This window comes from Oceanisphaera ostreae, from assembly GCF_042676125.1.
Taxonomy (GTDB): domain Bacteria; phylum Pseudomonadota; class Gammaproteobacteria; order Enterobacterales; family Aeromonadaceae; genus Oceanimonas; species Oceanimonas ostreae.
On sequence record NZ_JBHTJS010000035.1, the window covers coordinates 230,686 to 277,740 of the forward strand.

Annotated in this window: 36 protein-coding genes (1 of these 36 only partly in view); 15 read left to right on the forward strand and 21 right to left on the reverse strand. The window is 49.9% G+C overall.

All coding sequences use genetic code 11. The features are described from left to right. Positions 1-735, forward strand: the 3' portion of a protein-coding gene (locus ACFQ1C_RS09545) for a hypothetical protein (protein WP_379558369.1). The gene continues 99 nt to the left of window position 1, outside the view; only the last 735 of its 834 coding nucleotides appear in the window; the start codon falls outside the window, past its left edge; the stop codon is at positions 733-735. Continuing rightward, positions 728-1,465 carry a hypothetical protein gene (locus tag ACFQ1C_RS09550; protein ID WP_379558370.1) on the forward strand — a complete coding sequence of 246 codons (738 nt, stop codon included), beginning with the start codon at positions 728-730 and terminating at the stop codon, positions 1,463-1,465. Before ACFQ1C_RS09545 ends, ACFQ1C_RS09550 begins: the two co-directional genes overlap by 8 nt. Positions 1,466-2,222: 757 nt before the next feature. On the opposite strand, the gene guaA is transcribed toward ACFQ1C_RS09550, so the two are convergent. Then, positions 2,223-3,800, reverse strand: coding sequence for a glutamine-hydrolyzing GMP synthase (guaA, locus tag ACFQ1C_RS09555; protein WP_379558371.1), 1,578 nt, complete (start codon positions 3,798-3,800; stop codon positions 2,223-2,225). Positions 3,801-3,903: 103 nt separating this feature from the next. Beyond that, a complete protein-coding gene (guaB, locus tag ACFQ1C_RS09560) occupies positions 3,904-5,367 on the reverse strand; it encodes an IMP dehydrogenase (RefSeq protein WP_379558372.1) in 1,464 nt (487 codons plus the stop codon). A gap of 158 nt (positions 5,368-5,525) precedes the next feature. Between guaB and xseA the strand changes: the two genes are divergently transcribed. Continuing rightward, positions 5,526-6,872, forward strand: a complete 1,347-nt coding sequence (xseA, locus tag ACFQ1C_RS09565) for an exodeoxyribonuclease VII large subunit (protein WP_379558373.1) — start codon at positions 5,526-5,528, stop codon at positions 6,870-6,872. 529 nt (positions 6,873-7,401) lie between these two features. Then, positions 7,402-7,539: a hypothetical protein gene (locus ACFQ1C_RS09570; RefSeq protein WP_379558374.1), complete on the forward strand. Its 138-nt coding sequence runs from the start codon at positions 7,402-7,404 to the stop codon at positions 7,537-7,539. Between the two features lie 862 nt (positions 7,540-8,401). Here ACFQ1C_RS09570 and sucD read toward each other — a convergent pair. The 8 genes from sucD to sdhC all read right to left on the reverse strand — a co-directional run bounded on the left by sucD (position 8,402) and on the right by sdhC (position 17,903). Beyond that, a complete protein-coding gene (gene sucD, locus ACFQ1C_RS09575; RefSeq protein ID WP_379558375.1) occupies positions 8,402-9,274 on the reverse strand; it encodes a succinate--CoA ligase subunit alpha in 873 nt (290 codons plus the stop codon). A gap of 4 nt (positions 9,275-9,278) precedes the next feature. After that, positions 9,279-10,445 (reverse strand): ADP-forming succinate--CoA ligase subunit beta, encoded by a 1,167-nt coding sequence (sucC, locus tag ACFQ1C_RS09580; RefSeq protein WP_379558376.1) that lies wholly within the window; start codon positions 10,443-10,445, stop codon positions 9,279-9,281. A 75-nt stretch (positions 10,446-10,520) separates the two neighbouring features. Further along, positions 10,521-11,735 (reverse strand): 2-oxoglutarate dehydrogenase complex dihydrolipoyllysine-residue succinyltransferase, encoded by a 1,215-nt coding sequence (gene odhB, locus ACFQ1C_RS09585; RefSeq protein WP_379558377.1) that lies wholly within the window; start codon positions 11,733-11,735, stop codon positions 10,521-10,523. Between the two features lie 18 nt (positions 11,736-11,753). After that, positions 11,754-14,567 (reverse strand): 2-oxoglutarate dehydrogenase E1 component, encoded by a 2,814-nt coding sequence (sucA, locus tag ACFQ1C_RS09590; RefSeq protein ID WP_379558378.1) that lies wholly within the window; start codon positions 14,565-14,567, stop codon positions 11,754-11,756. A gap of 93 nt (positions 14,568-14,660) precedes the next feature. After that, positions 14,661-15,383 carry a succinate dehydrogenase iron-sulfur subunit gene (locus ACFQ1C_RS09595; protein WP_379558379.1) on the reverse strand — a complete coding sequence of 241 codons (723 nt, stop codon included), beginning with the start codon at positions 15,381-15,383 and terminating at the stop codon, positions 14,661-14,663. A gap of 15 nt (positions 15,384-15,398) precedes the next feature. Further along, a complete protein-coding gene (sdhA, locus tag ACFQ1C_RS09600) occupies positions 15,399-17,165 on the reverse strand; it encodes a succinate dehydrogenase flavoprotein subunit (RefSeq protein ID WP_379558380.1) in 1,767 nt (588 codons plus the stop codon). Between the two features lies 1 nt (position 17,166). Continuing rightward, positions 17,167-17,511: a succinate dehydrogenase, hydrophobic membrane anchor protein gene (gene sdhD, locus ACFQ1C_RS09605; RefSeq protein WP_379558381.1), complete on the reverse strand. Its 345-nt coding sequence runs from the start codon at positions 17,509-17,511 to the stop codon at positions 17,167-17,169. Next, positions 17,505-17,903 (reverse strand): succinate dehydrogenase cytochrome b556 subunit, encoded by a 399-nt coding sequence (gene sdhC / locus ACFQ1C_RS09610; RefSeq protein WP_379558382.1) that lies wholly within the window; start codon positions 17,901-17,903, stop codon positions 17,505-17,507. Before sdhC ends, sdhD begins: the two co-directional genes overlap by 7 nt. A gap of 399 nt (positions 17,904-18,302) precedes the next feature. Here sdhC and ACFQ1C_RS09615 point away from each other — a divergent pair, with 399 nt between their 5' ends. Continuing rightward, positions 18,303-19,589 carry a citrate synthase gene (locus ACFQ1C_RS09615; protein ID WP_379558383.1) on the forward strand — a complete coding sequence of 429 codons (1,287 nt, stop codon included), beginning with the start codon at positions 18,303-18,305 and terminating at the stop codon, positions 19,587-19,589. A gap of 586 nt (positions 19,590-20,175) precedes the next feature. Here the strand turns inward: ACFQ1C_RS09615 and fbp are convergent. From fbp to ACFQ1C_RS09645, 6 genes are all read right to left on the reverse strand, one after another. Then, positions 20,176-21,186 (reverse strand): class 1 fructose-bisphosphatase, encoded by a 1,011-nt coding sequence (fbp, locus tag ACFQ1C_RS09620; RefSeq protein ID WP_379558384.1) that lies wholly within the window; start codon positions 21,184-21,186, stop codon positions 20,176-20,178. An 83-nt stretch (positions 21,187-21,269) separates the two neighbouring features. Further along, complete coding sequence (gene kdsB, locus ACFQ1C_RS09625; protein WP_379558385.1) at positions 21,270-22,028, reverse strand: 3-deoxy-manno-octulosonate cytidylyltransferase; 759 nt, start codon at positions 22,026-22,028, stop codon at positions 21,270-21,272. Continuing rightward, positions 22,025-22,213: a Trm112 family protein gene (locus tag ACFQ1C_RS09630; protein WP_188629502.1), complete on the reverse strand. Its 189-nt coding sequence runs from the start codon at positions 22,211-22,213 to the stop codon at positions 22,025-22,027. The genes kdsB and ACFQ1C_RS09630 overlap by 4 nt, the downstream gene beginning before the upstream one ends. Then, positions 22,203-23,183, reverse strand: a complete 981-nt coding sequence (gene lpxK / locus ACFQ1C_RS09635) for a tetraacyldisaccharide 4'-kinase (protein ID WP_379558412.1) — start codon at positions 23,181-23,183, stop codon at positions 22,203-22,205. The genes ACFQ1C_RS09630 and lpxK overlap by 11 nt, the downstream gene beginning before the upstream one ends. After that, positions 23,183-24,934 (reverse strand): lipid A ABC transporter ATP-binding protein/permease MsbA, encoded by a 1,752-nt coding sequence (gene msbA, locus ACFQ1C_RS09640; RefSeq protein ID WP_379558386.1) that lies wholly within the window; start codon positions 24,932-24,934, stop codon positions 23,183-23,185. The genes lpxK and msbA overlap by 1 nt, the downstream gene beginning before the upstream one ends. 27 nt (positions 24,935-24,961) lie before the next feature. Continuing rightward, the gene (locus tag ACFQ1C_RS09645; protein WP_379558387.1) at positions 24,962-27,184 is read right to left on the reverse strand and encodes a DNA internalization-related competence protein ComEC/Rec2; all 2,223 of its coding nucleotides are present in this window, start codon (positions 27,182-27,184) and stop codon (positions 24,962-24,964) included. 27 nt (positions 27,185-27,211) lie between these two features. On the opposite strand from ACFQ1C_RS09645, the gene ACFQ1C_RS09650 reads away from it, so the two are divergent. Continuing rightward, positions 27,212-27,724, forward strand: coding sequence for a DUF2062 domain-containing protein (locus ACFQ1C_RS09650; RefSeq protein ID WP_379558388.1), 513 nt, complete (start codon positions 27,212-27,214; stop codon positions 27,722-27,724). Positions 27,725-27,750: 26 nt separating this feature from the next. Further along, a complete protein-coding gene (locus ACFQ1C_RS09655; protein WP_379558389.1) occupies positions 27,751-28,215 on the forward strand; it encodes a DUF2062 domain-containing protein in 465 nt (154 codons plus the stop codon). Between the two features lie 115 nt (positions 28,216-28,330). Here ACFQ1C_RS09655 and lolE read toward each other — a convergent pair whose 3' ends face one another. Genes lolE through ACFQ1C_RS09670 form a run of 3 tightly spaced genes read right to left on the reverse strand, consistent with a single transcriptional unit; the run spans position 28,331 to position 31,537 of the window. Next, a complete protein-coding gene (gene lolE, locus ACFQ1C_RS09660; protein ID WP_379558390.1) occupies positions 28,331-29,572 on the reverse strand; it encodes a lipoprotein-releasing ABC transporter permease subunit LolE in 1,242 nt (413 codons plus the stop codon). Continuing rightward, entirely contained in the window at positions 29,572-30,333 is a 762-nt protein-coding gene (gene lolD / locus ACFQ1C_RS09665; RefSeq protein ID WP_379558391.1) for a lipoprotein-releasing ABC transporter ATP-binding protein LolD, read from the reverse strand. The genes lolE and lolD overlap by 1 nt, the downstream gene beginning before the upstream one ends. After that, the gene (locus tag ACFQ1C_RS09670) at positions 30,326-31,537 is read right to left on the reverse strand and encodes a lipoprotein-releasing ABC transporter permease subunit (protein WP_379558392.1); all 1,212 of its coding nucleotides are present in this window, start codon (positions 31,535-31,537) and stop codon (positions 30,326-30,328) included. Before ACFQ1C_RS09670 ends, lolD begins: the two co-directional genes overlap by 8 nt. A gap of 68 nt (positions 31,538-31,605) precedes the next feature. Here ACFQ1C_RS09670 and ACFQ1C_RS09675 point away from each other — a divergent pair, with 68 nt between their 5' ends. From ACFQ1C_RS09675 to ACFQ1C_RS09695, 5 genes are all read left to right on the forward strand, one after another. After that, a complete protein-coding gene (locus tag ACFQ1C_RS09675; RefSeq protein WP_379558393.1) occupies positions 31,606-32,214 on the forward strand; it encodes a PilZ domain-containing protein in 609 nt (202 codons plus the stop codon). After that, complete coding sequence (mfd, locus tag ACFQ1C_RS09680; RefSeq protein ID WP_379558394.1) at positions 32,211-35,666, forward strand: transcription-repair coupling factor; 3,456 nt, start codon at positions 32,211-32,213, stop codon at positions 35,664-35,666. The genes ACFQ1C_RS09675 and mfd overlap by 4 nt, the downstream gene beginning before the upstream one ends. Before the next feature lie 255 nt (positions 35,667-35,921). Continuing rightward, positions 35,922-37,442: an FAD-dependent oxidoreductase gene (locus ACFQ1C_RS09685; RefSeq protein WP_379558395.1), complete on the forward strand. Its 1,521-nt coding sequence runs from the start codon at positions 35,922-35,924 to the stop codon at positions 37,440-37,442. A gap of 367 nt (positions 37,443-37,809) precedes the next feature. Continuing rightward, positions 37,810-38,091: a DUF503 domain-containing protein gene (locus ACFQ1C_RS09690; RefSeq protein ID WP_379558396.1), complete on the forward strand. Its 282-nt coding sequence runs from the start codon at positions 37,810-37,812 to the stop codon at positions 38,089-38,091. Between the two features lie 44 nt (positions 38,092-38,135). Then, the gene (locus tag ACFQ1C_RS09695) at positions 38,136-38,783 is read left to right on the forward strand and encodes a DsbA family oxidoreductase (protein WP_379558397.1); all 648 of its coding nucleotides are present in this window, start codon (positions 38,136-38,138) and stop codon (positions 38,781-38,783) included. Positions 38,784-39,445: 662 nt separating this feature from the next. Here ACFQ1C_RS09695 and yegD read toward each other — a convergent pair. Beyond that, positions 39,446-40,819: a molecular chaperone gene (yegD, locus tag ACFQ1C_RS09700; RefSeq protein WP_379558398.1), complete on the reverse strand. Its 1,374-nt coding sequence runs from the start codon at positions 40,817-40,819 to the stop codon at positions 39,446-39,448. Between the two features lie 1,316 nt (positions 40,820-42,135). On the opposite strand from yegD, the gene ACFQ1C_RS09705 reads away from it, so the two are divergent. The 3 genes from ACFQ1C_RS09705 (at position 42,136) to ACFQ1C_RS09715 (ending at position 44,257) form a co-directional block, all read left to right on the forward strand. Then, positions 42,136-42,681: a PIN domain-containing protein gene (locus ACFQ1C_RS09705; RefSeq protein WP_379558399.1), complete on the forward strand. Its 546-nt coding sequence runs from the start codon at positions 42,136-42,138 to the stop codon at positions 42,679-42,681. A gap of 111 nt (positions 42,682-42,792) precedes the next feature. Beyond that, a complete protein-coding gene (locus ACFQ1C_RS09710; RefSeq protein WP_379558400.1) occupies positions 42,793-43,731 on the forward strand; it encodes a COG2958 family protein in 939 nt (312 codons plus the stop codon). Between the two features lie 124 nt (positions 43,732-43,855). Beyond that, positions 43,856-44,257 carry a hypothetical protein gene (locus tag ACFQ1C_RS09715; RefSeq protein ID WP_379558401.1) on the forward strand — a complete coding sequence of 134 codons (402 nt, stop codon included), beginning with the start codon at positions 43,856-43,858 and terminating at the stop codon, positions 44,255-44,257. Between the two features lie 1,078 nt (positions 44,258-45,335). Here ACFQ1C_RS09715 and ACFQ1C_RS09720 read toward each other — a convergent pair. Then, the gene (locus tag ACFQ1C_RS09720) at positions 45,336-46,118 is read right to left on the reverse strand and encodes a transporter substrate-binding domain-containing protein (RefSeq protein WP_379558402.1); all 783 of its coding nucleotides are present in this window, start codon (positions 46,116-46,118) and stop codon (positions 45,336-45,338) included. Positions 46,119-47,055: the final 937 nt, after the last annotated feature.

A 47,055-nucleotide genomic window follows, 5' to 3' on the forward strand; every position in this document is an offset into this window, starting at 1 on the left:
CAAATTGCAACTACAATTCTTGAGGAAAGAGTTCCTCAAAAGCTATCATCTGAGAGCAAGGTTAGGACTAACCTTAGAAAAACATTTAAAGGCTCATTTGGACAAGAATTTTCGCTAGATTTTTATGATGAAAAAATTAAAAAACGTTTTAGAGCTATTGGAAAAAAGGCGATTGCCGAATTGATATCGTATTTTATCAATGAAGCTCTTTTCCAAGAGAGCTTGAGACTCTCAAAAAAAGCAGAAAGCACCCTGAAAAATCTTGGGAAAGATTTAGAGCAAGAATTAATAAAGCAACTTCAAAAAAGCTCACTAGATCATCTGCATTCTGTTTCTAACAATTTTAATAAAGACGTAAAATTAAGATTTAGGGAAAGCAGAGTCAAGCAAACAACGCTGGCAAAAGTTGATAGAGCGACACATGCAACGCTTAAACCAAAAACTGATAGAGAAAAGTTAAAGATTATCGCTAGTATCACTCGCTTGAATATAAATACTGGTAATGGCAGACTTCTTATTCAGGATGAAGATGAAACTATTGCGTTTGGATTCCCAGCTCAAAAACACTATCGGCACCTTCAATTTTCGGCGAAGCAGAAGTTTTCTGACAACCTTCATACGAACAATGGCAAACCTACTGACAAGTGGCAGACTCTCACACTCACAGCACATACCCAGAGGACTAACAGCGGCCATATAATCAAGTATTTGATTGAAGGATTCGACGATGCTTAATCGGTACTCAATTGCCGCTATAGTTCTCATGGCGGTAGTTATTGGCTCTTATATCATTCAATTCTATACAATTCTAGGATATGGGCTATCTGACAAGGCTTCTGATTGGGTTGATTTTAGTGCTTATGTGAGTGGATTGATAAACCCACTGCTTAGCTTTGTTTCATTAGTATTGCTAATACAATCTTTGAACTTGCAGAACAAAGCTAACAAAGAACTTAGAGCAGAGATAAAGCAAAACCAAAAAAACGAACAACTTAGATCATTTGAGACCTATTTTTTTGGATTAATTGAAGCTCAAAAGTCCTCATTTTCCAACTTTAAGCTAGATTTCCCTGCTAACCTTGGAGGAGAGTCTTTAGAGAAGGTTTGTGCTATCCAAGAGCTTGAAGATCAGATTGAAAATATGCGAGCTAATAATTGGACGGATGCAGAAATTGAGCAAACGCTCGAAAAAATTGATATAGGCGAGCGAATTTACAACACTGTCCGTATTTTTTACAATATTATTAAAATGACCTCTGAAAGGCTCTCTGATGAAAATGGTTTTGATGAAAAAACTAGAAAAAATCAATTCCAGACCTTGATTAGCTTTACTGAGTTTTCTCAACTTCGCTTAGTTATGATTAGTATGCAGTTTATGGACTGTCCGCCAGCTAAATACCTCAAGTCTAATCAGGAGTTTATGGCTGTACTCACAAACCTAGGAGGTGGTGCAAAACTATATTGACATCCTCCGAAGTATGATTAATTTTAGTCTAGGATTTATGAAAATTCAGGACAATACACTATCATTGGCCATGCTTTTTAAGTGCCGATATTGGAAAGCTATCTAATCATGTTACCCATTATTAAAACAGCCGTTTATACGTAAACGTCACAGCATCCACACCTGCTTGCCCATTTTTAATAAGTAATCACGCATAACTTATGTGGCTAGCTTACCTTTATCGTCACCCTCGCGAAGGCGGGGGTCCAGTGCTTTTGCAGGCAGCTCTCTGGTTGACCGCTCTGCGCCACAAACCTGGATTCCCGCCTTCGCGGGAATGACGACAGAACCACGCCCTCTCCTGCTCTTTATTGATACTACCTTTACCATCAGGCAACTTCGGATCATAGGGCCGGATGAAGGGATCTGCACCACCGACCGTCATATGACAGGGATGTCATGTGCTGAGCGCCATAGGCGAGTGTGTTTCGCCGAGATGAACTATTTTAATCTGACCGAATATCCAGTGAATATTCGCAGTAGATTAAAATGGTGAATGTCATTAACCCTTACAGCGTGTCGGTGGTACAGACCCTTCGTCCGGCCCGGCAATCTTCACCAAGCACCAAAAGACATCACCGTTGCTGTTAATCTCTTGTCCGTACTTCTCTTCTCGTCGCAAAGAGTCGTGGCAAAAAGTCTTGAATCTTAAAAACAAAAAGGAGCGCCTAAGCGCCCCTTTTGTCATTTAGCAGTCTGCCCTATTCAGGCTTACCGCCTACTCCCACTCAATAGTGGCCGGTGGCTTACCTGAAATATCGTAAACCACGCGTGAGATGCCATCTACTTCGTTGATGATGCGATTAGACACATGGCCTAAGAAGTCATAAGGCAAGTGTGCCCAATGCGCAGTCATAAAGTCGATGGTTTCTACCGCACGCAATGACACTACCCAATCGTACTTACGGGCATCGCCCATAACGCCGACTGAACGTACTGGCAAGAACACGGTGAACGCTTGGCTAACCTTGTTATACAAGTCGTGCTTGTGCAGCTCTTCAATGAAGATAGCGTCGGCGCGACGTAACAAGTCACAGTATTCTTTTTTCACTTCACCCAATACCCGAACGCCTAAACCAGGCCCAGGGAAAGGATGGCGATAGAGCATATCGTACGGCAGGCCTAATTCTAGACCGATGCGACGCACTTCATCTTTAAACAGCTCTTTAAGCGGCTCAACCAAGCCCATCTTCATGTCTGCAGGCAAACCGCCTACATTATGGTGAGACTTAATGACGTGCGCTTTACCGGTGCCAGCACCAGCAGACTCAATAATGTCTGGATAAATGGTGCCTTGCGCCAGCCACTGTACGTCTTTGATCTTGCCGGCTTCTTCGTCGAATACTTCGATAAAAACGCGACCAATGATCTTACGCTTGGCTTCTGGCTCGTCTTCACCAGCCAGTGCCGACAAGAAACGATCCTCTGCAGGCACATGAATAATGTTGAGACCAAAATGATCACCAAACATATCCATTACTTGCTCGGCTTCGTTTAAGCGCAGCAGACCGTTATCCACAAACACACAGGTTAACTGTGAGCCAATGGCGCGGTGCAATAGCATAGCGGTAACCGATGAATCTACCCCGCCAGACAAGCCTAATAATACTTTGTCGCTGCCTACCTGTTCACGAATACGCGCTACAGCGTCATCGATAATAGTGGCCGGCGTCCACAGTGCGTCACAACCACACACGGTGCGGATGAAGTTTTCTAGCATACGTGCGCCTTGGCGCGTATGGGTCACTTCAGGGTGGAACTGCACACCATAAAAATGACGGCTTTCATCAGCCATGGCGGCAAAGGGGCAGCTGGTGGTTTGGGCCATTTTCTCAAACCCTTCAGGCAAGGCCACAACCTTATCGCCATGACTCATCCATACATCAAGCAACGGCTTGCCGTCAGCATCAATGGCATCTTCAATGTTAGCAAGCAAAGCACAGTCGGCTACGCGTTGTACTTGAGCATAACCAAACTCGCGCTCGGTAGAACCAGATACAGACCCGCCTAATTGCTCGGCCATGGTCTGCATGCCGTAGCAAATACCAAATACCGGCACGCCCGCTTCAAACACATATTGAGGTGCACGAGGGCTGTTGGCCTCAGTAACGGACTCAGGACCGCCAGACAAAATAATGCCGTTTGGATTAAAGTCACGGATTTGGGCTTCAGTTACGTCCCACGCCCACAGCTCGCAATACACACCCAACTCCCGAACGCGGCGGGCAATCAGTTGAGTATATTGTGAGCCGAAATCCAGGATCAGGATCCGGTTATCATGAATATTTTTGGTCATCAATTTGCTCTCGTTACTTTCTATTCATTACAAAGACCGCCTGTGGGAGCAGACGGCAATAGAAAAACGGGGGTACACGCCCCCCGTCTACTGCATTTTTAGATTAACCCAACCGGTAGTTAGGTGCTTCTTTGGTGATGGTTACATCATGCACGTGCGATTCTTGAATGCCCGCGCCGGATATCTTAACAAATTCTGCTTTGGTGCGCAGGTCATCTATGGTCGCACTGCCAGTTAATCCCATGGCACTGCGTAAACCGCCCATTTGCTGATGAATAATCTCTTTCAGCTTACCTTTATAAGGCACTCGACCTTCAATACCTTCCGGCACTAGCTTATCGGCAGCATTGTCAGTCTGGAAATAACGGTCGCTTGAGCCTTTGCTCATGGCGCCTAAGGATCCCATACCACGGTACGACTTAAAAGAGCGGCCTTGGAATAATTCAATTTCACCGGGTGATTCTTCGGTACCCGCAAACATCGAGCCCATCATCACGCAGTTAGCACCAGCGGCTAACGCCTTGGCAATGTCGCCAGAAAAGCGAATACCGCCATCGGCTATCACCGGCACACCTAATTCTTTTAGCGCTTCAACCGCATCGGCAACCGCAGTAATTTGTGGCACACCACAGCCGGTGACAATACGCGTAGTACAAATAGAGCCAGGACCTATACCCACTTTAACGGCACTGGCGCCGGCTTTTGCCAACGCTAAGGCACCGGCGGCGGTCGCTACGTTGCCACCAACAATGGCCAAGTCAGGAAAGGCCTTGCGGGTTTCACGAATGCGCTCGAGTACGCCTTCGGAGTGACCGTGCGAAGAGTCAATTAACAGTACGTCTAATCCGGCATCGACTAACGCCTGAATACGCTCTTCGTTACCCGGCGCCGCACCCACAGCCGCACCTACGCGCAAACGACCTTGGTCATCTTTACAGGCATCAGGCTTGCTTTCGGCTTTTTGGAAGTCTTTGGCGCTGATCATACCGGTCAATTTGCCATTGCGGCCCACTACCAATACTTTTTCAATGCGGTGTTGTTGCATTAGCGCTTCAACTTTATCGCGAGGAGCACCGGCATTCACCGTCACCAAGCGGGCTTTTTCAGTCATCACTTGATCGACGCGCTTGCTCATGTCTTGCACAAAGCGCATGTCTCGACCGGTAATAATACCCACTAGCTCACCACCGGTGGTGACGACGGGGTAACCGGCAAAGCCGTTGATTAGGGTTTGTTCGCGCACTTCACCAATAGTCATCTCGGGGCGTACGGTTACGGGATCTGAAACCACTCCACTTTCAAATTTCTTTACCTTGCGCACTTGAGCGGCTTGGGCTTCTATCGACATATTCTTATGGATAAAGCCAATGCCACCTTCTTGCGCCAGCGCAATCGCAAGATCGGCTTCGGTGATGGTGTCCATAGCAGCAGAGACAATGGGAATGTTGAGGGTTATGTCTTTTGTAAGGCGAGTACGCAGGTCTGCGGTGTTGGGAAGCACGGTAGAATGGGCTGGAACCAGCAGTACATCATCGAAGGTCAGGGCGTCTTGAATTATCCTAAGCATTGCAATATTCACCATAGTTGGGGGGTAAAAATATTGCAGTAGAATTTTAGGCATGTCGGCCCTCTCGGTAAAGCGATTTTTGTTATTTTGGTGAATTAAAGGCAAAATAGTGATGAAAACGCCTTACCTTTACATAAAGATACTCATTAGAGGCCATTTTGCAGCAAGATAAGTTAACAGATGTGTATACCGTCACTCGGCTGAATAGACATGCCCGGATGTTGCTAGAAGGTGAAATGGGCTCGGTGGCGCTGAGTGGCGAAATCTCCAACTTGGCCACGCCCAGCTCGGGTCATTGGTACTTTTCCCTTAAGGATAATCAGTCGCAACTGCGTTGTGCCATGTTTCGTGGCAATAACCGCAGCGTGGCTTTTCGCCCTAAAAATGGCGATCAGGTGCTTATCTTTGGCAAGGTGACCTTATATGAGCCCAGAGGCGATTATCAGCTGGTCGCCAATACTATGGCGCCCGCCGGTGAAGGCTTGCTGAAGCAACAATACGAAGCCCTTAAGCAGCGTTTAGCCGCCGAGGGTTTGTTTAATACCGAGCTCAAACAACCACTACCGCCCCACCCCACACGCATTGGTATTATCAGCTCGCCTACGGGGGCGGCCTTACACGATATTTTAAGCGTATTAGCGCGCCGAGCCCCACACTTGCAGGTGATTATTTATCCTAGTCAGGTACAAGGTGACATTGCCGCCGCGCAGTTAATCTCGGCATTAGAAACGGCAAACCGCCGCGCAGAGACCGATGTATTAATATTGGCCCGCGGTGGTGGTTCGTTAGAAGATTTATGGAGCTTTAACGACGAACGGCTGGTGCGTGCTATTGCCGCTTCTCACCTGCCGGTAGTGAGTGCCGTGGGGCATGAGGTGGACTTCACCTTAAGTGATTTGGTGGCCGATTTACGCGCCCCCACGCCCTCTGCAGCCGCCGAGTTGATCAGCCGCGATGGTAATGCCCAGCTGCTACAATATCAGCAGTGGCAACAGCGCTTGCAGCAAGCACAACGCCGTTTTATTGCCCAAAGCAATAACCAACTGGCTCGCCTCAGTGCCCGTTTGCAGTTACAGCACCCTCGCCAGCAACTGCAACAACAGGCACAACAGCTCGATCAACTGCAGGCTAGGTTACACCGCGCACTCAAGCAGCGCCTTACTCAGGCCCAGCAGCGCCTAAGCAATGGTCAGTTGCGCTTGCAACACCAACACCCTGCGTCACGGTTGCAAAGTCGTCAGCTGCAGCTTAACGGCTTACAGCAGCGCCTTAGCGCCTCATTGAAAGCCAAGCTAGATAATCGAGCCCACCAGTTGGCCCTCGCCGGTTCACGCCTCAATGCCATGAGCCCGCTGGCCACGTTGTCTCGGGGTTACAGTATTACCCTGCACCAAGAGCAGGTGTTAACCGATACTCGACAGCTACAACCAGGCGACGCCATCACGACTCGACTGGCCAACGGCGAGATAGTAAGTCGGGTAGAGCAAGTGCTACATCAAAAATAGCGCCCGGCTAAATCAAAACGGGGGTTATTTTTATGCCGTCTTCCTGACGCAGGTCAGGATCTCGCGTTAGGCTTTAATACTAAGTGCGAGATATCGGGGCCGTCATGCTGGGCCACGACTCGGTACCGATATGACGGCATAATGCAAAGTACAGCTTTAAGCCATACGCTGTACGCCGTAAGTTAAAAACCAATACCGTCTCTTTTACTGACGGCGTACGGCTAAAAGCGTACCGCTCTTATTAATTAACACTTAACTCTGGGGTCTGTTGACCTTTCGCGGTTAAGTTTTGTTCGAGTTAAACGCGTTTTTATCGCGGCGAGTGGGTTGTAGCCTAGTCATTCTAAGCAAAGCCCGCTCAACGAAGAGAACAACGCGTTTAGCCGAACCCAAAGGGCAGCGCTTGTGGCGCCTTTATCCTGCGTTAGCGCAGATTGAAGGAGAATAACTACGTGGCATAAACACAGCCTTGTATAAAGACGCCACAAATTGCTGCAAAAATCATCTCGAAAGGTCAACAGACCCTAGTGTGTTTGCAAAGCAGCTGTATGCCCTGGCGCTGCCAGACGGCAGTCCGTTTCGGGCCGAGATCTCGCAAGAGGTGCTTAGAGTCACCGAGGACAGCAACTGGGCTAACATTCGCGCGGCTTACCTAGGCAAAGAATAAGTCCTTAGGGCAGCTGTCTGCGATAAACCTTCAGCTGCCTAATAAAAACCAACCTAAACGCCTTTTGCCACGGAATACACGGAAGTACACGGAAAAATTAAGCTCAGATAGGACGAAAAATGCCAAAGGATGTTATTGGTAAGAGCAAAATATAACGACTGGCTAAATCAAAAAACGGTATTGGTCTTTAATTTATACCAATCTAAGTAAGTCTGTGATCTGTTTTGAAGTTGAGCGCTAAGCAGTCCGGCATCACTTATATGGATTCAGGGACTAGCTTCTCTTTATCGTCACCCTCGCGAAGGCGGGGGTCCAGTCTCTTTGCATGCGCTACTTAGGCTGACAGTTCTGCGCCCTGGGCCCTGGATTCCCGTCCCCGCCTACGCGAGGATGACGTTCCTTCGGGAATGACGACAGAACCACACCTGTTAAGCGGCATTACTTAGAGGTACATAGGTCAGCTTTTAAGAGCTAATATTTATCCAAGTAAAAGCACAAAACAAATGGTAAATACCCACGCCCCCCGAACATAGGGTCACCTTATTTAGGCAAGGAGTATTCGACCTCTTTAGGCCGAGCTATGGTTTTGGGTCGATTGAAATCGACCCTTGATCAGGATGGCTCCTTGTTTTTTGTAGGGGCGAATTCATTCGCACAATGGTGGTGGCACGGCCTAAAAGAGACCAACCTACAAAACTAACGTGAGACATTGACACCCAACAGAGTATCTACAGAAGACATAAAAATCTGATCAGATTTTTACTTAGATTGGTGTGCCTTGTCTGCATTAAACCGACAAAAAAGGAGCCTGAAGGCTCCTTTTTTTGTTGCTGATTTCTCTTCCAGCTTATCGCTTACGGCTTTACCAACCGGTGACTTCGCGCAGTGCGCTGCCAATGTCGGCCAGCGATCGCACGGTTTTAACACCCGCGTCTTCAAGTGCCGCAAATTTCTCATCGGCAGTCCCTTTACCACCAGAGATAATTGCCCCCGCGTGCCCCATGCGCTTGCCTGCAGGTGCGGTTACACCGGCAATGTAAGACACTACTGGCTTGGTGACATGGTCTTTAATATAGGCTGCCGCTTCTTCTTCGGCGGTACCGCCAATTTCACCAATCATCACAATGGCTTCGGTGGCAGGGTCTTTTTCGAACAACTCAAGAATGTCGATAAAGTTTGAACCCGGAATAGGGTCACCACCAATGCCCACACAGCTTGACTGTCCGAAGCCTTCGTCTGTAGTTTGCTTCACGGCTTCATAGGTTAAGGTACCTGAGCGTGAAACAATGCCCACGCGACCTTTGCGATGAATGCTGCCGGGCATAATGCCGATTTTGCATTCATCTGGCGTGATCACGCCGGGGCAGTTAGGACCAATCATGCGCACGCCGGTTTGCTCTAGCTTCACTTTTACGTCCAGCATATCCAGCGTCGGAATACCTTCGGTGATACACACAATCAGCTCGATGCCGGCGTCTATGGCTTCTAAAATCGCGTCTTTACCAAACGGAGCAGGCACATAAATAACGGTCGCAGTGGCTCCCGTTACTTCAACGGCTTCACGCACAGTATTAAACACCGGCAAGCCTAAGTGGCGAGTACCGCCTTTACCCGGTGATACACCGCCGACCATTTGCGTACCATATTCAATGGCTTGTTCAGAGTGAAAGCTGCCCTGGCCGCCAGTGAAACCTTGGCAAATAACCTTGGTATCTTTATTAATCAGAATGCTCATTTTATTATTTCTCCTGTGCGGCGTGAACGACGCGTTCGGCGGCATCGCTCAAGCTGGTGGCGGCAATGATATTAAGGCCAGACTCGGCAAGCTTGGTGGTGCCCGCTTGGGCATTGTTGCCCTCTAACCGCACCACAACCGGCACGGTGACGCCCACTTCTTTAACCGCACCAATAATGCCGTCGGCTATCATGTCGCAACGCACTATGCCGCCGAAAATATTCACCAGCACCGCTTTTACATTGTCGTCAGAGAGAATAATTTTAAAGGCTTCTGTTACGCGCTCTTTGGTGGCACCGCCCCCTACATCGAGGAAGTTGGCTGGTGAGCCGCCGTGGAGGTTAACGATGTCCATGGTGCCCATGGCAAGGCCGGCACCATTCACCATACAACCTATGTTGCCATCCAGCGCCACATAGTTCAGCTCCCACTTCGCCGCATGGGCTTCGCGAGCATCGTCTTGCGAGGGATCGTGCATATCTTGCAGCTCAGGCTGGCGATACATGGCGTTGGAGTCGATATTGATTTTGCCGTCTAGACACAATAAATCACCGGCTTTAGTAATAATCAGCGGGTTGACTTCAAGCAAGGCAAAATCTAGGTCCAAGAACATTTGTCCCAGACCTAAGAAAATTTGAGTGAACTGTTTAATCTGTTTGCCTTCTAGACCCAGCTTAAAAGCCAGCTCTCGGCCTTGATAAGCTTGTGGCCCCACTAACGGATCAATCGCCGCTTTGTGGATCAGCTCTGGCGTTTCTTCCGCCACTTTTTCTATTTCAACACCACCTTCGGTAGAGGCCATAAAGACCACTCGGCGGGTACTACGATCAACTACAGCGCCTAGATAAAGCTCTTGGTCTATTTCGCTGCAGGCTTCCACTAATATTTTAGCCACCGGCTGACCTTTAGCATCCGTCTGGTAAGTCACCAGATTTCTACCTAGCCAGTACTCGGCAAACTCTCTTATCTCTTCTTTAGTTTGAGCCAATTTAACGCCGCCAGCCTTACCTCGGCCACCAGCATGAACCTGACACTTAACGACCCACTTATTACCACCGAGCTTACTGGCGGCTTCCACTGCTTCCTGTGGATTGTCACACGCATAGCCTTCTGATACGGGTAAACCGTATTCAGCAAACAGTTTCTTTGCCTGATATTCATGCAAATTCATGTTGTGTTTCCATTTTATTGGGTTTCAGAGTAAAAAGAAGGCCGGACCTTAGCCCGACCTTATTATTATTATGAGTTACACATCTAACAGTAATCGCGTTGGATCTTCGAGTAGCTCTTTAATCGACACTAAGAAGCTAACTGACTCTCGACCATCAATCATGCGGTGGTCGTATGACAGCGCCAAATACATCATCGGCTGAATAACCACTTCACCATTAACCGCCATCGGTCTGTCTTCAATCTTGTGCATGCCTAAAATGGCACTTTGTGGCGGGTTAATAATCGGCGTAGACATCAAGGAGCCAAACACACCGCCGTTGGTAATTGTAAAGTTACCACCGGTCATGTCGTCTACGGTTAATTTACCGTCACGGCCTTTGATAGCCAGCTCTTTGATGGTTTTTTCGATGTCAGCCAGGCTTAGGCGATCACAGTCGCGCAGCACAGGTGTTACCAAACCACGAGGCGTAGATACCGCTATGCTCACATCAAAATAGTTGTGATACACGATATCTTCACCGTCTAACGAGGCGTTTACTTCAGGGAATCGCTTGAGTGATTCCACCACTGCCTTTACATAGAAAGACATAAAGCCTAAACGCACACCGTGGCGCTTTTCAAACACCTCTTGGTACTGCTTACGCAGCGCCATAATCGGGCCCATGTTCACTTCATTAAACGTGGTTAACATGGCGGTAGTGTTTTTCGCTTCCAGCAGACGTTCGGCTACGCGCTTGCGCAAACGGCTCATGGGTACACGCTTTTCGGTACGCTCACCCAGAGGCACCTCAACAACGGCCTTGGCAGCAGCTGGTGCTGCTTTTTTGCCGCCATCTTTGATAAAGGCTTCTACATCTTCTTTAGTAATGCGTCCGCCTTTGCCAGAACCAGATACTTTAGCAACATCAACGTTGTGCTCAGCCACCAAGCGGCGTACCGCTGGGCTTAGGCTGTCATCATCGCCTTTACTATCAGCTTTGCTGTCGGCTTTATCGTCTGCTTTGGCATCATTAGAAGCGGTTTTTTCTTTAGTCGCTTCACCGGCTACTGCACCAACTTTAAGTCGACCAATCAGCTGCTGGCCCAATACGGTGGCACCAGCATCTTCAATAATCGCTTCCAAAATACCCGCTTCAGGAGCTGGCACTTCAAGTACAACTTTATCGGTTTCAATGTCGACGATCACTTCGTCACGCTCAACCCTGTCTCCAGGTTGTTTGTGCCAAGTGGCGATAGTGGCATCGGCAACGGACTCTGGTAAGTCTGGAACCTTGATCTCGATGGTCATCAATATGTCCTTAATGCGTTAAGCTTGTGTCAGCGTCAGTGCGTCTTCGACCAGCGCTTTCTGTTGTTGTAAGTGTACCGAGGTATAACCTACCGCCGGTGAAGCCGAAGCCTCACGACCGGTATAACGCAAACTCGCCCCAGCAGGGATAGCTGCGCGGAAATGGTGCTGGCTGCAATACCAGGCTCCCTGGTTTTGCGGCTCTTCCTGACACCAAGCAAAGTCGGTTACATGCTGATAATCTTCGAATATTGCAGCAACCTCTTCTTGTGGGAAGGGATATAGCTGCTCAATTCGGATAATGGCCACATCCGTTTGTTCATTCTTGCGTCGTGCGTCTAGCAAATCGTAATACACCTTGCCCGAGCACAGCACTACACGTTTCACGCCTTTGGGATCTAGATCATCTATTTCGCCAATCGCGTTCAAGAAAGTGCCGCTTGCCATGGTTTCTAGGTCAGATACCGCCAGTGGATGGCGCAATAATGACTTAGGCGACATCACCACTAATGGTCGACGCATGGGGCGCAACACCTGACGGCGCAGCATGTGGAATACCTGAGCCGGTGTAGTGGGTGCCACCACTTGCATATTGTGCTCGGCGCACAGTTGCAAATAACGCTCTAAACGGGCACTCGAGTGCTCGGGTCCCTGACCTTCGTAGCCGTGAGGTAGCAGCAGCGTTAAACCGCACATACGGCCCCACTTTTGCTCACCAGAACTCACAAACTGGTCAATTACTACCTGGGCGCCGTTGGCAAAGTCACCAAACTGAGCTTCCCAAATAGTCAGACCGTCGGGCTCGGCGGTGGCATAGCCATATTCAAAGGCCATAACCGACATTTCACTTAATACCGAGTCATACACCTGAAATTCGGCTTGCTTTTCCGAAAGATGACGCAGTGGCGTATAGGTACTGGCATCGTTTTGATTGTGCAGTACCGCATGGCGGTGGAAGAAGGTACCACGACCCGAATCTTGACCAGTGAGGCGTACTTCATAGCCGTTATCGCACAAGGTGGCATACGCCAACACTTCGGCAAAACCCCAGTCCGCCAGTTTCTCGCCTTTGGCCATCAACTTACGGTCGTCGTAGATTCGGCCCACTTGGCGTTGCAAAGTATGGCTGTCAGGATAATCAGTGACGCGCTCGGCTAGATCTTTTAGCTTATCAAGATCGTAACTGTCGTCGTAGGCCATATCCCACTCGTGATTCAGGTACGGAGCCCAATCAACGGTGACCTTCTCCATTGAACGCCATTCTTTTACCACACACTCGCCGCCATCCAGCGCATCGCGATATTCGTTGATCATCACGGTGGTGTCTTCGGCTGATATAGTGCCATTGGCAATCAGCTTATCGGCATAAATCTTACGTGGTGTAGGGTGTTGCTTAATTTTCTTGTACATCAGCGGCTGAGTCGCGCTCGGCTCATCGGCTTCGTTATGACCATGGCGGCGATAACAAACCAAGTCAATCACCACATCGCGACCAAATTCGTTACGATAATCCAACGCCAACTGAGTGACTTGCACTACTGCTTCCGGATCGTCGGCATTAACGTGGAAAATGGGCGCCTGCACCATTTTGGCAATGTCAGTACAATATTCGGTAGAGCGCATATCTTTAGGGTTAGAGGTAGTAAAACCCACTTGGTTATTGATAACGATACGCACTGTACCGCCCACCCCGTAACCACGGGTCAGCGACATATTAAAGGTTTCGGCTACCACACCCTGACCGGCAAACGCCGAGTCACCGTGAATGGTAATTGGCAACACCTGACGACCGTCTGGGTTAGACAAGCGGTCCATGCGCGCGCGCACCGAGCCAATCACCACCGGGTTTACTATTTCAAGGTGGGATGGGTTAAATGCCAACGCTAAATGTACGCTGCCGCCCGGCGTTTCAAAGTCGGAGCTAAAGCCCATATGGTATTTTACGTCACCAGAGCTCTGGGTCTCGTATTTACCGGCAAAGGCATCAAACAAGTCTTGTGGACGTTTGCCCAGCACGTTAACCAGCATATTCAAACGGCCACGGTGGGCCATGCCGATCACGACTTCCTGACCACCGTTTTCACCAAAGCGTCGGATCAACTCTTTGGTCATGGGCACCAGTGCATCGCCGCCTTCTAGCGAGAAGCGCTTAGCACCGGGAAATTTAGCTCCTAGGTATTTCTCTAGGCCTTCGGCCGCGTTTAAGCTCTCTAAAAAGCGCAGCTTATCTGCTTGGCTAAATTTAGGCTCGCCTACCACTGTCTCAAGTTGGCTTTGGATCCAGCGCTTTTCGCGGGTGCTGGTAATGTGCATATATTCTGCACCCACAGAGCCGCAGTAGGTCTTTTTCAGAGCCGAAACCAAGTCGCTCAACTTCATGGTTTCTTGGCCAATGGCGTAAGAACCCACGTTAAAAGTGGCGTCTAAATCTGAGCCAGTCAGATTATGGAACGCGGGGTCCAGCTCGGCAACAGCATTGCGGTTCCACAGGTTAAGCGGGTCGAGATTTGCATTCTGATGGCCACGAAAACGATAGGCGTTAATCAGCTGCAGAACTTTAACCTGTTTGGCATCCGTATGGGGATCACTCACCGGCGTCGCATAACGCGAGGTATCTTTGGCAAGCCGGCGGAAGTAATCTCTTACTTGTGAATGAGGCTGATCGGGTGCGCCATCCTTTTGCGCCGGCAGTTCACTAAACACGGTTTGCCATTGCTCAGGAACCGACTCCGGATCAGCAAGATAATCCTCGTAAAGGTCTTCTACATAGGTCGCATTGGCACCGGCCAGGTAAGAGGATTCCAGCCAGGCTTGCATAACGCCATTGTGCATTTTTATCCCTTTATAACGTCTCGACAGGGCTACTGTCGTTGGGTCATCGTGTAAACGCCGCCCTAGTGGACGGCGAATTATTCTGCGGTTCGACTAAACTGACCGCTTCAATAGCATGGACTTAATACTACCAATTGCTTTGGTGGGGTTCAGCCCTTTAGGGCACACATCCACACAGTTCATAATGCCATGACAGCGGAACACGCTAAACGCATCATCCAGATTGGATAAACGTTCATCGTCACCAGTATCACGACTATCCGATAACCAACGATAGGCTGCCAGCAAACCGGCGGGGCCGATAAACTTCTCTGGGTTCCACCAGAAAGACGGGCAAGCCGTTGAGCAACAAGCGCACAAGATGCACTCGTAAAGTCCGTCTAGCTTAGCTCGCTCTTCCGGTGACTGAAGGTGCTCACGTGCCGGTGGCAATTTTTCATCGGCAATTAAGAACGGCTTTATTTTTTCCCACTGCGTGTAGAACTGGGTCATATCAATGACCAAGTCCCGCACTACCGGCAAGCCAGGTAAAGGACGAATAACGACCTTATTGCCCTTACCCTGCTTAAGCAAGTCAGATAATGGCGTGATACATGCCAAACCGTTTTTGCCGTTCATGTTCATGCCATCGGAGCCACAGACTCCTTCGCGGCATGAGCGACGAAACGACAAGCTCGGCTCTTGCTCTTTTAATGCCAACAACGCATCCAGCACCATCATATCGGAGCCTGCGGCCACCTCAAGCTGATAGTCTTTCATATACGGCTTGGAATCGGTTTCTGGGTTATAACGATAAACTGAAATAGTAACTTGCATCTTTATCCCCTCCCCTTAGTAAGTCCGCGCTTTTGGCTCGAATGCTTCACGATGATTCGGTGACAGATTCACAGGCCGCGTGCTCATAGACTCGGTGTTAGGGCTGTACAAGGAATGGCATAACCAGTTTGCATCATCACGATCCGGGTAATCGAATCGAGAGTGAGCGCCCCGACTTTCGGTACGGAAATTTGCCGCAACCGCGGTTGCGTAGGCCGTTTCCATCAGGTTATCCAGTTCTAAGCACTCAATACGCTGGGTGTTAAAATCTTTGCTAGTGTCATCTAAACGGGCATTTTGCAGGCGCGCGCGGATTTTTTTCAGCTCAGCCAAGCCTTCTGCCATGGCATCGCCTTCACGGAATACCGAGAAGTTATGCTGCATGCACTGTTGCAAGTCTTTCTTAATTTGTACCGGATCTTCACCGTCACGGTTATTTTCCCAACGGTTATAACGGGCCATCGCCGCATCAATGTCGGCTTCGGTGGCGTCTTTAACGTCACTGAGTTCTTGCAACGCTTCCACCAAGTGGCGACCCACGGCACGACCAAACACCACTAAGTCGAGTAGTGAGTTACCGCCTAAGCGGTTAGCTCCGTGTACCGATACGCAGGCAATTTCGCCGACGGCAAACAAGCCTTTCACTGGGGTGTCGTTGCCGTCGGCATCTTTACCCAGTGCTTGACCATTCACATTAGTCGGCACGCCGCCCATCATATAATGACACGTAGGAATAACCGGAATCGGCTCAACCACAGGATCGACGTGAGCAAAGGTGCGCGACAGTTCACAAATACCCGGTAGGCGTGACTCAAGTACGTCTTTGCCTAAGTGATCCAGTTTCAGCTTCAGGTGCGGACCCCAAGGACCATCGCAGCCGCGGCCTTCACGAATTTCAATCATCATCGAGCGTGCTACTACATCACGGCTGGCCAAGTCTTTGGCATTGGGCGCATAGCGCTCCATGAAACGTTCGCCATCTTTGTTTAGCAGATAACCACCTTCACCACGGCAACCTTCGGTTACCAAGGTACCCGCGCCGGCAATACCGGTGGGGTGAAACTGCCACATTTCCATGTCTTGTACTGGCACGCCAGCACGCAGCGCCATGCCAACACCGTCACCGGTGTTAATATGTGCGTTGGTAGTAGACTGGAAAATTCGACCGGCGCCGCCAGTGGCTAAAATAGTGGCTTTGGCTTTAAAGTACACCAACTCGCCGGTTTCAATGTCGATAGCGGTGCAACCGACCACGTCGCCGTCTTCATTTTTAACCAAATCTAGTGCATACCACTCCGAGAACACGGTGGTTTTGTGCTTCACGTTTTGCTGATACAAGGTGTGCAGCAGCGCATGACCGGTACGGTCTGATGCAGCAGCGGTGCGTGCCGCCTGTTCGCCACCAAAATTCAGTGACTGACCACCAAAGGGGCGCTGATAGATTTTACCGTTGTCGAGTCGAGAAAAAGGTAAGCCCATTTTCTCAAGTTCGAGCACGGCTTCGGGGCCGCTTTGACACATAAATTCAATCGCGTCTTGGTCACCGATATAATCGGAGCCCTTAACGGTGTCGTACATGTGCCATTCCCAGTTATCTTCATGGGTATTACCCAAAGCGACCGTGATGCCACCTTGGGCTGACACGGTATGAGAACGAGTTGGAAATACTTTAGACAATAGCGCACAGCTTTTGCCCGACTCAGCTATTTGTAGTGCAGCACGCATGCCGGCACCACCGGCGCCGATTACTACGGCGTCAAATTCGCGAATGGTAATAGTCACCTTATACACCCCACAGTACGACGATACCGGTTAATACATAAACCAGCAGTAACACCACCACCCCAAACTGCGCAGCACCACGTAGCATGGCGCACTTCACATAATCGGATAGTACCTGCCAGGCGCCAATCCAGGCGTGAATTAACACGCTCAGCAGCGCCAGTAGCGTAAACACCTTGGTAGAAGTTTTAGCGAAAAAACCCGCCCATACGTCATAAGTAATGTCGTTAAAGGCGATAAACCCTACCAGATAGAGGGTATAGAAGGTCATAATGACCGCCGTTACGCGCAACAACATAAAGTCGTGCGAGCCACTGCGCCCAATGCTTGCAGAATTAGTTACCATACCATTATCCCCGCTAGCAGTGACAACACGCCAGTTATCCCCAGTGCCACCTTGGCACTTAGCGCCCCTGACTCCAGCTCTTCACAGTAGCCTAGGTCCATGATTAGATGACGGATGCCACCGACTATGTGGTAGGCTAGCGCAGTTAAAATCCCCCACATAATAAACCAGACGAAAAAGCCGTCGAGTATATCCACAACTGCCAAGAATCCCTCTCGTGAAGAAAGCGAATAGCTTAACAGCCAGAGTAGGATAGCGAGTGCGAATAGTGTGATAACGCCGGAAACCCGGTGCAGGATAGAAGAAATTGCAGCGACAGGTTGGCGGATAGTCCGTAGATCGAGGTTTACAGGTCTCTGTTTTTTAGTCACGGTCTTGCCCACTTGGCTCATTTGAGCACGTTAGTTATTGTTTTATATAGACATAGCCCAGATATACAATATGAGAATATAAAACAATACTTGGTTGAAGTTAGATTGCTTGAAGCCCGTCACACTTCTACCTCATAGTTTTTTAAATACTCCCACAACTGCTTTATATACCTTCGCAGCCAGTATATGAAGGGAAAAATACAATTACAACGAAGTGCTTGAGCCAATTACCAAATCTGTAAAGCCGATCGCACAACGAGGCCTGCAGTTGCTTTTGGCTGCTAGGTAAATTGACATTACCCCCCAGTTCTGTTTTCAATATGCCCGCACCATAGGATGCATTAGTAGTTAAACATTGATTTAAACTATGTAAAAATGCTTACCTGCGGACCTATTATAAAAAATCGAAGGAGACGTGCTATGGCTGACAAAAAGGCCACCCTGCATTTGCCCGGCCAGGAACCTATTGAGCTTCCAATCGCCTCAGGCACAGCTGGTTATGATGTAATCGATATCAGCACATTAGGCTCACATGGGTACTTTACCTACGATCCTGGTTTTATGGCAACGGCATCCTGCCAGTCCAATATTACCTATATCGATGGCGATAATGGTATTCTGCTGTACCGTGGTTACCCTATCGAACAGTTGGCAAAAAGCGCCAACTATCTGGAAGTATGCTACCTGCTGCTGTACGGAGAAGCCCCCACCGCCAAGCAGTTTGAGAAGTTTCAGCACAACATCATGCGCCACACTATGGTGCACGAGCAGCTGTCGTCCTTCTTCAAAGGCTACCGCCGTGATGCACACCCTATGGCTATTGTGTGCGGTGTTATTGCCGGGTTATCGGCCTTCTATCACGATCCGATGGATATTACCGATCAGTCGCACCGTGAAATTGCCGCACATCGCATGATTGCCAAGCTGCCTACCATAGCGGCCATGGCGTATAAGTATTCTATCGGCCAGCCGTTCGTTTACCCACGTAACGACGTGAGCTATGCCGGGAATTTCTTGCAAATGATGTTTGCGGTACCGTGCGAAGACTACAAGGTTAACCCGATTGTTGAGCGCGCCATGGACCGCATCTTTACCTTGCATGCGGATCACGAGCAGAACGCTTCAACCTCTACAGTGCGCTTAGCAGGCTCGAGTGGTGCTAACCCGTTCGCTTGTATTGCTGCTGGCATTGCATCGCTGTGGGGGCCCGCTCACGGCGGTGCTAACGAAGCCTGCTTGACCATGCTAGAAGAAATTGGCTCAGTGGACCGCATTCCTGAGTTTATTGCACGTGCTAAAGACAAAGATGACCCGTTCCGCCTAATGGGCTTTGGTCATCGGGTATACAAAAACTTTGACCCTCGAGCCACGGTTATGCGTGAGACTTGTCACGAAGTGTTGGACGATCTCAAGATTGAAGATCCGCTGTTGGACGTGGCTATGGAGCTGGAGCGCATTGCGTTGTCTGACCCCTACTTCGTTGATCGTCAGCTGTATCCGAACGTCGATTTCTACTCCGGCATTGTGCTGAAAGCCGTAGGCATCCCTAGCAGTATGTTCACCGTGATCTTCGCGCTGTCTCGTACCGTGGGTTGGATGTCACATTGGAACGAGATGATGTCTGATTCTAAGCAAAAAATCGGTCGTCCGCGCCAATTGTACACCGGTGCTCCCGAGCGTGATTTTCACACTCAGGTAGAGAAATAACCGCCAGCTTAATCGCCAGCGCGCAAAAAGGCCGACATGCAAATGTCGGCCTTTTTTTTGAAATGTAGTGCCCTGCGCCCAGCTAGATCAAAACCTAAAACCTTTTTTGCCACGGAATCCACGGAACCCACAGAAAAATTAAGATGAGATAAAAGCGAAAAGTGCCCTTATACCAACCAGGAAAGCTAACTGATCCAATTTTCATGTCTTCTGTAGATACTCTGTTGCGTACGTTAGTTTTGTAGGTTGGTCTCTTTTAGGCCGTGCCACCATTATTGTGCGAATAAATTCGCCCCTACAAAAAACAAGGAGCCACCCTGATCGTAGGGTCGATTTCAATCGACCAAAAACCATAGCACGGCCTAAAGAGGTCGAATATTCCTTGCCTAAATAAGGCGATCCTACGCTCGCGGTGGGTTGGTATTTAGGTGGCCATATTCACTTTTTTAGCACTCACCTTTAATAGGTTTTTAATGCTAGTGCGAGATACCGAGTCGTGGCCCGGTATGACGGATAAACAAACAAAAACACCGAGCCCATCACAGGCTCGGTGTTTTATTTTTAGCGCTGGGCGCTCGGCGCTGGTTTACTCAGCCGAATGCTCAATCATCATTTCACCGGCTTTGTCGACCATGTTGCAAGAGCCGATAAAATACGGAGTACGCTGGTGTAACTCGGTAGGCTTAATTTCCATGATACGACGGAAGCCATCGGTGGCCTTACCACCGGCCTGCTCGGCCATGAATGCCAGCGGATTACACTCATACAATAAGCGCAACTTGCCATTTGGCGAGTTGGTGCCCGACGGATAAATATAAATACCGCCCTTAAGCATATTGCGATGAAAGTCAGAGACTAAAGAGCCGATATAACGTGAGGTATACGGGCGTCGGGTGGCATCATCTTTTTCTTGGCAGAACTTAAGGTACTGTTTCACGCCTTCAGGGAAGCGGATGTAGTTACCTTCGTTGATCGAATAAATATGACCCTGCTCAGGAATGCGAATATTCTCGTGAGACAAGCAGAATGAGCCCAAGGTGGGGTCATAAGTAAAGCCATGTACGCCATTACCGGTGGTATAAACCAACATGGTAGAAGAGCCATACACTACGTAACCTGCGGCGATTTGATTCACACCTGGCTGCAAGAAATCATCAATAGTAACCGGCTGACCCGGCTCACTAACGCGGCGGTAAATCGAGAAGATAGTGCCTACCGATACGTTAACGTCAATATTAGAAGAGCCATCAAGCGGGTCCATTAACACTATGTATTTAGCGTTACACTGGCGCTCATCATCGAAGCCCACAAAGTAGTCTTCTTCCTCAGAGGCAATGCCACATACTTCGCCACGGGCTTCTAGCGCCGCTTTAAAGACGTCATTGGCAAACACATCCAGTTTCTGCTGTGCTTCACCCTGTATATTGTCGCTGCCTGCACTACCACCAATAATGTCAGTCACCAGACCGGCACGATTAATTTCCCGGTTAACCACCTTGGCGGCACGACGGATAGAAGACAGCAGCGAGGACAACTCGCCACTGGCGCTGGGGTATTCAGCTTGGTTCTTAATGATGTATTCACCCAGGGTAATCATAATCTTCCTCGAACGTTTTTTGAGACGTTAACCGCCATAACTGCGGGGCAAATACACCCCGTTCATTTTTAATATAAAGCTGGTTACAAAGTTTTTGCTGGAGCCAATTGCTGGCGTACCGCTTCTAAATCGGCAGGGGTATCAACCCCCGGCGGCGGTACTTCACAGGCATCGGCTAAGGCTATCGACTCGCCATGCCACAACACCCGTAACTGTTCTAATTTTTCTAACTGCTCAAGCGGACTAACCGGTAAAGCCAAATAATGGCGAATAAAACCCGCTCGGTAGGCATAAATACCAATATGACGCCGACAATGACTTAGGTCTGGGGCCGTCGCGGCCATGCCGTCGCGGTCAAAGGGGATACCTGAGCGGCTAAAATAAAGCGCTCGACCCTGAGCATTGCTCACGACCTTAACCACATTAGGGTCGTGTAGCTGCTCGACATGCTCTAATGGCGTGGCCAGCGTGGCCATGGGGGCATCGCTATTGGCCAGCAAGGCGGCGACCTGATCCACAAGCGCCGGTGGTAACAAGGGTTCATCACCTTGTACGTTTACCACTATTTCGTCGGCGGCTAGTGCCAAGCGCTCGACCACTTCCGCCAATCGCTCGGTGCCCGACTCATGATGTGCGCTGGTCATCACCACTTCGACCCTGGTGTTCGCCAGTGCATCGCTGATACGGGTATCGTCGGTGGCCACCACCACCCGCTGTGCACCACTTTTTTGTGCCTGCTCAGCCACCCACAAAATCATCGGCTTACCGTGAATATCGGCCAACGGCTTACCCGGCAGCCGCGTGGAGCTAAAACGGGCAGGAATAACCACTACAAAGCTCATGCGGGCAACTCGTCTAGGCTCAGCTTGCGCGCGCGATTTTCTAACAATACCGGAATATTTTCGGTAATGGGGTAAGCAAGTCGGTCGAAACGGCACACTAATTCGTTATGAGCACGGTCTAGCTGCAGTTTTCCTTTGCATACCGGACAGGCAATAATTTCCACCAGTTTAGCGTCAATCGCCATCGTGTAGCTCCTTAAGTCGAGTTAACAGCACATTTTCAAATGCTGCTGGTAATTGCGCGTCTACCGGCAAATACCACGTATTAGGGTGACCACCGGGCCATTTAACGGCATCTTTTTCGGTGATCAGCAAAGGGAGTGATTGTAAATGTTCAAGCTGTTCGGTCACCACCGCCTTATGGTCGGCAAGAGCCAAACGTTGCTCTAGTATAAAGCCCTGCTGCTCTAGGGTGGTAAAAAATCGTGGCGGATGGCCAATGCCTGCCAGCGCATGCACTCGGCTCTTAGCTTTAGGCACTGCTTGAGGTGTATCCGCCATGGTCGTCGACGGCACGGGCATTAAATTTCCCGGTGCTAAGGTCATTAAAAACTCACCATCCACCAGCGGACCACCATTATTAATAATGGCGTCCACCTTATTCAATCGCCATTGGCCTTCGCGTAACGGGCCCATCGGCAGTAAATAGCCGTTACCAAAACGGCGCTTGCCATCCACAACCACCAGCTCGATATCTCGCGCTAGCGCATAATGCTGCAAACCGTCATCACTAATAATAATGTCTGCGCCCACACTGGCCAGCAGTGCCGCCGCATCTGCCCGCTTTGGGCCCACCACCACCGGACAGCCGGTGCGACGATAAATAAGTACCGGTTCATCACCGGCTTGTTCGGCCTGAGTTTCAGGCGTGAGCAACAGCGGATAATGTGCGCTCTTACCACCATAACCGCGACTGATCACCCCAGGGGTATAACCTTGCGCGCGCAACCAGTCTACCAGCCAAACCACCACCGGTGTTTTGCCATTGCCGCCCACGGTGAGGTTACCCACTACAATCACCGGCACAGGGGCCTTGTACTGCGCTTTAAGCCCAAAGCGAAATAAAGCACGACGCAGGCCGCTGATTAAGGCAAACAAGGCCGTGAATGGTGCCAACAGCCAAACCCAAACTGCGCGGTTATACCAGGCTGGCATCATTTTTCGCCATATTGAATACTTCTTAGCTGGGCATAAACACCCTCTTGCGCCAGTAGCTCAAGATGTGAGCCTCGCTCTACCACGCGCCCCTCATCAATCACCAAGATTTCGTCGGCATTTTCAATAGTCGATAAGCGATGAGCAATCACCAGTGCGGTTCTGTCTTTGCGCAGGGCATCTAGTGCAGCCTGAATGTGGCGCTCCGACTCGGTATCCAGCGCCGACGTGGCCTCGTCTAATATCAGCAAAGGCGCATCACGCAGCAAGGCTCGGGCAATGGCCACGCGCTGGCGTTGGCCGCCAGACAAACTAGCGCCATTTTCGCCAATAATGGTGTCGTAGCCTTGCTCTAGTTTGCTAATAAACTCATCAGCATAGGCCACCTTAGCCGCCGCTATTATCTGTTCACGACTGTATTCACCTTCGGCCGCATAGGCAATGTTATTCGCAATGGTGTCGTTAAACAGATGTACCTGCTGCGATACCAAGGCAAATTGTCGCCTTAAGTCGCTGAGTTTATATTCGCGTAAATCGACACCATCGAGGCGAATTTCGCCTTCGTCAATGTCGTAAAAGCGCGTTAACAAACTGGCAATGGTACTTTTACCTGAACCCGAGCGCCCGACTAAGGCAATAGTTTTACCCGGCGTTAGCGAAAAGCTCACCTCTTTTAAGGCTGCGGTTTCTTTGGTGGGGTAAGTAAAGCCCACTTGGTCGAACTCAAGAGTACCCGTGGCTCGTTTTAAAGGGCGAGTGCCGGTATCACGTTCGCCATCACTGTCGAGCAAGGAAAATAGGCTTTGGCACGCAGAAATACCGCGCTGATAAGAGGCGTTAAGTTGAGTCAGGCTCTTTAGCGGGCGCATAAGCATAAACATAGCGCCTAACACGGCAATAAAAGTACCAGGCGTAATTTTATCTAACATGCCATCGAAGTTGATCACCACAAACAAGGCAGCTAGTGCGCTAGAGGCAATTAATTGTACTAATGAGGTGCCAATAGCATTGGTCGCCACCATTTTCATGTTCTGTTGGCGTACTGTATTGCTGACCTTATGAAAACGCCCCGACTCCACCTTTTGGCCATTAAACATCAGTACTTCTTTATGGCCTTTTAGCATTTGTTCGGTGCTGCTAGTGATGTCGCCCATGGCGTCTTGCATGCCGCGGCTTAAACGACGAAAGCGACGGCTAATCACCGCAATCATCACCCCTACCACCGGGCCCACCACAAAAAATACCAGCGACAACTGCCAAGAGTAGTAAAACATCAACACCAGCAACCCAATTACGGTAGCCCCTTCACGCACCAAGGTCACTAAGGTAGAGCTGGCCGCCGAAGACACCTGCGAGGCGTCGTAGGTCACTTTCGACAACAGCGTGCCGCTGTTATGGCGATCAAAAAAGGCCACTGGCATATTCATTAGCTTGCCGAACACCTCTTGTTGCAGTGACAGCACCACATGATTACCCACCCACGCCATGCAAAAGCTGGAGAGAAAGGAAAAGAGTCCCATTAAAAAGAACATCCCCAGTATATACACCGGCATGCCTTGTAACATTGCAGGGTCTTGCCCAGTAAAACCATCATCAATCAGCGGTTTTAAAACCGAAATAAAAATAGTGTTCACTGCCGCATAGCCCACCATGCCAATAACGGCGGCCAGCAAACCGAGCTTACGATCCTTCACATAACCCAATAACCGCTTAAGTATCGGCCAGGATGAAGTGTGTGCATCTTGGGACATAAGGTCTCTACCTTGAAAAACGAGACGCTATTCTAACGGCTTAGTGCCGTTCAACCAAGTATTGAGCTTGTTATACCAAGCGCCGGGCCGTTTTTCCTGCATTAAACGCCATTGCGAGCCGTCTGCCACCAGATGCACCATGCCCTGCTCCCCGGTGGTTATTTGCTTTACACCTTGCTTGTTAAAGCGCGCCACCACCTCGGATGAAGGGAAGTTCCAGCGATTATTAAACCCGGCGGTGTGCACCACCCAATTGGGGTTAACGGCTTGGTTAAAGGCCGCAGTAGACGAGCTTTTGCTGCCATGGTGGGGGCTAAGTAATAACTCGGCGGCCAATGGCGAGGCTTGACTCGCTAGCGTTTGAGAAGACAATTCTTGATTTACTAACAGGCCTTGCTCGGCCTTGGCTTCAATATCACCGGTGAGTAATACCGAGAGTCGGCCGTCGCTAATGTGCAGCACACAAGAGTCATTATTGCTGTGACCGGTAATAATGACCGGCCACAGCACCGTTAAGGTGAGTTCGCCCCAGCGTGCATGTTGCCCCGCCCGACACCGTTGGCCTTCGGGCCAAGCGCCCCATTGCCGACGAATGGGCACCGTGTTAGCCAGGTAATCGCGATTACCGCTATGATCTTGGTCATCGTGGCTTACCACCAAATAATCAAGCTTCGTGATCCCAAGGCGCCTAAACACCGGTAAAATCACTCCATCAGCCATATTAAAACCCGAAATAAAGCGGTTACCCGTGTCGTATAACAACGCCTGCCTTCCCTGAGTGACCAGCACCGACAACCCCTGCCCCACATCCAAAACCCGCACCTGCCAACGCGGTTGTGGCAGCAATTGAAATAGCAATAAAGACAGGGGCAATAGCCACATCCAGCGCGCTTTAGGTAACAATACCAAGGGAAGCAATAATACGAATAAGCTAATACCTTGGGCATAAGAAGATAACCACACCCACGGTGCTACGCTGTCATTAAGCCAGTGTAGCGCCCCCATTAACGGCTCAAATAAGGCGTTTAATAAACGGAGTATGCCACTGGCCAAAGTCGGGGCTGGCAACATCAACAGTGCTGCCAACAGTAATAATGGGATCAATAACAACGAAAATAACGGAATTAAGACCAAATTAACCGGTAACGACAGCCAGCTAATACCGCCAAATAACAGCATCACTAACGGTAAGAGCAATAATGTTAGCCCCAGTTGTAGCCGCCAAATTTGCCGGCCACCCAACCAGTTGGTGGTCACCAACAAAGCCGCCACGGCTAACACCGACAGCCAAAAGCCGTGATCAAGGGCCAGCCATGGCCGCACCGCTAATAATAGGCTTATGGTCAGCAGTAAAATTCGCCGCCCACTCCAAAATCGCCCCCAGCAATATACGGCCAACCATAACAACAGCATTAATAACGCCCGCTGAGTCGGCACCGAAAATCCCGCCAACCACGCATAAGTGAGCGCCAGCGTAATCGCTAACATCACCGACACCCACCGATTGCCCGTGAGCCTACCCACCAATAAACCAAGCCCCGCCACTAAGCCAATGTGCAACCCCGAAATGGCAAACAAATGGCTAATGCCCAGCCCGCGCAGCATCCCCCAATCTTCGGTTTTAAGGCCGCTACGATCACCAATGCTTAGCGCTAATAACCAAGGCTGAGCAGGCAACTCGGCGGTTTGCGCTTTCACATGTTTAACAAGCTGAGTACGCAGTGAGTCTGCATGAACTTGGTGGGTTAGCGTGCCAGTTACACTGCCGCGAGCGGTAATACCTTGGCCTAATAACCAGCGAGCGCTGTCGAAAGTACCAGGATTATGTAAACCGTGGGGCAAGCGCAGTTGGCTAATAGATTGAAAATATTCACCCTTTTGCGGTGGTGTTTGCTCGCTATACCAAGACAGCAAAACCCGAGGCCTGGGGGAAAGAGCTTGACCATTTAGGCTCTTCAGGCTGACAATCAACCTGTTTTTATTTAGTCCTTGGGCTTGAACGCTATCAACGGTGCCAGCAATTAATTGGCTACGCTGAAATAAAGTCGGGTCTTGTAGCCAATTCAGCTGCCAGTGGCTGTAACACAGCGACCAAATAATACCGAGTAATAAGCACGCCGTAGCCGGCCTTTTCTGCCAGCTTATACCCACTAAACAAGCCAATGGTATCCACCAGCCCCCGCTGGGTAGCCAGGGCCAGATAATAATACTTGCGATGCCGAAGCAAAAAGAAAAAAGCCGCTTGTCCATTCGGTAAGTATTGCGGATTTAAAGCAAATGCCAAAAAAGATGTTAAAACGCCTGATGCCCGATCCTGGCACCATTAAAAACAATAAGTATTTAGGGGTGTTAGGCAGCAGGTTACACGACAATAATTTATGGTACCTGAACCGACATTCCGCCGCCGGTGCCTTTGCCGTGGGCCTTTTTTGTGCCTGGATGCCAATCCCCTTTCAAATGGTGATGGCTGCACTATTGGCCATGACGTTTCGGGTAAACTTGCCGCTATCGGTAGTATTAGTGTGGCTCACTAACCCGTTAACTATGCCACCGATGTTTTATTTTGCTTATAGGCTGGGCTCTTTTCTCTTAGACCGCCCCCATCACTACAAGCACTTTGAACTGAGCTTGTCAGGCATAAGCAGCGCCATGAGCTCGGCGGCACCGCCGTTTTTGCTCGGATGTTTAGTCATGGCCGTCGTGTGTTCGGCCACCGGCTTTATGGTGATCCACGGGCTGTGGCGCTGGACAGTGTCGCAGCGTTGGAAGAAACGACGGCGCAATTCGTAATGGTACGCCGATGGATACGTTCTAAAATGCCCAGTCAGGCGACACTGCGTGAGCATAAGCTGCTGCGGTTGTTTGGCGAACGTTGGCTAGACCCCGACTACTGGAGTTATAACCGCCGCTCGGTAGCCATTGCCATCGCTTGTGGTTTATTTGCCGCTTGGCTTCCCCTACCTCTGCACTCCCTCATAGCCATTGGCCTGGCCCTTTTATTGCGCGGCTACTTACCTTTGGCCATCGCCATGGTGTGGGTCAATAATCCACTGACCATAGCGCCGATGTTTTATGTGGCCTATCAGTTAGGTGTGCGATTACTGGGCCAGCCTGCTCTAGAATTCAGCTATTCCTTAGAACATGATTTTGCCAGCATCATCTGGCCGCTACTCACCGGAGCCCTGTTACTCGGCCTCGCCTCCTCTTTACTCGGTTGGCTACTCACCCACCTCTATTGGCGCTGCAAAATACAAAGAGCCTGGAAAGCACGGCAGCGGTAAACCATAGCGCCGAGCCAAAAGAAAGCCGTACGTTTAACGCTGTACGCTATACGTTAAAGAAAACACGGGTGTAGTTTTTACGTACAGCGTTCATCGTAAGGCGTACAGCTATCCCTTAAGCCTCCCCTAGCAATTGCCGTGGCAATAGTTGACCGGCACGCCAGGCGGGATAAATAGTGGCTAAAAAGATCAGCGTTAAGGCTGAACCCGTCACCAGCCACAAATCAGCCCAATGAAACTCGGTGGGAATAAAGTCGATAAAATAAATATCTGGGTTTAAAAAGCGATGGCCTGTTACATCTTCAATGGCGGCCACTAATGCCGATAGCTTAGTGGCTAACAGCAAGCCCAGCAGGCCGCCAATTAACACACCGGTAATGCCGTTAAGCATGCCCTGCACCACAAAGGCGCCGCGAATTTGCCAAGGGCCGGCGCCCATGGTTTTAAGAATGGCAATGTCACTCTTCTTCTCGTTTACCGCCATCACCAGTGTGGACACAATATTAAAACTGGCCACCGCCATCACCAGCAATAGCACCACGATCATCAGGGTACGCACCAGCTGAATATCATGATAAATATTACCTTGGCTTTCCATCCAGCTACTCACATAAAACGCCACTGGCATGCCCATTGCCGCGTGCATGGTTAATCGGTCCGCCGCCAGCACTTCATCCACTCGCAAATGAAAGCCCAGCACGGCATCGCCTATTTCCATCAGCTCTTGGGCATCTTGCAAATGGGTATAACCCAGCACGCTGTCTAGCTGACCGCCGAGACTGAGTATGCCCACCAGCGTAAATCGGTGGCGCTTAGGGGAGCCAAACCCTTCACTGCCGGGCGCGGGCAACAATAACGACACGCTGTCACCCACCGTTAACCCCAGTTGATCGGTAATGGCCTTACCCAAAATCAGTCCGCGCTCGCCGGGGCGCAATAAATCTAAACTGGCACCATCTAAATAAGGCGCCAGTGTTGACACTTTCGCTTCGTCACTAGGCACTATGCCTTGCAGTTGCACTGCCTTTAATTTAGCACCGCGACTCAGCAACCCCTCTAACGGCACCACCGGCGACACCGCCACTATGCCGGGCGAGCCCTGCAACTGCGCCGCCATAGGTTGCCAGTTCGCCACCGGCTCTTTGACCGTGGTCAGTTGGCCGTGGGGCAATACCGACAAGATGCGGTTTTCTAGCTCGCGCTCAAAACCATTCATCGCCGATAAGCCTAAAATCAGCGCACTGACGCCAATAGCGATGCCGGCAATGGAGGCCACCGAAATAAACGAAATAAAACGGTTGCGTCGTTTGGCTCGGCTAAAGCGCCAGCCCCAAAACACACTTAACGGACGAAACATTAACCTTGCTCCCGCACTAGAAAACTGGCCATAACGGGAGCCTTACTCACTTTTCCATTGACCCAGCGCCCGTCAATTAGCTCGCCATCCACTAGCCGACCATCCACCAATTGGCACTGTCGGTCGAGTCGTGCAGCCAAGCTTAAGTCGTGGGTCACCACTACTAAGCCGGTGCCCAGCTCACTTTGTAGCTCGGCCAGCAAGGCAAAAACCTCGGCGGCACTGTGAGCATCTAAGTTACCCGTGGGCTCATCGGCTAGCACCAATCGGGGCTTGTTCACCAAGGCGCGGGCAATCGCCACTCGCTGGCGTTCCCCGCCCGATAATGCCGAAGGGCGATGATCAAGGCGGTGACCCAAACCCACACGCTTTAGCAAGGCTTCCGCTTCTGCTTGGGCTTCGCCCACCGGACGCCCAGCAATTAGCAACGGCATGGCGGCATTTTCTAGGGCCGTAAACTCGCCCAACAAGTGATGAAATTGATAAACAAAGCCCATGTGCTGATTACGAAAGCGCGCCTGAGCACGATCGCGCATTTGGTGTAAGTCTTCACCTTCAATTAATACCCGCCCGCTGGTGGGGGCATCTAAGCTGCCCAGCAAATGCAGCAAGGTACTCTTGCCCGAGCCCGAGCTGCCCACCACGGCCAAGCTTTCGCCGGCGGCCAATTGCAAGCTTACACCATCCAAAATGGTGACTGGCGCCGCCCCGTCTAGGTGAGTTTTAGTTAAATTTTCAACCACTAATAGCGGGTTATTCATAGCGCAAAGCCTCGGCAGGATGAACGCGCGATGCTCGCCATGCCGGATATAGGCTGGCTAACACGCACAATAATAAAGTGGAAAATAATACGACGACCAATTGCGTCGGCAACAGTAATACCGGTAACTGGCTGCCGCCGGCGGCGGCATACATGTTAATGCCCAGCACATTAAGCACCGCATCTAAGTTTAGGCTCAGTAATACCCCTAACCCAAAACCCAGTACACTACCCAAGACGCCACTAAAGCCGCCCTGGATCATAAACACCGTCATAATGCGCCCACGGCTTAAGCCTAAGGTTTTTAACATGGCAATTTCGGCTTCTTTATCAGTTACCACCATCACCATGGCCGACAAAATATTAAACGCCGCCACCAATACGATGAGCGCCAGCATAAAGCTCATTAATCGTTTTTCCATGGCCACCGCCTGAAACAACTCACCGCGAGTGTGTTGCCAGGTTTCATAAACCAATGGCTCGGGCAAATCGGGCAAGGCCGACAACGCAAACGGATCATCCAGCCATAAGCGCAAGCCCGACGCTTGACCGGGCGCATAACGCAACAAGCGTGCGGCATCGTCCAAGCGGGTCATTATTAGCTGGCGGTCGACATCGGTGCCGGTACTAAAGGTGCCCACTAGGGTAAATAAACGCTGGCTGGGTACTCGGCCTAAGGGCGTAAAACGGCTGCCTTCGGTTACCGTCACTCGTACCTGGTCGCCAGGCTCTACGCCTAACGAGCGTGCCACTCCCCACCCCATGAGCAGGCCGTAGGGCAAGTCTTCAAAATACCCTCGGGTGCGTTTATCCAGACCTTGCAGAATATGATCCTGACTGTTACTCGGGTCAATGCCATATAGCTCGACGCCGGTAATATGGCCGGGCCCCTGCACCATGGCCTCGGCCCGAATAAACGGCGTGCTGGCCACCACGCTTTTTTGTTTGGCAAACAGCGCCTGATATTGCTCAGGATCGGCCAATCGGCCTTGCGGCTCTGTTACCATGGCGTGGGGCAGCACGCCCAACATGCGATCTTTTAACTGTTGTTCGAAGCCATTCATTACTGCCGACACGACAATTAATGCCGCCACCCCCAGTAAAATACCAATGGTAGAAAAGCCAGAGACAAAAGAAGCAAAACTGCGCTGGCCCCGTGCGCCCGCATAGCGTAAGCCCAACATTAACGTCAGGGGTTGAAACATGGTCTAATCATCCGTTTTTTAAAGAGTTTTACCTCACCCGCAAGTTGCGGAATAATAAAGGTATGTGAATGGCGCAACAAGAGCAGCGAATGATGGCAGATCCTTATTTCAGCATCGACTACCAAGCACAAGTTAACCTGTGCCCCTTGGCGGATGGCGAAACCGTGCCCGACGCCGACACCTTGGAGGCGGAAATTCCGGCGCCATTCAAGCTTATCAGTGAAGTGACTCGCATCGATACCAATAATGCTCGCCTACTGCGTAACCTAGACGAGCATGCGGCAGATTTAGTCGAGATCATTAATTTACAATCACGCAAAATCGACTTAGTACTCAGCTATGTGCTGGCCGGGAAAGATAACCCCGAGCAACGCCATCATACCTTAAGCTTGGGCGGCGGCGGCTTTACCTTTGTGTCACAGCAGCCATTAGCCGAGGGCTGTTCGGTACGTTTTAAACTGTTTTTGCCGGAACTGTCGGTGGCAGTGTATGGTTATGGCCAGATACAGGCAGATAGACCGGCAGACACCGAGCCCACGCATTATCGTTGCCAGTTTAGTGCGCTGCGTGAGCAAGACCGCGACGCGCTTATTCGCGCCAGTCTGCAACTGCAAGCCAAACAACTTAAAGCCCGCGCCGAACGCCGCGCCCAACAAGACGGCCCCACAGCATCATGATCCACATTAACAGCCCCACGCCTCGTCCTAAAGCCAGCCTAGGGCAACTGATTGGCAGCAGCTTAAGCTTGGCCATTGCCGAACAGGTGATACAACAGCAGCAACTGGTGCTGTTGTTGGTGCCCGATACCCCCACCGCGCTGCGCTTAGAGCAAGAGGTAAGGCATCTGTTACAACAAGACGCCACTACCAAGGTAACCCTGCCAGTGCAGTTATTTCCCGATTGGGAAACCTTGCCCTACGATCAGTTTTCACCGCACCAAGATATTATCTCCCAGCGGTTAGAAACCTTATACGGCATACCGGCGCTGCAACGGGGCTTGTTAATTGTACCGATCACCACCCTGATGCTACGCACCCCGCCCCGCGACTGGTTAGATAAAAATAGCCTGCTGTTAAAAACCGGCGATAAGCTCGATATGCACGCACTGCGCATTCGCCTAGAAAGTGCCGGTTATCGAGCGGTAGATCAAGTATTAACCCACGGTGAATATGCGGCCCGTGGTGCGCTGCTCGACTTATACCCCATGGGCGCCGGCGAGCCCTATCGCATCGACTTTTTTGATGATGAAATTGATACCCTGCGCCCGTTTGATCCCGACAGCCAACGCTCGCGGGACACCGTAGGTCAAGTGCGGCTGTTACCGGCTCGAGAATTCCCTACCGACAATCCGGCCATCGAGCGTTTTCGAGGCCAATACCGTGAACGATTTGCGCTGCGTAACGAACCCGAATCGTTATACCACAGGGTGAGCCAAAGCCAATTTCCGGCGGGTATCGAGCACTACTTTCCGCTGTTTTTTGAGCACACTCAGACGCTGTTCGACTCGCTGCCCGAATCATTATGGGTGCTTACCGTTGGCGATCTCAGCGAAGCCGCCGACGGGTTCTGGAAAGATGTGCAAGAGCGCTATGAAGACCGGCGCCACGACACCATGCGTCCGTTACTGCCGCCAGACGAGCTGTATCTTCAACCCAACGCCGTATTACAACAACTTAAGCAATGGCCACAACTGCAATTAAGCCATACGCCAGTATTAGAAAAAGGCGACCGGCAAAATGCGCCGATCAAAGTACTGCCAGAGCTTGAAGTTGAGCATCAAAAGGCCGAACCGCTAACGCGTTTGCTGGCCTTTTGTAAGCAGTTCAAAGGTCGGGTGTTATTTTCGGTAGAAACCGCCGGTCGGCGCGAGGCCTTAATTGAGCTATTTGCCGGCTCTGCCATCAAGCCGTGGCCTTATAACAGCGTCAATGAATTTTTGGCGGGTAGCGATAACGTTGGCTTGCTAGTGGGCCCGTTGTCTCAAGGCTTTATTCTGGATGAGAGCTTTGCCTTAGTCTGCGAAGGCGACTTATTAGGCGGGCGGGTTATTCAGCGCCGTCGCCGCGAAAAGTCCAAAAGCTTAAGCCCAGATACCTTAATTCGAAATTTAGCCGAGCTGTCCATTGGCCAGCCGGTGGTGCACCTCGATCACGGAGTGGGCCGCTACACCGGCTTGCAAACCCTGGATGCCGGTGGGCTTAAATCGGAATATTTAACGCTGGAATACGCCGCAGGCGATAAATTATACGTACCAGTCACCGCCCTGCATTTGGTGGGCCGTTATAGTGGTGCCGATGACCCGAGCTTAAATAAGCTGGGCAACGAAACCTGGTCTAAGGCTAAACGCAAAGCCGCCGAAAAAGTGCGCGATGTGGCCGTCGAGCTGCTGGATGTGTACGCGCGCCGTGCCGCTCAACCAGGTCAGGCCATGAGCCACGACAAGGCCGCTTATCGGCAGTTTTCTGATGCGTTTCCGTTTGAAGAAACCGACGACCAGCTAAACGCCATTAGTGCGGTACTCACCGACATGACCCAGCCCAAAGCCATGGACCGTTTAGTGTGTGGTGACGTGGGCTTTGGTAAAACCGAAGTGGCGATGCGCGCCGCCTTTGTGGCGGTGCATGATGGCAAGCAAGTGGCGGTGCTAGTGCCAACCACGCTGCTGGCACAACAACATTACGATAACTTTAGAGACCGCTTCGCCAACTGGCCGGTGCGCATCGACATGCTCAGCCGCTTTAAAACCGGCAAAGAGCAAGACAAGGTGCTGGAGGGCATTAGCGACGGCACTATCGATATTGTGATCGGGACTCATAAATTATTAAGCCAAGATATTCGCTTTAAAGACTTAGGCTTATTGGTGGTTGACGAAGAACACCGCTTTGGTGTGCGCCAGAAAGATAAAATTAAGGCACTGCGCGCCGACGTGGATATTCTCACCCTGACGGCCACGCCCATCCCGCGCACCCTAAACATGGCCATGGGCGGCATGCGCGACTTATCTATTATTGCTACGCCTCCTGCTAAACGCTTAGCGGTAAAAACCTTCGTGCGTGAGTCGGATCCGGCCACCATTCGCGAGGCCATCTTGCGTGAGCTTAAGCGTGGTGGTCAGGTGTATTACCTACATAACGAAGTACAAACCATCGACAGCACCGCCGAGCTGCTCACCACACTGGTGCCTGAGGCGCGCATTGGCATTGCCCACGGCCAAATGCGTGAGCGCGAGCTAGAACGGGTGATGAGCGATTTTTATCATCAGCGCTACAACGTGTTGCTGTGCTCTACCATTATTGAAACCGGCATCGATGTGCCTACCGCCAACACCATTATTATGGACCGCGCCGACAAGTTAGGCTTGGCGCAGTTGCACCAGCTGCGCGGCCGTGTGGGCCGTTCTCACCATCAGGCTTATGCCTATTTAATGACGCCGCACCCCAAGCGCATGACCACTGATGCTAAAAAACGGCTTGAGGCCATTTCGGCGCTAGAAGACTTAGGTGCCGGTTTTGCGCTGGCCACCCACGATCTCGAAATTCGTGGCGCCGGCGAGCTATTAGGCGATGAGCAAAGTGGCCAGATCACCGCCATTGGTTTTAGCTTGTATATGGAAATGCTCGAGCAAGCGGTAAAGGCATTACAGTCAGGTAAAGAGCCGGCTCTCGATCAGTTGCTGCGCACCCAAACCGATATCGAACTGCGCCTGCCCGCCCTGCTGCCGGATGATTATATTCCCGATGTGAATATGCGCTTGTCTATGTATAAACGCATTGCCACCGCCGACGATGACGGCGCCTTGCGCGAATTACAGGTAGAGCTGATTGACCGCTTTGGCTTATTGCCCGAGGCCACTAAAAACTTGGTGGCCTTAGCAGGCCTTAAGCTAAAGGCCAATCCATTAGGTATCGACAAAATCGACGCCAGCGCCAATGGCGGCAGCATTACTTTTGCTCAAGATGCGAAGATAGATCCCATGTTCTTAGTCAGCCTCTTGCAAAGCCAGCCACGCATCTACAAAATGGAAGGGCCAACCAAGCTACGCTTCGCCATCCCCACCCACGATGCCCCAGCTCGTCTGGCATTGATCGGTGATTTGCTAAGCGAACTCAGCAAACACCAGGCTGCGTAGCAGAAAAATAGCGCCCGGCGCCCAGCACCAAGCGCCCAGCTAAAAGAAAACCAAGATCCTGACCGGCGTCAGGAAGACGGCGAAAACAAGCCACCGCTCTATGTTAGCTTGTTGCCGTCTTACCGGACTTGCTCCGGTATCTTGTTTTTCTTTTTTTGTCTTAGAACCCCCAGGGATGGGATAAAAATGATCGTCCGCAACCAGCTGTTCTCAGGGGCTGCGGTGTTTTTACCTTGACCGCATTTTTGAGAATTAATGAACACACATCTTTGCCATGTTTCTGCTCAACGCCCGCTTAGGGTGGGTATTTTGGGTGGCGGCGTTGCCGGTGCCACCACCGCTTTGCGGCTGGCCGACTTAGGTATTAATACCCTGTTAATTGAAGCCAGTAATGGCCTGCTGAATGGCCCGCCGATATGTCACCTGCATGCGGGCGGCAATCTGTATCGCGAGATCAGCGATCAGCAATGTTTAACGCTGTTACGCCAGTCCATCGACTCGGTGCGCGCCTACCCGCACAGCATTAATCGTCGCCCCACCGTGATTGCCATTCCCACCACAGATGCCGGTGATGCCAATGCACTGTTGCCAAGGCTAAAGCAGGTTACTCAAGAGTATCAACGGCTAGTAGCTCAAGACCCAGCCAACAAGGTATTAGGCGAGCCAGACGATTATTATCGTTGTTACAATCGCGAGCAGTTTGTGGCCTTGGCCGCGCGTCCTCTGCCGAAAAAAGCACACAGCCACGACGATTGGCTGATCCCGCTCGCCCATCATTTAGATGCTGACTCACTAAAATTTCCGCTAATTCTGGTGCAAGAATACGGCTGGAGCTTATTTCGCATGGCCGCAACTGCGACCTTGGCGTTGCAAGACTCGCCCCATTGTCAGTTGCAACTGAATACCCGCGCTACCGAACTTGAGCAATTGCCCGATGGTTGGCTGGTTCACACTGCTGCTAGCTCTCCGGCAGAAACAGAGCAAACTCATAAGGTGGACTTTTTAGTTAACGCCTGCGGTTTTCGCACCGGCTTAGTGGATGATATGGCCGGTTACCGTCGCCAACGCTTAGTCGAATATAAGGCGGCCTATGTGACCCATTGGCAAACTAATGGCGATTGGCCCGAGGTGATTTTTCACGGGCCACGCGGCACACCCAAAGGCATGGCCCAGTTAACGCCCTATCCCAATGGCGTATTTCAGCTGCACGGCATGACCGACAGCATCACGCTGTTTAAAAATGGCTTAGTGGCCAGCAATCAACTTAGTGCTCAGCCGCAATTACCGCTGCCTTATCTCACTCAGTTAGATAAAGGTTGGCAAAGTGCTGATGTTACAGTGCGCACTCAAGAGGCCATTAACCATATGGCGCGTTTGCTGCCCGCCTTTGCCAGTGCCACCGTGGCTGGCAAGCCCTTGTACGGTGCTCAGCAAATTCCAGGCAGTGATCCATCTTTACGTGCCGCCGATGTGTCATTTGAAGGTCAACATTACGCGCGGGTAGAAATCGTTAAAGCCAGCTCGGCACTCACCGCGGCGGATCGCATCGTCGCGCAGTTAGCCGACTTAGGTTGGTTAAAGTGGAACTGCCTAGAGCGGGAAAATAAAGAGCTAGAGCAAAACTTCTTGAGCCAAGACAGTGTGAAGCAAACCCCGCGCTTATCGCCGCAGTTAGCCATCACCAGCCAACACAGTGCCAAGCAAGTAGAAGCCGCCGCCGTACAACTCGCGCATGATCGCGACTATCCAGAAGCATTGGCGCTGAATATGGGGTAAGTGTGGATAAAGGGAAAAGATAGCGCCGAGCACCAAGCTAAACCCCAAGCCAGCCTACATATTCAGTCTCTGTGTTGCTTCTCACTTTTGCTTGAGTCTCAGCCCTTACCATTAAAAATATCTTTCAGATCTGATCACTATTTTTCCGTGCGTTCCGTGTTTTTCCGTGGCAAAAAGGTTTACGGTTTTTTAAATCCCGCAGAGACGGAACTGGCAGCTAAAGCGCCACACTACAAAAGTTCTGTGAAGGGTAAACGTAAAACAAAAAATCATGACACTATCTGGCTATCCCAGCCTCTTACATAGCCTCGCTTGCTTCATTGCCAGAAAACACTACGCTGTTTAGCACGCTAGTAAGGAGCACGACATGCATATCGGTATTTTGGTCATGACTTTTTCTCTGCCCGGATGTGGCTCTCTCAAAGAAAAGCGCCAACGCATCGGTGGCATGCACGAACGGTTTGGCCGCACTCCGTCGGTGGCGGTTTGTGAGAGTGGCGAACACGACCGACACGATGCCAGCGAATGGTCATTTGTGGTAGTGGCAACCTCAAGGCGCGAGGTTGAATCCCAGTGCAGCCAAATCGAAGACAAGATACAACGCACCGTTGAAGGACGCGTAATCAACGTAACGCGCGAACTCCTCTAGGGTCTGTTGACCTTAGTTAAGTCATAAAATATATAGGACTCAGCATGAACAACATACAGATAGACATTGTTTCCGATATCGCCTGCCCCTGGTGTGCTATCGGTTATGCCCGACTACAGCGGGCCATGGCGCAGCTGGCAGCAGAGTATAAGTTTACGGTGCAGTGGCATGCCTTTGAGCTGAACCCCGAGCACAGCGGTCCAGGTGAACCTATCTTGCCGGCTTTGGCCAAAAAATACGGGCGCAGCGAAGAAGAAATGCGAGCAAATCAGAGTAATATGATGACCATTGCCACCGATCTTGGCATCAACTTCGAGAACATACAGCAGCGACTAACCTGCAATACCTTTGATGCCCACCGTTTGGTCAAATGGGCGGGGGAGCAGGGCCAGCAAACTGCCATGAAACAAGCGCTGTTCGAGGTGTATTTTGGCCACGCGATGAATGTCTCCGATCACGCAGTGCTATTAGGTTGCGTTGAAACTCTGGGGCTAGACTCGGCAGCAGCCAAGCAGGTATTAGAATCGGATCAATACGCGGCGGCTGTACGAGAAGACGAAGCGACTTACCAGCAGGCAGGGGTTACTTCGGTGCCCGCGTTCATTATCAACAGCAAGTACCTCATCTCTGGCGCGCAAGAGTCCGATGCCTGGGTAAAGGCGTTACAAGAGATTAGCGCCGAATCCGCGTGAACTTAGAGACTCAAGACTTCTTTGCCACGGAATCCACTGAACCCACGGAAAAATAGAGATCACATCTGAAAGGGATCGTTATGGTAAGGGCTAAAACAAAGCTTTAAGCCGTCAGCTGTACGCTATAAGTTAAATATAAGCCCTCGATCCTGTGACCTTTGTAGGCTGCCGCTTTAGCTGGCAGTCCCGTCCCCGCCTACGCGAGGATGACGTTTCTTTGCGGGATTTTAAAATATTTTTTGCAACGGAAGAACGCGGAACCCACGGAAAAGTAGTGATCAAGTCTGAAAGGGATTGTTATGGTAAGAGCCAGTACTAAAACTCGACCCAAGCAAAAGTGACTGGCGAAGTAGTGACTGAATACGCAGGTTGGTTTAGCTGTTTTCCCTTATGCCGTCATACCGGGCCCGCCCCGGTATCTCGCTTTCGCTTTGGCACTAGTAGGCGAAAGCTTGCTCTCGCATTTTGCCGAAGGCGGAACAACATATCTAAAGATTTATTCGCAACGGAACCCACGGAAAACTAGTGATCAGATCGGAACTAGTGTTGAGTTTTTAGTTATAAGTGTTGAGTAAAGCTTTTCATTCAACCCTCACAACTCAACACTATATCCCTTATCTCATCTTAACTTTTCCGTGCGTTCCGTGGATTCCGTTGCAAAATCATTTGGTTTTAAGCGGCCCATAAATCTTGTTAGCCCAACGGGTTAGGCCGGCGGTGACGCTGCCGAAGTGGTCACCAATAACGATGGGCGTATGCTGAAACTGCTGCTGCAAGAACTGGTTTAATACCGGTGACTTAGCGGTACCGCCGGTGACAAAGACCACATCTGGCTGACAACCAGCTTGTGCAATGGCATCGGTCATTAGCGCGGTGATGGCACTCAGCTCTCGGCTGCAGGCCTTGGCAAAACCGTCTCTATCTAGGTTGATGGTCAAGCCCTTATCGATATCAGACAAATCTATTTGCAGCTGAGTATGATCCGTTAAGGCAATCTTGCTTTGCTCTGCCGCGTTCACTACTCGGTAGCTCAATCTTCTTTTTTGCACGGTTAACAGCCGAGTCAGCAACTCAGGTTGCTCGGCATCACGGATCAGCTGCTCTAAGAAGCGAACATTAGCCGCACTGTAAAACTCGGTTTGATTATGAATATTGTTAATGGACACTGCTTGCGCGTAACTGTTGGCGGGAATGGGTTTGCCCGTTTTCAGCATACTGTCTAGGCCAAAGCTTGGCATGATGCCCTTTAGCGCAAAGGCGATATCGAAGTCATTACCGCCCACCCGCTCGCCACTGTGACTGAGTAAATCCGCCGTTCTATCGGTTAAGGCCGCTTGTTGGGGGCCCATCAGTAGCATTGAGCAGTCAGTAGTACCGCCACCAATATCGACCACTAACACTCTGGTCTCAGTGGTTAGACTGGCTTCATATTCAAAGCCCGCAGCCACCGGCTCAAATTGAAATTCCACCTCTTTAAAGCCAACCCGCTTGGCGGCATTGGTTAAGATGTTGATAGCCTGGCGGTTGCTTTCTTCACCGCGCAAGCCCTGAAAGTTAATCGGCCGACCAATCACCGCCTGAGTAACACTTCTGCCCAGTGTGGCTTCGGTGAGCGTTTTTACATTGCTCATCATGGCCGCAACAATATCTTCAAACAGCTCTACTTGTTGTGGCAGTAAGCCGGTCGCACCCAAAAAGGACTTGGGGGATTTGATGTAATAGCCTTCGTCGGGCTCTTGCAGATAATCGTTGAGCGCTTGTTGGCCAAACGACAATTCGGTGGGGTAACCGTCTAGTACCAGCTCGCGTAATGCGCCCTGCCCTTTTTGCAGCTGTCGCGTACGCTGTTTCTGAAATGCCGGCTGCTCTGCTGCATCTAAGTTTTTGTAGAGCCAGTTAACAATCACATCTCGACTCGGCGCATACAAGGTGGACGAGATGTAACGACCATGCTCGCCCAATGATAAAAGCTCCGGGCTGTTTTGTTCCATAACGCCAACCGCACAGTTTGATGTACCGTAGTCAAATCCGATCATGTTGATATACCATCTTGAAATACAAAGGAAAACACTGAGAAAGCCGTTAGCACAAGGCTGCTGTTCAGTCGAAAAAAGACGAGGCTGCTGTGGCCGGGCTAAAAAAATGAAGCGGCATTATAGCGGAAAACGAGGCGCTTTGATGGGCTAGGGTCGAAAAGAAAAATCGTGCGTTTAAATGTCAGAATAAGAGGCAGCCGGGTAGCCTCTTTAATAGCTCGGCGTGGCTTGTAGATAAAGTCACAACACTGTTTTTGTAGCCGCCGCTTTAGCTGGCGGGACTGCGGAGCAGGATGATTTTTTAGCCGTCTTCATGACGCAGGTCAGTGAAAAATAGCCATACGCTTTACGCCATACGCTGTAAGTAAAGAGCCGGTCACGATGTTTATTTTAACTTACGGCGTACAGCGTAAGGCTTATAGCAGAGTCTTCCGCCATCTTCCTGACGCCGGTCAGAATCTCGCTTTTGACCCAAACCGGGGATCGGTAGCTATGGTAATCAGTCGGGCAAACGGCCTACTACGCCGACTCGCTCAAGCACATCCATGTGACGCTCAGCACATTACATCCCTGTAATGTGCTGGTCAGCTACGCAGATCCCTTTGCCCTCCCCGTCAATTTCGGCGTCGGCTATAGGAATACATCGCAACACTTGTTTTTTGTAGTCTGTCGCTTTAGCTGGCGGGACTGCGGGGCAGGATGATTTTTTAGCCGTCTTCCTGACGCAGGTCAGTGAAAAATAGCCATACGCTGTAAGTAAAGAGCCGGTCACGATGTTTATTTTAACTTACGGCGTACAGCGTAAGGCTTATAGCTGAGTCTTCCACCGTCTCCCTGAAGCAAGTCAGAATCTCGCTTTTGACCCAAACCGGGGATCGGTAGGTATGGTAATCAGTCGGGAAAAGGGTCTACTACGCCGACTCGCTCAAGCACATCTATGTGACGCTCAGCACATTACATCCCTGTAATGTGATGGTCGGCTACGCAGATCCCTTTGCCCTCCCCGTCAATTTCAGCGTGATTTGCTGAGCCCCCCAGCACCCGAGCCGGAATTTAAGCCTCTGCAGAAGTAGTACCCCTTTCCGCTAACCGTCCATAAAACCACCTTCCAACCGTTTATCATCGCAAATTCACATTTTTTCAATTGCCCTACCCCATTACAGCGGCCAAAATAGATACGATTGAAAACCATGCTCGTTTCAGCAACTACTTTGAAATATGCGTGAAATCACCACAGGCGATCCGCGTTTATCGTCAGTTGGAAACATAAAGCGCCTGTGATTCAGTAGCTTTACAGCTACCAAGGAGATAAAATATTGAAGTGGGCATTTATCGACTATGAAAACGTCGGGTGTCTTAGCAAAATAGACCTTTCGACTTACAGCAAGATCATTCTATTTCTTGGTGCGATGCAGCCAAAAATAGACCTTGGAGAAACAAAATACGACTCACCAATTGAGCTAGTCCTAATTCAACTAAAAGCAACGCAAGCTAACAACCTAGACTTTCACCTCTCGTATTACCTTGGCAAGTTTGATAGTGAAGTACCTTCAAACATTACTTTTGAAATCATAAGTAATGACCAAGGGTTTTCTCCTCTTATAGAGCATATCAAGACAAGCGGTAGAGCATGCAAACAGGTGAAAGTTACCACCACGCTAAGTACAAAAAGTAAGTTAATCAGTTCATTAACCTCTAAACCTAAAGATAAGCGCCCTAAAAAAGTGGCCAGCCTTCGGAACCATATAGCCGCTAGTATGGGAGTTAAGGGCAACGATCTCGCAATACAAAACTACTTTAATCAGCTAATTAATGAAAAAATTATCAAAGTTTCTGGTGATAGCGTTGAGTATAAAAGCTAACAAATCATTCAACGAATGACTTTCTGGCTAGACCTCCACAAGCTGCACTCGTTCCGGCACGTAAATAAATCGTAAAATCCCATCATAACTAAATAAAAACAAGGAATAACAGTGTCTAGATTGTCTCAAGCACAAAAAATTGTGGAGCTGCTCAAGGCTAATCCCAATAAAAAGTTCAATGCTCGTCAGATAGCTGAACAAATCGTTGAGGCATATCCAGAGGACTATAGTGAAAAGCGACAAAACCCAAGATTTGCAGACGATAAAGCTTTTATCTCACAAATCGTTGCAGAGATAGGGTCACAGAAAGATCAGATCGTTAAAAACGATAAGCACGTTTTTTGGCAAGATAAACCCCGACCACGAGTGTATTGGTATGACCCTGGGAGGCTGGTAGATGATGTACTGCCTGTGACGAATGAGAATGATGATGAAATTGATGATATCCCTTCAATCTCGGAACAGTCTTTTTCAGAGCATGACTTATATCCCATACTCATAGGTTATCTTAAGTCAGAGCTAAAATTATACTGCCAAAGAATCGATGAAAGACGCTCTAAAAACTCACGCGGCAACGGTGGGAATCAATGGCTACATCCAGACATTGTAGCTATGCAGCCAGTTGATAAAGAGTGGCATGAACTGATCCGAAGTTGTGTCAAACAAGGTGCTGGTCAAAGTGTTAGGTTATGGTCATTTGAAGTAAAAAAAGCGCTCTCCAGTGCAAACGCAAGAAAGAGTTTTTTTCAAGCAGTGAGTAATTCTAGTTGGGCCAATGAGGGTTATTTAGTAGCGACATCTATATCTGATTCCAATGTGGAGCAAGAGTTAAGAATGCTCTCGGCGCTGCATGGCATTGGTGTAATTTTATTGAATCCTGAAAATCCGAGTGAAAGTGAAATGATGCTACCAGCGAGATCAAGAGCAGAAGTTGATTGGCAATCGATCAACCGAATTTTGGTAGAAAACGAAGATTTCAAAGATTATATAGAACTTGTATCAACTTACTATCAAACAGGTAGGGTGCGAGCTAGAGATTGGAACAAGTAGAGACTCAATAAACAAAATTTAACAAGGCCATCAAGTCGAATTCGTAACAATAGGCTCGATTCCGCTTCGCTGCCCCAAAAATATTACTCGCCGCTTATGGCGGCATTAAGTGCCTAGGATATATATGAGCGAGATTCAAAGTTTTCATGATTTAGCGAAAGATGCTGGTAATCGTCTTCGGGCATATATTCTATCTGTCTCATCTGGCGCAACCGGTATTTTCTTTCTGGCACTTACGAACACAGAGGGAAGCTCACTTCAAAATACTGAGAAATGGCTGCTTGGAATCGCAATTATTTGTTTTGTTATGACTGTTACGCTTTGCCTATATGAACTACGAATTGATGCTAAAAGGTTTTTTGCTCTTGCAAAGGAGCTAAAAAAGCCAGCAAACGAACGATCATGGGGCCAAAATGAAAGATATAAAAATAGACGGTATTGGCTCATTCATTCGTCCTATGTAACTTTAGGTATCGCTATCATTGCTACAAGCGCATATCTGGTAATTAAAATAATCGGTACTTAACAAGCACCTGCAAACTGACTCCGCAGTTAATGCAGCATTATTTTTCTTGGAGAAAAATGTGAGCTCACCCAAGACGGTCAAAGCGTTGGAAGAATTCGGTCGGGTACGGCTTCCACGATCTTTCTTCATGCGAGACTTTCTTTACTCAAGGAAACGACTAACAAGACACCCATGTTAATTAGTTCTACGGTGATAATAAAAATTCGCCCTGTCCGCTTCCAGATTTTGCACTGCTTCTTATTCACTGAACCGTCTGTTAACAGCGCATAAAGGCAACTCAGTAGCATAGGGTCGGATGGAGGGATCTGCTCCACCGACCATCACATGACAGGGATGTCATGTGTTTGAGCGTCACATGGATGTGCTGAGCGAGTCGGTGGAGTAGACGCTGCATCCGACCTGTACCGCGTAATAAACTAACAGCATTAACAAGGCATCCATGTTAATGAGATCTACTGTGATGATAGAAAAATTCGCCCTGCCCGTTTTATTGGTCACTAAATCGTCAGTCAACGCCATCTACAGGCAACTCCGTAGCATAGGGTCGGATGCAGGGATCTGCTCCACCGACCATCACATGACATGGATGTCATGTGTTTGAGCGTCACATGGATGTGCTTGAGCGAGTCGGTGGAGTAGACGCTGCATCCGACCTGTACCGCGTAATAAACTAACAGCATTAACAACAGCATTAACAAGACACCCATGTTAATGAGATCTACTGTGATGATAGAAAAATTCGCCCTACCCGTTTTATTGATCACTAAATCGCCAGTTAACGCCACATACAGGCAACTCCAAAACATAGGGCCGGATGGAGGGATCTGCTCCGCCGACCATCACATGACATGGCCGAAAAGTGCTCCTGCCATCCTTGGCGGTCGGATGTCATGTGTTTGAGCGGAGAGGAGGCGAGCTTGTCTCGCCGAGATGAACTATTTTAACCTAACCGAATATCCAGTGAATATTCGCAGTCGGTTAAACGGTGGATGTCATTAACCCTTCGAGCGAGTCGGTGGAGTATCGTGCAAACATTGAGCTCGCAGCCCAATGCCAATCTGGCTGACATACACCGTGCTTATTCCACGCCGTAGATGTCGTAGGGGAAATAGTTGCTGGCAATCTGCTGATGAATACCTTTTTCGCGCAGTGCCAAAATTCCCTTGTTCAACAGCTCGGCCAGTGAAGTATCTTGCCTGCGCACTGCAATGCCGATACCCCTGCCGAACCATTTTTCTTCGGTAAAGGAAGGGCCGGAAAAGTGAAAGCCTTTGCCGTCCGGTTGGTCTAGCAGGCCACTCTGCAGGCCAATTGCGCCGCCAAATATGGTATCGACACGCCCGGAGCGCAGATCCATAAAGGCTTCATCAAATGTGCCATAGCGGGCCACATCAACATTCGGATGCTGCGCGGCAAGATACTTGTCGCCTATGGTGGCACGCTGAACGCCAACCTTGAGACCGTCCATTCCTTTTTCACTGAATTCAATTTCTCGCTCAACCTTGGTAACGAAACGGGTCGGCACTCGCGCGTAGGGAATCGTGAACAACACACTCTTCTCACGTTCGGGGGTGATGGTCATGGCGGCAATAATGGCGTCGTTTTTACGAGACAGCAGGGCGGGGATGATGCCATCCCAGTCCTGGGCGCGAATAGTGCAGGTTACCTGTAACTCTTCGCATAGGGCACGAGCCAGCTCTACTTCAAACCCTTTAAGTTCGCCGTCGATAGTGGTATAGCTGAACGGTGGATAGGCGCCCTCTACACTGAATTTAATTTCCTTCCAGTCCTTGGCCACGGCGCTACCGGTGGCGGTTAAGGCCATGCCCAACAGCGCTACTTTCAAAACACTCTGTCTCATCAGTGACTCCTTGTGTGTCATGTGTCCCTACACCATGGCCTTAGGCCACGGTGTAGGGTTAAACAACCGTAATACACCCACAAGAAAAGTGCCAAGTGGAAACTTCTACGATATGACGTAGATCTCGATATTATCTGTTTTATGGTGGTTCCAGCGGCTCTATTATTGTCTGCCGAGTCTGAAAAAAACTAATAAGCCACCTATGCAAAATTCACTTAAACAACTGATGTAATTGATAAATCGCTTCCCTATCTGACCACACAGGTGTGGTGCCGACATCAATATTTAACATCACATGCTGGTGATTAGACATTAACAAGACACCCATGTTAATGAGCTCTACTGTAATGATAGAAAAAGATCACACGATTCCCTTTTAGCTTACAGTTCTTGCCCTACTTTTTAGACACTGAACAGTCAGTTAACGCCATCTACAGGCAACGCTACATTATAGGGACGGATGGAGGGTTCTGCTCCACCGACCATCATATGACATGGCCGAAAAGTGCTCCTGCCATTTCGGCACTCCCGCCATCCTTGGCGGTCGGATGTCATGTGTTTGAGCGCCACATGGATGTGCTTGAGCGAGCCCCTGCATCCGACCTGTACCGCGTAATAAACTAACAAAACACATATGTTAAATGGTTCGACTATTTCGGCACTATCGCTGTCGATAGCGGTCGGATGATATGTATTTTAGCGTTACAGGATGTGCTTGAGCGAGTCGGTGGAGTAGTCCCTGCATCTGACCTGTACCGCGTAATATACTGACAAAACACCTATGTTAAGCTGTTCAATTAACGTTCACGACCTCGCCCTGCTATATTCCAGAATGGACTTGATAACTAAATCGGCAAATTCATTTCTAAACGTAAGCGCCCTTAAATCAGCATCTATTAACCCAACTTATCCAGCATCACACTAATACCTCTCATTT

Coding starts and splice junctions, on each gene's coding strand:
- ACFQ1C_RS09650 (WP_379558388.1), top strand. CDS start 27,212: ATGCCAAAAAAGATGTTAAAACGCCTGATGCCCGATCCTGGCACCATT.
- lpxK (WP_379558412.1), bottom strand. CDS start 23,183: ATGCCAGCCTGGTATAACCGCGCAGTTTGGGTTTGGCTGTTGGCACCA.
- ACFQ1C_RS09695 (WP_379558397.1), top strand. CDS start 38,136: ATGAACAACATACAGATAGACATTGTTTCCGATATCGCCTGCCCCTGG.
- sucA (WP_379558378.1), bottom strand. CDS start 14,567: ATGCACAATGGCGTTATGCAAGCCTGGCTGGAATCCTCTTACCTGGCC.
- ACFQ1C_RS09675 (WP_379558393.1), top strand. CDS start 31,606: ATGGCGCAACAAGAGCAGCGAATGATGGCAGATCCTTATTTCAGCATC.
- guaB (WP_379558372.1), bottom strand. CDS start 5,367: ATGCTTAGGATAATTCAAGACGCCCTGACCTTCGATGATGTACTGCTG.
- lolD (WP_379558391.1), bottom strand. CDS start 30,333: ATGAATAACCCGCTATTAGTGGTTGAAAATTTAACTAAAACTCACCTA.
- yegD (WP_379558398.1), bottom strand. CDS start 40,819: ATGATCGGATTTGACTACGGTACATCAAACTGTGCGGTTGGCGTTATG.
- ACFQ1C_RS09655 (WP_379558389.1), top strand. CDS start 27,751: ATGCCCAGTCAGGCGACACTGCGTGAGCATAAGCTGCTGCGGTTGTTT.
- sucC (WP_379558376.1), bottom strand. CDS start 10,445: ATGAATTTGCATGAATATCAGGCAAAGAAACTGTTTGCTGAATACGGT.
- sucD (WP_379558375.1), bottom strand. CDS start 9,274: ATGAGCATTCTGATTAATAAAGATACCAAGGTTATTTGCCAAGGTTTC.
- sdhD (WP_379558381.1), bottom strand. CDS start 17,511: ATGGTAACTAATTCTGCAAGCATTGGGCGCAGTGGCTCGCACGACTTT.
- kdsB (WP_379558385.1), bottom strand. CDS start 22,028: ATGAGCTTTGTAGTGGTTATTCCTGCCCGTTTTAGCTCCACGCGGCTG.
- fbp (WP_379558384.1), bottom strand. CDS start 21,186: ATGATTACCCTGGGTGAATACATCATTAAGAACCAAGCTGAATACCCC.
- lolE (WP_379558390.1), bottom strand. CDS start 29,572: ATGTTTCGTCCGTTAAGTGTGTTTTGGGGCTGGCGCTTTAGCCGAGCC.
- ACFQ1C_RS09595 (WP_379558379.1), bottom strand. CDS start 15,383: ATGCAAGTTACTATTTCAGTTTATCGTTATAACCCAGAAACCGATTCC.
- ACFQ1C_RS09670 (WP_379558392.1), bottom strand. CDS start 31,537: ATGTTTCAACCCCTGACGTTAATGTTGGGCTTACGCTATGCGGGCGCA.
- ACFQ1C_RS09690 (WP_379558396.1), top strand. CDS start 37,810: ATGCATATCGGTATTTTGGTCATGACTTTTTCTCTGCCCGGATGTGGC.
- ACFQ1C_RS09715 (WP_379558401.1), top strand. CDS start 43,856: ATGAGCGAGATTCAAAGTTTTCATGATTTAGCGAAAGATGCTGGTAAT.
- ACFQ1C_RS09645 (WP_379558387.1), bottom strand. CDS start 27,184: ATGGACAAGCGGCTTTTTTCTTTTTGCTTCGGCATCGCAAGTATTATT.
- odhB (WP_379558377.1), bottom strand. CDS start 11,735: ATGACCATCGAGATCAAGGTTCCAGACTTACCAGAGTCCGTTGCCGAT.
- ACFQ1C_RS09630 (WP_188629502.1), bottom strand. CDS start 22,213: ATGGCGATTGACGCTAAACTGGTGGAAATTATTGCCTGTCCGGTATGC.
- ACFQ1C_RS09720 (WP_379558402.1), bottom strand. CDS start 46,118: ATGAGACAGAGTGTTTTGAAAGTAGCGCTGTTGGGCATGGCCTTAACC.
- ACFQ1C_RS09550 (WP_379558370.1), top strand. CDS start 728: ATGCTTAATCGGTACTCAATTGCCGCTATAGTTCTCATGGCGGTAGTT.
- msbA (WP_379558386.1), bottom strand. CDS start 24,934: ATGTCCCAAGATGCACACACTTCATCCTGGCCGATACTTAAGCGGTTA.
- sdhC (WP_379558382.1), bottom strand. CDS start 17,903: ATGAGCCAAGTGGGCAAGACCGTGACTAAAAAACAGAGACCTGTAAAC.
- mfd (WP_379558394.1), top strand. CDS start 32,211: ATGATCCACATTAACAGCCCCACGCCTCGTCCTAAAGCCAGCCTAGGG.
- guaA (WP_379558371.1), bottom strand. CDS start 3,800: ATGACCAAAAATATTCATGATAACCGGATCCTGATCCTGGATTTCGGC.
- ACFQ1C_RS09615 (WP_379558383.1), top strand. CDS start 18,303: ATGGCTGACAAAAAGGCCACCCTGCATTTGCCCGGCCAGGAACCTATT.
- ACFQ1C_RS09685 (WP_379558395.1), top strand. CDS start 35,922: ATGAACACACATCTTTGCCATGTTTCTGCTCAACGCCCGCTTAGGGTG.